Genomic DNA, 56,445 nt, shown 5'->3' with positions numbered 1-56,445 from the left:
CAACGCCTCGTCGATCGCACGATTCCACGTTCCGTGCTCGAACAGCCGATCGTAGAGCGTACGCCCGCCGGTTCCGAAGCTGCCGGTCTCGCGGCGACCGTTCGCCTCGACCACGATCGAGACGTTAAGGCGGACGAGCGGTCGGACATCGGTGGCGATGAAGCCGTCGGGACGAACGATCTCGACCACCCCCCACGATCCGGTGAGCCCGACCGAGACCTGCACCACCCGCGGATCGCGCGCGCGGGCGGCGGCATCGATCGTCTGGCAGAGATTCACCTTGTCGGCGAAAGGGACGAGATCGAGCGGATCGTTATCGGTGTAGAGATGGCGGTTGTTGCCCTGCGGCGCGGCTGCCTTGCCCGCCTTGCCCGGTTCGATCAGCGCCATCGTCTCGGCGGCGCGGCGAATCGCGGCGCGGCTGATCTCATTGGCATGCGCGAAGGCAGTGGTCTCGCCCGAAACCGCGCGGAGCCCGAAACCCGATTGGGTATCGAACGATGCGGTCTTGAGCCGGCCGTCGTCGAAGCCGAACGCCTCGGTCTTGCGATATTGGAGATAGAGTTCGCCATCCTCGGCGTTCGCCAGCGCATCGGCGGTCAGCCTGGTGGCGGTTTCGGGATCGAGCTCGCGATAGAGGAAAGCGCGGGGATCGGAGGGAATCGACATGCCTCCGATATAGGACGGTTAGACGCTCGCGCCAGCCGGGTGATCGGGCAGCCGGCTCTGATCGGCGCCGTCGGCGGGTCCCCCGATCAGCACGAAGCGGCGATCACAATAGCCGCAATCGACATAGCCGTGCTCGTCGATCTGCAGGAAGACGCGCGGATGGCCCAATGCGGCGGGTACGCCGGGGCCGCTGCCGTCACAGGCGACGCGGGCGTGGGAAGTGCGGATCGTCTCGGGCAAAGGCGCGGTCATGAGTCGCCGATAGCAAGGGCGAAGGAGGCCTTCAATTCTTTCGTCACCCCCGGCGAAGACCGGAATCTCGAGCCGTCGCGCCCGCCCGAGATTCCGGTCCTGGCCGAGGGACGGAATTGGCTAAGCGCTTGGCGAGCGCCGCGCGCCGCCCTAGAGCCATCTCATGACCCAGGCCGCGATCGAGATCGACAATCTCTGCAAGACCTATGCGGGCGGCAAGCGCGCGCTCGACGGGGTGAGCTTCGACGTTCCCCGCGGCCAGATCTTCGGGCTGCTCGGACCCAATGGGGCGGGCAAGTCGACGCTGATCAACATTCTCGCCGGCCTCGTCAACAAGACCGAGGGCCGCGCATCGATCTGGGGCTTCGACGTCGACGCGCATCCGCGCAACGCCAAGGCCAGCATCGGTATCGTCAACCAGGAGATCACCTTCGACCCCTTCTTCACCCCGCGCGAAACGTTGGAGATCCAGGCGGGGCTCTATGGCGTCGGCAAGGGCCAGTTCGACGCGATGGCGCTGCTCCGTGCCGTCCATCTCGAGGACAAGGCAGAGGCCTATTCGCGCACGCTTTCGGGTGGCATGAAGCGCCGGCTGATGGTCGCCAAGGCAATGGTCCATTCGCCGCCGATCATCGTGCTCGACGAGCCCACTGCGGGCGTCGACGTCGAGCTGCGCCAGCAGCTCTGGGCATATGTCAAGCAACTGAACGCGCGCGGCGTGACCGTAGTGCTGACCACGCACTATCTCGAGGAAGCCGAGCAGCTCTGCGACCGGATCGCGATCATCAATCACGGCAAGCTCATCGCCAACAAGCCGACCCGCGAGCTGGTCGGGATGGCGCAGGAGAAGGTAGTCGAAGTCACCGTCGACCGCGACGTGCCGGTGCTGCCCGAGAATGCCTGCTTCCAGAAGATCGAGTTGAGGGCCGAACGGACCTTGGTGATCACCTATCGCAAGGATCAGGCGAATGCCGGTGAGGTGCTCGGCGCGGTGCAGGGTGGCGGCTATGGCATCGTCGACGTCTCGACTCGCGAGGCCGATCTCGAGGACGTGTTCCTCAATCTGACCCGCGCCAGCGCCTAATCCGTTGCGGTAGCACGCGTATCGGCGGTGGCGCTCTCCAGCAGGAACTCGCCCTGATCCGCGCCGTTCCAATAATGCGCGCGAACGCCATGCACCTTGATCAGCGTGAGGCCCGGGGTGTCGACGCCCTGCGCGAACCACATGTCGAGGTCCTTGGTCCAATGCGCCTCGAACTGCGCCTTGTCCTCGATCAGCTCGGCCTCGCCCTCGATATGGACGAACAGCGGCTTCATGCCGAGCAGCCCGCTTTTGCCGTGAAAGCTCAGCGCGCATTTCGGATCGGCGCGCAGGTCTTGCACCGTGCGGGTGTCCTCGCAGGCGAAATACCAGCTGTCGCCGTCATATTCGACGTCGCGGTTGTTGCTCATCGGCCGGCCGGCGATCGTGCCGCCGTCCGAATGGGTGGAGAGCGTCGCGAAGTCGATTTGCTTGATGATCTCTGCCAGCTCGGCGAGTGTCTTGGTCACGCGTCATCTCCTCGTTGCAGGAGACAGAACGCAATTGATCTGGATTATCTCCAGTCGAGCTGGGGCCAGCCGCGCGCATCGGCGAGCTTCCGGAGCGGACCATGTGCGTTGACCGCGAACGGCTCGTCCGCCCATTCGAGCAACGGCGCGTCGGAGACATGATCGGAATAGGCGCGAACATGCACGTCCCGCCGCGAGACTCCCGCGCCCTGCATCCAGCTTTCGATCATGCGGAGCTTTACGGGCCCGTAACAGTTATCCCCCTCGATCAGGGAGAGAATACGGCCTTGCCCATCGCGTCTCGCCGTCGTGGCGACCACATCGTCGAATCCGAGCCGCTGCGCGATCGCCGCGGCATAGTAACCGTGCGAGGCGGTGGCCATCACCAGCCGATAGCCGGCTGCCCGATCGCTCTCGATCCGCGTGCGCGCGCCGTGGAGCACCCCCTTGTCGAGTTCCGCGTCGGCAAAGCGCTCGGCGACGGCTTCGAGTTCGGCGGCAGTGAGTGCGCGGCCGAGCAGCAGGCGCTGCGAGACCTGCTTGAGCCCGGACCGATCGACCAATTTGAGGAGATAGCCGAGCCCCGCCACCCCGACGGCCGGCATCAGCGAGAGGCGCCATGGCGCCCGCATGCGCGCGGCATGCACGAGGAACCGCGTCCAGGTCGGCGCCGCAGTGATCGTCTTGTCCATATCGTAGATTGCCAGGTGCTGCATTGGCGCATCTAGGCTTCCACAGCTTGCCAGAGCAAATCCTTGCCGTTCCAACGCGAATCGCCGAAAGGAGACGGCGATGAGGGGAAGCGCGGATTTCGAACGAATCGATGCGGGCGACGGCGCGACGCTGCGCTTCACCGGCAATTTGTCGCTGGCCTGCCTGCGCGATCTGCCCGAGCGGCTCAACGCGATCGAAGGGCCGGTCGCCAGGCTCGACCTGAGCGAAGTCGAGCGGATCGATACGGTGGGCGCGTGGCTGGTTCACCGCTTCGCCCGCGATCATGGCTCGACTATCGACGGCCTCGAGGAAGACGAGCAGCACCTGCTCGATCAGGTCGCCGCGGCCGAGCATCCGATCGAGCTGCCGCGCAAGCCCGCCGATCCGTTCACGCGGATGCTGGGCGAAGTCGGCGATGCGATCTTCGTCGCGGGTCACACGCTGTACGGCCTGCTGGGCTTCATGGGCGCGACGACGATCGCCTTCTGGAACGTCTTCACCCACCCCAGGCGCTTCCGCTTCAACGCCACCGTCCATCGCTTCGAAGTGGTCGGTGTCTCGGCGCTGGGCATCATCGGCCTGATGAGCTTTCTGATCGGGATCGTCATTGCGCAGCAGGGTGCGGTCCAGCTCCGCCAGTTCGGCGCCGAGGTCTATACGATCAACCTCGTCGGGCGGATCACCTTGCGCGAGCTCGGGGTGCTGATGACCGCGATCATGGTCGCCGGCCGCTCGGGCTCGGCCTTCGCCGCGCAACTGGGCACGATGAAGCTCACCGAAGAGATCGACGCGATGCGTACGATCGGCGTGTCGCCGATGGAGGCGCTCGTGGTGCCGCGCACGCTGGCAGTGGTGCTGATGATGCCGTTGCTCGGCTTCTATGCATCGCTCGTCGCGATCATGGGCGGCGGACTGCTGTGCTGGATCAGCCTCGACATTCCGCCGGTAACCTTCATCCAGCGCATCCGCGAAGTCGTGCCGCTCACCGATCTGTGGGTCGGACTGGTCAAGGCGCCGGTGTTCGGCGCGATCATCGCCATCTCGGGCTGCTTCCAGGGGATGCAGGTCGAAGGCGACGCCGAACAAGTGGGCAATCGCACGACGATCGCCGTGGTGCAGGCGATCTTCCTCGTCATCGTGCTCGACGCCTTCTTCGCCGTCTTCTTCAGTGAAGTGGGCTGGATATGATGGCGCGCCGCGAACAGGAGGACGTGATCATCCGCGTGGCCGGCCTCAAGAACGGCTTCGGCGAGCAGATCGTCCATGAGGGGCTCGACCTCGAAGTGCGCCGCGGCGAGATCCTCGGCGTGGTCGGCGGATCGGGCACGGGCAAATCGGTGCTGATGCGCTCGATCGTCGGGCTGCAGACTCCGCTCGAGGGCAGCATCGAAGTGTTCGGCGAGAACACGATCGGCCGCGAGGAAACCGAGGCGACCAACATCCGCAAGCGCTGGGGCGTGCTGTTCCAGGGCGGCGCCCTGTTCTCGACCCTGACCGTTTCCGAGAACGTCCAGGTTCCGATCAAGGAATTCTATCCCGGCCTCGATCAGGCGCTGCTCGAGGAGATCGCGGCATACAAGGTGGTGATGACCGGGCTACCCCCCGATGCCGGCCCCAAATATCCGGCCGAGCTTTCGGGCGGCATGAAGAAACGCGCCGGGCTTGCGCGCGCGCTGGCGCTCGACCCGGAATTGCTGTTCCTCGACGAGCCGACCGCGGGGCTCGATCCGATCGGGGCTGCGGCGTTCGACGAACTGACCGCGTCGCTCCAGAAGACCTTGGGGCTGACCGTGTTCCTGATCACCCACGATCTGGATACGCTGTACGCGATCTGCGACCGGGTCGCGGTGCTCGCCGACAAGCATGTGATCGCGGTCGGCACGATCGACGAACTGCTCGCACTGGATCACCCGTGGATCGAGGAATATTTCAAGGGACCGCGCGGCCGCGCCGCGGTCGCCAGCGCCGAACGGGCGCAAGCGAGGACATGAGGCTCTGATGGAAACGCGATCGAACCATGTACTCGTCGGCGCGGTGGTGCTGATCCTGCTCGCAGTGCTGGCCCTGTTCATCGTCTGGCTGGCGCGATTGGGTGGCGGCAACGAGCGCCAGTACGACATCTTCTTCAAGCAGGCAGTCGACGGGCTCAATCCCGGCTCGGCAGTGAGCTTTTCGGGCGTGCCTTCGGGACAGGTCAAGGAAATCTCGTTCTGGAAGCCCGATCCCAGCCTCGTTCGCGTGCGGATCAGCGTCAATGACGACGTGCCGATCCTCGAAGGCACCACCGCATCGATCCAGGGCAGCTTCACCGGGCCGAGCACGGTGCAGCTCGACGGCGCGGTCAAAGGCGCGCCGCCGATCGTCTGCCCCGAACAGAATCCGCGCGCGGCCTGCCCGCTCGGCGTACCGGTGATCCCGACCAAGCAAGGCGGGCTCGGGGCGCTGCTCAGCTCGGCCCCGCAATTGCTCGAGCGCATCTCGACGCTGACCGAGCGCCTTTCCGAACTGCTCGGCGACAAGAATCAGAATTCGATTGCGGGCATCCTCGCCAACACCAATCGGCTTACCGACGCGCTCGCCGATCGCGGGCCGGAGATTGCCGCGACCCTCGCCGAGACGCGGCTCGCGATCCAAAAGTTCGGAGGCGCGACCGAGGAACTCGGCAAGCTCGCCGCGACGACCAACGGCGTGATCGCCGAGGACGTCCGCCCGACGATCGCCAATCTCAACCGCACGATCGGATCGGCGCGCAAGAGCATGGAGACGCTCGACGCGACGATCGGCGACGCGCGGCCGGGGCTGCAGGCGCTGTCGAAGAAGACGATCCCCGAGATCGGCCAGCTCGTTCAGGATCTGCGGGTGATGTCGACCAGCCTCGCCTCGGTCGCGGAGAAGCTCGATCAGGGCGGCGCGTCGAGCCTCGTCGGCTCGCCCAAGCTGCCCGACTACAAAAAGAAGTGAGGACCATGATGACCAAGCGCGCTTTGCTTCTGGCCCTGCCGCTGCTGGCCTCCTTGAGCGGCTGCATCTCGTTCGGCGGCAAGCCGCCAAAATCGCTGTTGACGCTGACGCCGACGGCCACCCTGCCGATCGGCGAATCGCAGCGTTCGAATGTCGCGGCGACGATCACCGTCGCAGTGCCTTCGCTGCCGCAGGAACTAGCCTCGTCGCGGGTGCCGGTGCATTCGGGCGGGACCGCGATCGCCTTCGTCAAGGACGCGCAATGGGTCGAGCGCCCCTCGCAGCTGCTCCAGCGGCTGCTCGGCGACACGATCACCGCGAAGACCGGACGGCTGGTGCTAAGCTCACGCCAATCCCTCACCGATCCCGGCGCCTATCTGATGGGCGAACTGCGCCGCTTCGGGGTGGAGGAAGAGACCAAAGAGGTCGTGGTGACCTATGACGCCGCACTCGTCCGCGGGCCGGAGACGGTGGTCGAAAAGCGCCGCTTCGAGGCGCGCGTGCCGGTAACCGAAATCGAGGCGGCCCCTGTCGGCGCCGCGCTCAACCAGGCAGCGAACGAGGTGGCCGGGCAAGTCGCGGAGTGGGTCGGGAAATAGCTTAGGGCGCGCGGCGGATCGGGGCCTGTGCGTTGCAGATGTCGGCACCGCCCGCGGGAACGGTGAAGAAGGGCGGCTGCCGGTTCTCGCGTTCCTTGAGCCACGCGGCGAAGCGTTCATTGTCGGTGGCGCGATACTGGAAATGCGGGCGCTCGTCCTCGGGCAGCTGGCTTGCGAGCCGCGCCGACAGGATCGGCAAGCGCTCGGCGGGACTCTCGTAGACGCCGAGATTGCCCCCGCCACGCGGCAGGCTGGAGAGCCATTGCATCCCTTCCACCACTCGGCCGACCAATGCGATGTTGCGGTCGAGATGCCGCGGGGCGTGGCCGATCACCGTGTAGAGCTCAGCGCCGCTTCCGGTGCTCGGCGCCAGGTCGCGGGCCACGCCGACCATGCCATAGCAATGGGTAAGCCAGCTGATCTTGCCGTCGGTGGCGAGCGGCCAGCCATCGGCGCTGTGTCCGGTCTTCGCCGCATAGGGATCGGTGCGCGTGAAACCGGTAACGCCGTCGTAGCGGCTCCATTCATATTCGGCAGGCGGATTCTCGATCACCATGGGGGGCAGCGCAGTCTTGTCATCGCCACCGCCCCATTGCGCGACATAATTGTCTTGGACGCGATAGACGCTGGTGCCGTCCCACCAATGCGCCTCGGCGAGCTTGCGGATATTGGCGACATGCGCCGGCGCATAGCGCGGCGCGAGCCGGATGAAGACCTGATGTCCGCCGCGAAGCGTCATCACCAGCAACTCGTTGTCGGGGATCGGCTGCCAGTCGGCCGCGGCGGCGTCGCTGGCGGGCGGTGCGGCGGGCGCTGTCTGGGCGAGGGTTGGAACGGCGGCGGCGAGTGCGGAGAGCGCGAGCAGGGACTTGAGCATGGTGCGAGACTGGCACGCGCCGCGATGCTTGCCTAGCCCGCCTGCACGGGCTAGGGCGCCGCCTTCCGGGTAATGCGGAGCGGTGGCCGAGTGGTCGAAGGCGCTCGCCTGGAAAGTGAGTATACGCCAAAAGCGTATCGAGGGTTCGAATCCCTCCCGCTCCGCCACGGACCATTCCACAGGGGTCCGCAAAAGACCACTGGTCTCGACTTTTTCCTCTTGATTATCGATGCTTAGCAGACCGGTTCGGCCTCGGCCGTCCGTGCCCGTCCATGCCCATCCAACGAATCGGAAGGGCGAAAACGAGGTACGCGCGGTCGGAAAACGAGGTATTTCCGGAGACCGAACCATGCTTACCGATGTCAAGGTGCGCACGGCCAAGCCGCGCCCCAAAACTTACAAGATTGCGGACGCCAATCGCCTTTCTCTGATGGTCACCCCGAGCGGCGGCAAGCTTTGGCGGTGGAACTATGAATATGACGGCAAGAACAAGACGATGGCCTTCGGCGCCTATCCGCTCGTATCGCTGGCCGAAGCGCGCGAGAAGCGCGACGAGGCCTATTCGCTGCTGAGCGAAGGGCACGATCCCGCTGTCGCAAAGCGGCTGAAGATCGAGACAAACATCGAAGCCGGACGCCAGACCTTCGAGCGCGTGGCGCGCGAGTGGCATGGGAATGCCAAGGCCCAATGGGCGACGATCCATGCGAGCGACGTCGTCCGCAGCTTGGAGCGCGATGTTTTTCCAACGATCGGCTCCTTGCCGATCGCGCAGCTTACGCCGCCGCTGGTTCTCGGCGTCCTGCGAGAGATCGAGACCCGGGGTGCCATCGAAACCGCGAAGCGCGTGAGGCAGCGCATCTCAGCGGTGTTCGTCTACGCCATCGCCCAAGGGATCGCCACGAGCGATCCTGCCGAAAAACTTGGCGCGGTGCTCAAGCCGCTGCGCAAGGGCCGGCAGCCTGCGATCACCGACATCGTGCCACTGCGCAAGATGATCCTGGCGGCCGAGGAGGACAATGCGCGGCCGATCACCCGGCTGGGCCTGAGGATGCTGGCGCTAACGGCTGTCAGGCCAAGCGAATTGCGCGGTGCCGACTGGGCTGAATTCGACGATCTTGATGGAAAGCTGCCGCTCTGGCGCATCCCGTCAGCCCGAATGAAGGGAGATTTCGACCGGAAGGAGGAAATCAACGGGGATCATCTTGTCCCCCTCACGCCGCAGGCGGTCGCTGTGTTGCGGGCGATCTGGCCGCTGACCGGCGGCGGACCGCTGGTCTTCCCGAGCAACCGGCATGCGCATCGCCCGATGAGCGAGAATGCGATCGGCTATCTGCTGAACCGGGCCGGTTATCACGGGCATCACGTGCCGCATGGATTTCGCGCGGCCTTCTCCACCATCATGAACGAGTGGGCGGAGCGAAATGGCAATCCCCACGATCGCAGGGTGATCGACTTGATGCTCGCCCATGTGCCCAAGGACAAGGTCGAGGGAGCCTACAACCGGGCGGCCTATATGCCGCGGCGGCGAGAGCTCGCGAAAGTCTGGGCGGATATGCTCAGCAAGGGATTGCCTGATCCGGTGGCTCTGGTCGGTCGCCCCGTGAAAGATCTTGGCTTGCGCTCGCGGCGGAGGTTGCCATCACCGGTCGAGCCGGACTTCCGGTTCCCGGTTCAGCGCCGCGCCGCTCGATAGTCGTTCCTGGACAATTGGTAACGTTTATGTTACTGTAATGACGGTAAGGTGATCGTTCAGGAGTATATTCGTCTCGGCAGGGCGGCTTTGCGCCCCAATTGCGGTCGTTTGGCATTACCAGCATCGAACCTGAAAGCCGTCGTCGTTCGGGCGTGTGTCGCCACCCCTCGCGAGTTACGTCTCGGTACGCTCGCGGTCAGTTGCGGGAAGCCTGGGGCGGCGCCAATTTCACGAACCTTGCTCCGGCCTCTGCTTATGTAGGACTAAGTGGATCAGGCACATGCCCCGCGAGAAATTTGCGCGTCAGCGGTCGAGCGAGCTCCGTCGGTCGGATCCGGGGCCAGTCGCCAGCGCCGCTAGAATTCGATGAAACCAAGCCGCTTTGAAACGAGGTAGGCCGTTTGGCCGCGCTGCTCGGCTTCGAACGAGCACCTCCCTCAGCGCCAAGCCTGCATCGTTTTCTTCCACGAAAGGATGTGCGAGTTCATTTCCCGTAGTGAACCAATCTTCGTAATCGCCGGGCGCTCCCGCTTTAAGGCGGGCGCTGACGTCCACACCTTGGACGCCACAAAGGGCGCCCTTTTGCCCCGATTTCGATTATCCGCTGCTGATTGCACCCGTTTCTGGGAGCGCTCCTTGCCGACCAAAGCCCGGCTCGAGTTTGAAAGGGCGACGATGGTTTGCAGGTCCAACCTACGTCATGTCCGAATTCCGCTCCGGGTAGGTCACAAGCGAGCGTCGAAGTGTTGATATCACGGGCGAAATCCATGAGCGTCTTGTTTTCGTCAATTGAAGCGTTAATCCCTTGAATAAACACGCCAGGAGGATCGGTGGCGTTAGGGGCAGAACTTGGCAGTACGGAAGAACTGATACGCGTGCTCTACGATGAGTTGCGCCGGATCGCGGGACGTGAGCATCGCCGCGCCGGAAGCCCGATGACCCTTCAGCCGACCGCTTTGGTCGGCGAGGCCTATTTCCGGATGCAGGGACGTGCCGAGTGGGCGAACCGCGCGCATTTTCTCGGCTGCGCCGCGACGGCGATGCGGCACGTCCTGCTCGATGCGGCGCGGGCCCGGTTGCGGGCGAAGCGCCATGCGCCGATCGCCAGCCTCACCGGCGCGCTGAAGACGCTCGCCGCAGAGCCTGCCGAGGATGCCGAGATGGTGCGCCTCGGTGATGCCCTCGCCGCACTCGGACGACGCGATCCGCAGCTTGCGAAGCTGGTCGACTGCCGCTTCTTTGCCGGTCTCGACGAGCAGGAGACCGCCGAGGTGCTCGGCGTCACCGACCGGACGGTGCGGCGCTGGTGGATTCGGGCGCGCGCCTGGATCCACGAGGAAATGGCCGAAGCCTAGCGTAGCGTTCGCACGCGCGCCTCGACGCGCCTAATCGCCTGAAGGCCGTACTCCCCGGCTGGTCCCATCGCCGTGAACCCTGCGACTCCGCGCGCGACCGCCGCCTGCGCTGCGGGCTTGTCGCCGCCCTTCAGTGCAACGACCGCCTCGGTAAGCGCAAGCTGCGGCGCCAGGGGATTGGCGGGCGGCATTGCAGCGAGCGTCGCGCGCGCGCGACCGAGAGCGGCTCTGGCACCTGCCGCCTCATCAAGTTCGGCGAGCGTCTGTGCCTCGGCGAGATCGAGGACGATCACGGGAATCGAACGCTCTCCGAGGAACCGCACCGCCATCGGCCGCGCCTCGGCAAGCGATACGCGAGCCTCGGCAAAGCGATTGCCGGCGATCTGGGCCTTGGCGAGCTGCGCAAGATCGGTGGCGAGGCCAGGGGTCTGGCCGAACAACCGGCGGCGGCGCGCCGTGACGTCCGCGGCGATCTTCTCGGCGCGGGCAACGTCGCCGGTGCGCAGCGCCCAGGCGCCGCGGAGTTGCTCGATCCCGAGCGCCTGGATCAAGTCGCGGCGGCCGGGTTGCGCCAGCGCGCGATCGATCCGGGCGAAGACCCGTCCGAACTCCGCCAGCCGATTGGCTTCGATCAGATAGACGAGGAGATTGTTGTATCTCGCGAGCAGCGCACTGTCGTTCCCGGCATAGGCGCGATCGGCGGCATCGAAGTTCGCCGTCAGCAAACCGATCGCTGTGTCGTAATCGCGAGCGCGCCGCGCAATCGCGGCGCGGGCGCCAAGTGCGTCCTGGATGTCGGCGGCGTTGCGCTCGGGGTCGGCGGCAAACACCTTGTCGGCCTGATCGAGCAACGGCGGCGCTTCCTCGACCGCGCCGATGGCGACCGCGGTGTCGGCCAGCCGGATCTTGAGCCTCGCGGTGAGGACCGGGTCTTCGGCACCGATGCCGCGCGCCAGCGCGTCCTTGGCGAGCGCGTACCCCCCCTTGCCGTCGCCGAGATTGACATAGAGATCGACCAGCGCATTGACCGCACTGCCCGAACGCGGGCTGCGATCGAGCGTGGCGAGCATGCGCAGCGCCGATTCGTCGAGGGTCTGCTTGAGGGTCAGGTCGTTCGAATATCCGCCCTGGGCGAACATCAAGGTCAGCGTCTGGACGATCGAATCCGATCGCCGCGCCTCGGCCAACGCGCCGTCGCGCTGGACTGCGGCGCGGTGCGCCTGCACGGCGATTCCACCTGCGCCGAGCAGCAGCGCGACGATCACCGCGGCACCCGCGGTGAGCGCGATGCGGTGGCGCCGCAGATAACGGGACAGCCGATAGCGACGCGAGCCGACCCGCGCGCGCACCGGCTGCGCGGTCTCGTAGCGGCGCAGATCCTCCGCCATTGCGTCGACCGAGACGTAACGGTCCATCGGCAGCTTGCGTATCGCCTTGAGGACAATCGCGTCGAGATCGCCCCGCAGACGGCTCGCCGGCACCGGGGCACCGGAACCCGCCGACCGGCTCGGCGGCGCGGGATCCTCGCTGAGCATGCGTCGCACAAGCGTCGGCAGCGATCCGCCGGCACCAGCCCACGGCGTGGCACCGGTGAGCAACTGGTAGAGCACCAGCCCGAGCGCATGGACGTCAGTCGCCACGGTGACCGGCTCGTCGGCCAGTTGCTCGGGTGCGGCGTAATCGGGAGTCATCAGCGCACTGGTCTGCAGCGTGTCATTGCCCCCGCCTTCGCCGATCAGCTTTGCGATGCCGAAGTCGAGCAACTGCACCCGTCCGCTCGCGTCAACGAGGATGTTCGAAGGCTTGAGGTCGCGATGCACGACCAGATTGGCGTGGGCGAACGAAACCGCGGCGCAGATGTCGCGGAACAGGCGCAGCCGCTCGTTGAGCCCGACGCGATGGGCCTTGCACCATTGATCGATCGGCATTCCCTCGACATAGGTCATCGCCATCCACGGACGGCCGTCCTCAGTGAGACCGCCGTCGATCAGCCGGGCAATGCCGGGATGCTCGAGCCTTGCGAGCACGCGCCGCTCGCGATCGAACAGCGCCGCGTTGGGGATCGCGTCGAGGCGCAGCAGCTTGATTGCGACGCGCTGCTCGAACCCGGCGCCGGTGCGGTGCGCGAGATGGACTTCCCCCATTCCTCCGCGGCCGAGCAAGCGCTCCACCGCAAACGCTCCGATCCGCGTCCCTTCGGCAAGTCCGGCCGGCTCGAGCGTAGGTGGAAGCTGGGGAGGCGCATCGAGAATCCCGACCTGCTCGCTGCTGCGGAGCAGGGCGCGCACGCGCTGCGCGACATCAGGCGCGACCCGTGCCAGCGCCACCTCACGCGCTTTGGCGTCCAGCGGCTCGATGGCATCAAAGGCATCAGCCACGGCACCCCACGCCGCCGTTTCGCTCGGCTTCATTGTTCCCCCCAATTCGCCATGGACAGTGCCTGCGCAAATACGAAGCCATCGTGCCTTGTCCGGTTTGGCGAGCCAATGACGTTTGGTCTGTCGAGAGGCCGCGCATTCGCCGGTCGACAGGGAGGGAAAGACATGTCGGTTTTGCATCTGGCTGCAGCCGTCGCGGTTGCGACGATCGGTTTCAGCGCCGCCCCCGCGGCGTCACAGGTAATCCTGCTCGGGGGCAAGTCGACGATCGGCGCCGATTCGGCGTCGGGGCAAAGCATCCGCATCATCTCGGCTAATTCAGGCGGCGCGCGCGTATCGATCGATACCGACCCGGATGTCGCGCTGGTGTGCGACGACAAGGTCCAGAAGACCACCTGCTACGCTTGGGTGAAAACCGGGTCGGTCATCCGGGTGTCGTTGCGCCGCCCGGCGAGTCCGCGAACCCTGCCCGGGCAAGGTGCAGCGCCCATGCCTGGCCAATGGGCCTATGATTGCGTCGGGACCACCGGGCCGGACTGCACCGTGACGATGAACCAGTCGCGGACAGTCTTCGTCGACTGGGCCGCTGATACGGCGAAGCGGGCGCAATGAGCGCGATCCTGGTGCTGCGACGTGTCAGACCGGGCATGATCGCGATCGCAACGCTGCTCGCCGGATGTGGCGGTTCGGGTGGCGCGGGATCGGATCCCTCCGCAGTGGCGGTCGCCGGCAGCTGGGATGCGCGGGACGCTTGCGCATCTCTCGGCCGCGAAAAGGCGTCCGCACTCGGCGGTGCGCCTGTGAGCGACACAAAGCTCGAAGTGATGTCGGCGGGCGGTAACGGCCTAGCGGCGGCGTCGATGTGCACCTTTACCTATGCCAATGGCGCGACGCTGATGCTCGTCGCGCGCGAGGCGCCCGACGGCGACGCGACGCCCGCAGCGATCGAGAATGCCCGCACCGGAGGCGGGCTCGCGCCGCCCGCCGATCCTGTGCCCGGACTCGGCAAGGCGGCGTTCTGGAGCACTTCGGCCCGCCAGGCACAATTGTTCATCGACGACCGGCGCTATGTCGTCATCAACTTCTTCAAGCTGCCTGCGGGCGACGATGCGAAGGCGCGCTCGCTTGCCGTGGCGAAGGCGTTCCTGTGACGCGCCGGGCAGCGGCGGTGCTGGCTCTCGCGCTCGGAGCGGCGATTCCGGCACACGCGCGGTCGCAGGAGATCGTCGGCGAAATGGCGGGACCATACCAAATCATCCCGACCGACGGCTCTGCCGCCTGCGAAATCCAGCTGACGGCGGAGCGGGCCGGCGCAGCGTGGCGCGCTCGGCCCGATCGTGCCTGCGCCACGCGATTCCGCGCGAGTGCGGCCGTCGTCGCGTGGCGACCGATGGACGGAATCGTCCTGCTCGACGACAAGGGCAAACCGGTAATGACCTTCGTGGAGGACGAGACCACACTGCTTAGCAGCCCCGATCTTCAGGCGCCGGCCTTCTATCTGGTGCCACGGATGGCGGGCTATACGCGGCTGCCACAAGCTTCCGAGCTTCTCGGCAAATGGACGCTGCAGCGCCGCCGCCGTCCCCCATGCCATCTCGTCCTTACCGCTACGCCCGCCTGGTCGAGCGCACCGAGGCGGGGCATCCGTCTGGGCACCGGTTGTGCCGGCGCGCCCCTGCCGCGGCGCCTGACGCGCTGGTCGATGGAGGACATAAAGATCATGTTTTGGGGACCGGGAGACGAGATGCTCGCGCTCGAACCTGTGGCTGACAATCGCTACGTCGCGGAGCCGGGCGGATGGGTGCTTTCGCGATGATCTGCACGGCGCCGCATAATAATTGAATCCGCCTGTCCGGATCCCGCGGCAAATCTCGTTTCGCTTCATGACAACGGGGATGGGCAGGCCAGCCGGCCTTGGACGACCGCGCATGGGCGCAGCGGCGTCGTGCCACTCCCCGCCTCGTCGCACAGGACTGCATCGAAAAGGGGATTCATCATGACTGCCGAACGCAAGACCCATCGCGCGCTGCGCATCTTCGCCACTGCCTCGACCGGCGCGGTAGCGCTGATGCTCGCCACCGGCGAAGCGCAGGCGCAGAACGTCTTTTGCCGGGACGCCACCAACAACCCGCAAGGCACGCTTTCGCCCGGGTCGGACGACAATGCCGTGTGCGGCGACGCGACGGTGAATGGCGATTCCAACGTGGCGATCGGCGAAGCGGCAAGCGTGCAGGGCCCGGGCGGCACAAGCGCCTTCGCCTCGGTGGCGATCGGCTATTCGGCAGACGCGCTCGCCAGCACCGCGGTGGCGATCGGCGCGGTTACCGAGGCAAGCGGCGACAGCTCGACCGCACTCGGCTTCGGTGCCCGCGCGACGGGCGACGACTCGATCTCGGTCGGCGTCGTCGCGCAGGCTTTCGGCGAAGAGTCGATAGCGCTTGGCACCAACAGCGTCGCCGACGGGGATGATGGGATCGCCATCGGCTATCGTGCGGATTCGCAAGGCGGCGCGTCGATCGTGATCGGTTCGGAGGCCAGCTCCGTCGCAGCCGACAGCATCATCATGGGCCGTCAGGCCAGCGGCACCGCCTATGGCTCGATTGCTATGGGCTATCTGGCCACGGCCGGCGATCAGGCAATCGCGCTCGGTTTCGGGGCGGATGCAACCGGGCGCAACGGTTCGGCGTTCGGCCTGATTGCAGCCGCCACCGGAGACTACAGCACGGCCATCGGCCAGGGTACGCGGGCCAGCGGCGAGGCATCGGCCGCTCTCGGCTACGGCGCGACGAGCAGCGGTGCCGGCGCCGTGGCGCTCGGCGGGGCGCTCAGCGGGGTGCCGATCCTCACCACAGCGAGCGGCGAGGGCAGCGTTGCGGTCGGCTCGACGGCCACGTCGTCCGGACTGGGCTCGGTCGCGGTCGGCGCAGGCGCCAGCGCTGTCGATGTCGACTCGGTGGCCTTGGGCCGCAACGCCTCTGCTGTCGCGTTCAACGCGACTGCGCTTGGCGCCGGCGCCAACGCCAACCAGTCGGGCACCGCGGTGGGCCAGAACAGCGTCGCCAGCGCGTTCGGCAGCGTCGCCGTGGGCCTCGGGGCGAATAGCGGCGGCCAATATGATGTCTCGATGGGCTTCCTCGCGGCGGCCAGTGGCAGCCGCTCGGTCGCCCTGGGCCTCAGTGCCAGCGCGACGGGAGCCGAGTCGGTGGCGATCGGCGGCCAGCGGAGCGGCGGCGGCAACAATACGCTCGCGTCGGGCGCGCGCGCGTTTGCCGGCGGGTCGGCCGCGGCGGCGGAAGCCGATGATAGCGTTGCGCTGGGCGCCAACGCGCAGGTCGGCGCGGCGGCAACCAATGCGGTGGCGCTGGGCGCCAATTCGGTGGCAGACCGCACCAACAGCGTATCGGTCGGCGCGGCGGGCGCCGAGCGGCAGGTGACCAACGTAGCCGCGGGCACCGCGGGGACCGACGCAGTCAACCTGACCCAGCTCAACGCCGTGGCGGCGACCGCCAATACCGCGCTCGCCAACGCTGCAACCGCGCAGTCCACCGCGAACAACGCTCTCGCCGCAGCCACCGCCGGGGGTACCACCGCCGATCAGGCGCTCCTCGCCGCCAATGCTGCGCAAGGCACTGCGAATACCGCAGTCGCAAACGCAGCGACCGCGCAAGGCACCGCGAACACGGCAGTGGCGAACGCTGCCGCCGCGCAGGGCGCGGCCAACACGGCGCTCGCCAACGGCGCCTATTTCCGTAGCAACATGGCCGGACCGGGGCCGCAGGCGACCGGAGCCCAGTCGATCGCAGTCGGCGCCAATGCCGTCGCAGGAGGCGAATCCTCGGTGGCGATCGGCAACGGTGCGCGGGCGGTAACCGGCCAGTCGGTGTCGATCGGGGCGGGCAACAGCGCCAGCGGCAACGGCGCGGTGGCGATCGGAGACCCCAACGTTGCGACCGGCGCCGGCGCGGTGGCAATGGGCCGCAACAATACCGCAACCGGGCAGGGCGCCGTCGCATTAGGTAACCAGAGCGTAGCCAACGGGGCCTCGGCAATCGCGCTCGGCGACGGTGCCAATGCGGGCGCAGCGGGCAGCGTCGCGATCGGGCAAGGTGCAGTGGCGACGCGCGCCAACCAGGTGTCGGTGGGCTCCGCCGCCTCGACCTACACCATGTCCGGGATCAACTCCGCAGCGAGCCGGGCGGCACAGCAGGGCGCGCTCAGCCTCGTGACAAGCGATGCCGCGGGTAATCTCGCCACGACGGCCGTCGATCTGACCGAGCTCGCCACGCTGGGCACGCGGATGACCGCGGCGGAGGGCCGGATCGACACCGGGATGCGGCGCGCCAATGGCGGCATCGCAGCGGCTATGGCGCTGGGCGGCACGACCATCCCGGGCGACATGAACGTGGCGGTTTCGTTCAACCTCTCCACCTATCGCGGCGAACAGGGCTATTCGGGCGCCGCGGTGGCCCGCGTGAGCGACCATGTCTGGGTGAGCGGCGGGTTTGCAGGTTCGACCGTGAAGGGTTCGGCTGGCGGTCGCGTCGGCATGACCTTCGGCTGGTAAATTGTTGAACCATGGCTGCGCGCTCTCACGCGCGCGGTCATGGTTCATACGTCGTACGAAGATCTGAAGGCACCAGCTTCACAAACATGCGACCAAGACAGCTTGCGGCGTATGAGCGCCCGAAAGCTGCCCGTCTGTTGGCGGCCCGATTGCCGTCGTCGGCAACGAACGGCGCCTGCGCGCCCAAAGCCGGCTGTTCAATTTACCCGCAAACGATCCTGATAGCCGCCGTCGCTCATGCAGGCGCTAGTCGGGAGGCCGCCTATTTGGATTGCGGATTCTGGGTGCAGCCGCGGGTAAGCCGACGATCACGTCGCGCCAAAGGCGGCTTTCAAGCCGTGACCCGCTCAATCGGCAGGCAGCCGATGCGCGGCAAATAGCGCAATACTCTCGGCCGCGCCGGGATCGCGATTGGCCAGTACGATCACCGTGACGCCGCGCTTCAGGAAGTGGTGCAAGGAACCGCTCATTCCAGGCGCACCGCCGCCGTGTCCGATGTACCGGCCAGTTCCCGCCATCGATCCACCGAAATCGAAGCGGGCGAACTGCCCGTCCTTCATTCGTATTCCGCCGTCGATCAGCTTCTGAAGCGTGTCGCTCCGCAAAAGCCGATGGGACGTCAGGCCATTGACGAACCTGTTGAAGTCGCCAACCGTCGAATAGCCGCCGCCTGCGGCCGTGCCGTTGAGCGGCAGCGTCTCATCGGCGCGCTTGAGCCGAGTCCCCGACCCCATATAGCTGACGGCCCGGTGTGACAGGACGGCGCTCTCCGGTTGGTTTCCCGTCGAGCCCATACCCGCCGGCTCAAAGATATTCCGCCGGATGTACGCATCGTAATTGAGGCCAGAGACCGCCTCCACGATCCTTCCCAGCAGAATGAAGCCGTAATTGCTGTAGGAAACGCGGCTTCCCGGCGCGAAATCCAGAGCGCGCGCGCCATACAGATCCACATAATCCTTCGTACTGCGCAACGACGCCTTGTGCGCGTCGAACTGGGGTCCGAAAATATCGCCCGTTCCGCCGGTATGGGTGAGCAAATTGGCGACGCTCACCTTGGTCGCGACGTCCTGGTTCGGGTAATCGGCCAGATAGCGTCCGATCGGCGCCTCCAGGTCGATCTTGCCGCTCTGGACCAGCTGCATGACTGCGACGGCCGTGAACATCTTGCCCATCGATCCAAACCGAAACTGCGTGTCGAGCGTGTTCGGCTTGCGGTTCTCGCGATCCGCCAGCCCATAGGCCTCCTGGAGCAGCACGTGCCCCTTCTGCGCCAACAGGATCGCACCCGAAAACTGGTCCTTCGCCGTCCGGCTCGCCGCGCGCGCCTCGACGGCCTTGATCAGCACGGGCAGCGGGAGCTTCGCCGGCCTGGCGGCGCCGGGTGGAACTTCCTCGGTCCCTCCCAGGAAGACGAACTCGATCTTGTCGGCAGGCGTCGCGCCCGGCTTGAGATACATGATGCCATACGAGTCCCAGCTCGGATCGTAGCTCCACAGCTGCACGCCGCCGGCATCGGCGGATTTGACCCCGCACAACTGGAGGCCGCGCAGATTGTCCCGCAATTCCAGCCACCGCTCTGGACCATCCAGCAGCACGGGGCCACGATCCTTTACGAAGCGGACATAGGTGGCGTCATCCGCCATGTTGATCACACTGATCCAATCCCCGGCCAGACGCACCGCCGTCACAGTCGATGGCAATTGCGATCCCTCCGCCGGTGGAACCTGTCCGCAAACGGTAGATTCCGAGGATGACCCGGGACTTGCAGCAGCAAGCAACATTGTGAAGGCGAGCGAGAGCATTGGCGATCTCCTTCGGTCGGATCCGAGTAAACCATTCCTGCCGCGAGGTTGCTACGGCGGAGGCGCGACTGATGCGCGGCTCGCGAGGAGAAGCGCACCGAGCGGACCCGCATCCCCTCCAAGCGCTGCGGGCACGATGGTGTCCGCGGCCGTCCTCTCGTCGAAGCCCGGTAAATACCCGGCGAGCTTGTCGATGATCCGCGTCCGGATCATGTCGAGCAGGTGCGGCTGGCCCACGCCCACGCCGCCGCCGATCACGATCCGTTCGCAGGAAAGGGTAAGCAGCAGAACGCTCATTGCCTCGGCCAGCGCGTATGCGACCGACGCCCATGCCGGGTCGTCAGACGATAGCGTCGCTGCCGGTGCGCCCGACCGGGCGGCGATGGCGGGGCCGGAGGCAAGGCCCTCGAGGCAATCGCGGTGGAAGGGGCAGACGCCGGCGAATGCATCTCCCGCCAGCCGGCGGACGCGCATGTGCCCGGCTTCGGGGTGCATCCTGCCGGTAATGGGCTCGCCATTGGCGATGATGCCCATGCCGATACCGGTTCCGACGGTGATATAGACGAAATCGCGAAGACCCTTCGCGGCACCCCAGCGCCCCTCCGCCAATGCAGCCGCCGTGACGTCGGTATGGAGCGCCACGGGGACCGGCATCGCCTCCACCAGCGGCCCCAGCACGTCGGCGTCGGACCAGCCCGGCTTGGGATTGGGCAGCATCGCGCCACGCGAGCGATACCGGCCCGTGAGCGCGATCGGGCCGAAGCTGGCAACTCCCATCGCCACCGGCCGATAGGTCTCGCGCCAGCTGTGCAACCGGGATGCGACGGCGCGGAGTGTCTTCCGGGGCGTCGTCGTCGGCACCACGAGATGGTCGATCACCTCACGACCGCGGCCGACAACGACAATTGTCTTCGTGCCTCCCAGCTCCACGCCGACGAGCACGCGATCCTCTCTTGCAGGTTCACTCGTGTGCGCTTCCGGGACAGTCGGTGTGGTTGCCGCGGTTCCGATCATGAGCACGCCCGCGGCTCGGCGGCTGTTTCATTCAGGGTTGGGCTGGCGGTCATGACTAATATCGACATATGTAGATTTAATAGTCAAGCCACGCCGAAACGGATTGTCGCTGAATAGCAGGACCCTTGATGCGTCGCTTGGGTGCGACGCCGATGCTCGGCTTATCCGATAACGCTTCTGGAGGAGCCGCTGGGAAAAAGGCGGGAATGCCACTGCGCGATCGCGTAAGTGGCGGTGAGCTCGACCATAAGCGCCGCCGCCTGCAAGGCAACGCCGTCATCTTTGAGGAACAGCACCCCCGTGAAGATCGCCAGGGTGGCGGAGGCAGCTACGGCCAGGGCCGCGAACCGGACAACGCCTGACCAATCATGCTCCAGCAGCGCCCAGGCAATACGCAGATGGCTGAGCCCAAGCAACAGCCAGAGCGCAACGAGCGCCGGTGCGGCGCTGAAACAGGTGGTGGCCAAATAGGGGTTCTGCGCGCTGCTGGCCGCCAGCATCCCGTAAAGCCCGCCCGGACCTAGCAACAGGTGAGGAAGGCCAAGCGCGCATGCGAGGTGGAGCGTTGCCATCGGGAGGAGCATGCCAAGGACAAAGGCGTAGCTCGCAAGAGCTAATTGGCCCTCCTCCTGCGCCGGCATTTCCCGCCAAGCCGCTATCAGGCAGCCGGCTGCGAAAGCCAGCGGCCTTCCGTCGTCGAGCGCCGATTGGAACTCTCCTTCCATCGCCTGCGTCCACGCGCGGCGGCTTCCGCCGAAAGAGCGTGTGGCCAAAGCCATTACCATTCTCGCCGCAGCGGCCTTCACGCGAGTGAGGCCCGCGAAGGCAGCGGGGCGCCGTTCGGACTGGTCGGGGCCTGCGCGAACGCGACACCGGCAGTGGTGAGCCGATAAGCGTGCCGCGCGGGCCTGCCAAGCTGGGCAGGCTCGCGCCATTCAGCTTCCACAAGGCCCTGATCGGTCATGCGCATCAGCAGCGGATAGAGCGTGCCCGAGGACAGGCCGGTTTCCTTCATCAGGTCATAGCCGTGGCGCCATTGCCTGCCTCGCATCGACAGGGCGTCGAGGAGCATAAGCATTTGCTTCGATGGGCGTCGATTACGCGGCATATGCTTACACAACGTATGTAGAGTTACGAGTCAAGGGCCAGTGGCATCCCCCCGACCACAGCACCGGATCGGATATGCGGTTAGCTGTACGGCCGCTATGCACCCCAATCCCGGTCATTCAGCAGGGTCGAGTTGCTGTCTGAAAGCCGCCGAAGCTGTCACGCTGGCTTGGGCTACCCGATCCTGGAAGTTGAGCATCCGGGCGTTCCACGCGCGGCTCTGCTGCAAGGCATGCGCTTGGACACGCGGGCTGAGCCGACCAGCAAGGTCCGCGGACACATGATCGTTCCGCTGCATTCCGGCCTTTGTCCGTTGACGATACGGTATATCATTTCGTACCGCGCCGCTGCGAACGAGGGCGGAGTACAAGACTATGCGTTTTCCCAATAACCGCGGCGCAGCGGCGCTGCTGGCCACAGCCGCGTTGGTGTTTGCGCCGTCAGTGGCTTGGGGCCAGACAGAATCCGACGCGCAAGTGGAGGACGATCGGCAGCGGGGCGGGCGAGACGGTTCGAGCGACATCGTGGTCACCGGCCGCTCGCTCAAGACTGAAGAGAGCGCCCTGCCCGTTCAGGTGCTTGAAGGCGATGCGCTCGTCCACCGGCGCCAAGGTGGTCTGGGCGAGACGCTCGCCGGCCTTCCCGGCATTCACCTCGATAATTTCGGTGGCGGCGCCTCGCGTCCGGTGATCCGCGGCCAAACATTGCCACGCATCGAAGTGCTGAGCGACGGTGCCAATCTGTTCGACGTGTCTTCGGTCTCACCCGACCACGCGATCACCACCGATCCGCTGCTGCTCGACGCGATCGAAATCCAGCGCGGTCCCTCCGCCATCCGCTATGGCGGCAACGCCACCAACGGCGCGATCAACCTGATCGACAGCAAGGTGCCGAAGTCGGTTCCGGTCGGCGGCGTCACCGGGGCTACCGAGGTCCGCTATGGCACCGGCGACGAGGAAAAGACGGTAGTCGGCCGCGTAACCGCGGGTGTCGGCCAGCTCGCGCTTCATGCCGAAGCCGCGCGCCGCGCGGCAGAGGATTACGACGTGCCGCACGCCTATGGGTCGGACCGATTGCGTGACTCCTTTGCCGAGAGCACCAGTTATGCCGTCGGCGCGTCCTGGATCACAGCGAAGGGCTATATCGGCGCTGCCTATTCGCGAATGGAAAGCGAATATGGGCTTCCCGGCCACAGCCATCGAAACGCTGTTTGCCACACCCATGGCCTCGACCTCCATTGCGCAGCGCATGGCGGCTTTGAAGACCCGTTCGGTGGACCGGACGATCACGCCGCCGCGATCAGACTGCGCAGCGACCGGGTGGATGTCCGTGCAGACTATACGGACCTGCTGCCGGGGTTTTTCGACACGCGGCTGCGTCTTTCCTATACGGATTATGCGCATGACGAGGTCGATGGCGATCTCCTGTTCACGCGCTTTACGAATGAGGTGTGGGACGGGCGCCTGGAGCTGACCCACAAGCCGGTTCTTGGCTTCACCGGCACGCTTGGCGTGCAATATGCCGACGGCAGGTTCGGAGGGATCAACGTCAACGACCTCCACAAGCGCTTCCCGGACGGCGCCTATGGCTTCGACGGGAATCCCGATTTCCTGACCGAGAATGTGGGAATCTTCCTCGCCGAACGCCGCACGTTCGGCGCGCTCGATATCGAGGCAGCCGTGCGCAAGGACTGGCGCAGGATCGACGTGACGGTGCCGGCCTGGCGCTCCACGCTGAGCCCCGAGATCGAGGCCCTGTTCGTCGAATGGTATGGAACCGACTGGAAGAACATCCTCGAAAGCGAGGACGTCGAAGCGTTCCGGTCGCGGAATCCAACTGTGCGGCACAATCCGTTCTCTGTGTCGCTGGGCGCCACCTGGAATGTGGGGCAAGGTTATGCGCTGGCGCTTTCTCTCGGGCATACCGAACGTGCCCCGAGCGTGCGCGAACTCTACGCGCGCGGCAACAATCTGGCCACCAACAGCTATGAACTGGGGCTCGCCGTCGGCAATCCGATTCTCGGAGAGGCCAGCCTCTCCGCAGAAGATGTCCTGGAGAAGACCGACGCGATCAATTTAACGTTCCGAAAGACGGGCGGTCCGCTCGAATTCGAGGTCGGTCTCTTCTACCAGAGGGTGGATGACTATGTGTTCGCACGCTTGCAAGAGACGGAAACCGAGACTGGCGTACCGCACAATTTCCTCATCTACACCGCGGCGGATGCGCGCTTCGCCGGGATCGACGGCCAAGTGAGCTACGCCTTCACCCCATCTTCGCGCCTCACGCTGTTCGGCGACTATGTCGACGCCGACCTCAAGCGCCAGGACGACAATCTGCCGCGCATCCCGCCCGGGCGTCTCGGCGCGCGCTATGACCTTTCGGCAGGCGCTATGTCGGGCGATGTGGAATACTATCACACCTTCGCCCAAGATAAGGTGGCTGCCTACGAGACGCGCACGCCGGGTTATGACATGCTCAATGCCACGCTCAGCTACCGCCTCGACCTTGGGCAGACCAAGGGGGTGGAACTATATGTGCGCGGCACCAACCTGCTCAACGAGCTGGCTTTTGCGCACACCTCGTTCGTGAAGGACCAGTCACCAATACGCGGCCGCAGCTTCGCGATCGGCATGCGCCATTCGTTTTGAGTATCGGCGCCGGCGTGCATCTGCACGTCGGCGCTTCCAATCGCATCCTCCACCTGCATGCCGCCAACTCCGCTCCCTCCGCCAATGGCAAGCGGCACATGCCCTGCGCCCGAACGATCGGGCGGTACCCGCCACCCAATGTCGGCGGAGGACGACGCACGGGCTCAGGCCTTCAGATGCTGCTCCACGGCCCCGGCACTGTTGCCGACAGCGTCCACAGCGCTCTGCAGCTGCTCGCGAGTCACGCCGAACTTGTTCGTCCAGTATCGGACCTCATAGTCCTCGCCCATGGCGATACGGGACGCATCCTGCGGCGCACGCAAGCTCTTGTCGTCGCTCATCATTTCTCTCTCTCCGACGAGGTGGATCGATGAGAGTCCCGGCGGTTCCGGGAGCCGCGGCTCCGGCGGCATGAACTCTCCCGTTTTCCGAAGGCTCGGAGCCCCGCATCCCGCCGGCTTTGTTCTGGCGACCTGCCGGTAGGGTCGCCGAGCACATCCCTGAACAGGGCGCCTTCCTCAAGCCCATGCGACCCAGCCTCTGAAGGAGAAGGCGGCATAGAAGAGCGCGACCTCGCGAAAGCCGGCCTCGAGCAGGATTGCCTCCTCCTCACCTGCCGGCAGCACGGGGAGACGCTCCGCCATCGTCGCGGCCGATACGGATGCCCGGGCGATATCGGCCGTCGAACCTCCGGCAAACGCCACCGATCGTGCGAGCCAGCGGGCCATATCGCCGGTCTCTGGGATGCTGTGATGGGCGACGACGAGCGCAGCGCCGGGCTTGAGGCGTTCATGGATTTCCCGCAGGATGTGCAGCCGCTCGTCCCGCTTGAGGAAGTGGAGCGTGAGGAGAAGTGGCAGCGAGCGGGCCGGAACGGTTCGACGTGCGCGCGCTCCATGCCCGTTTCGCAGTGGGGGCGGAGCGGCTTGCCGCATGAGCGTCACTCGCCTCATCGCCCGCGACGAGCTGCGCCTGATGGTGCGCAACCGCGTCGCGGTGATCGCTTTCACGCTTCTTGTGCTGCTGACGCTGGTGGCGGTGCTCAGTTCCTGGGTGCACCAGCGCGGCAATGCGGAGCTCCGCGACCGGCACAAAGATGCCGCGGAGCACGCCTTCGGTGCGCAACCCGACCGCCATCCGCACCGGGTGGTGCACTATGGTCACTTCATCTTCCGGCCGCTGGGACCGCTCGCCGCCTTCGATCCCGGCGTCGACGCGTTCACGGGCAGCAGCATGTTCCTCGAGGGGCACCGGCAGAACACCGCCAATTTCGGCGACGTGCGGCAAAGCTCGCTGCTGGTCCGCTTCGGCCAGCTCACCCCCGCCTTCGTCCTTCAGGTCGTCGCGCCATTGTTGCTGATTTTCCTGGGCTATGGTGCGCTCGCGCGGGAGACCGAACGCGGCACGATGCGGCTGCTTATGCTGCAAGGCGCGTCGCGCGGCCAGGTGGTGCGCGGCAAGCTGCTGGCGCTGGGCACGGTTGCGCTGGTCGCAGGGCTGCTGGCGATGATCGGCTTTCTGGCGATCGCCGGCCAGCCCGGCGCGCTGGCGTTGCCCATGGCGACTATCGCGATCGGCTATGCCGCCTATCTCGCGCTCTGGGTTGTGCTGACCCTGCTGGTTTCCGCGTCTGTCCGCCGCAGCCGCGATGCGCTGCTGGCGCTGGTCGCATTGTGGGCCGTCGCCGTCGTGCTGCTGCCGCGCCTCGCGCCCGATATGGCGAGTGCCGCGGTGCCGCTGCAGAACCGGCTCCAGACCAATGTCGCCATCGCGCGTGACCTGCGACGGATGGGCGACAGCCACAATCCGGACGATCCGCACTTCGCCGCATTCAAACAATCGGTGCTGAAGCGTTACGGGGTCACGCGGGTCGAGGATCTGCCGGTCAACTACAAGGGCCTACTGGCGCTCGAGGGCGAACGGCTCACCTCCGAACTGTTCGATCGCTATGCCGGCAACAGCTACGCAGCGCAGGACCGGCAGAATGCGCTGGTGAAGGCAGCAGGCGTGCTGAGCCCGGCGATCGCGCTCCGCTCGCTGTCGATGGCCGCCGCCGGCACCGACTTTGCGGGACACCGCCGCTTCCTCGAGCAGGCGGAAGCGTATCGCTACACGCTCGTCCAGCGACTCAACCGGATGCAGGCCGAGGCAGTCAGCTACAGCGACGATACCGCCACCGACGCCGATGCCGACCGGCGCAAGCGCGTGGCGGCGGAGAACTGGGAACAGATACCGGACTTCACCTATCGGGCGCCGAGCGGCGCCGCACTTGCCGCCGGCGCGCTGCCGGGGCTGGCAATCGAGCTTGGCTGGCTTGTGGTCGCCGGGCTGCTGCTCGCCCGTGCCTCCCGCCGGCCGGGAGAGAGCCGATGACCCTTTGGAAGCACGAATTGCGGCTGCTGCTCCGCGCGCGCCTCAGCGTCGTCGCACTGGCGCTGCTTGCGATTCTTTCGGTAGCCGCCGTGGCCGCAGGCATGGCGGAGGTGTCGCGCCAACGCGCCGCAATCGCCGCGATCCCGGCGGCGCAGGCGGAGGACATCGCCGCCGTCGCCGACTATGTCGACCGCACCAAGGATGCCGGCAGTGCGGCTTATTACAGCTTCCACCCGACCTGGGACGCTCCCTCCCCGCCGTCCTTCGCGGCGCTCGGGATGCGCGACGTGTCGCCCTACATCCTGCGCGTCCGTGCGCTCGGGCTGGAAGCGCAGATCTACGATGGTGACACCTTCAATCCCGAACTCGCGCTGCCCGGGCGGTTCGACTTCGTTTTCGTGCTGGTGTTCCTGGCGCCCTTGTTCGTGATCGCGCTGTTCCACGATCAGGTCTCGGGCGAGCGCGAGGCAGGGCGGCTGCGTACGCTGACGGCGCTTCCGCGCGGCGGCTCAGGGCTGATGCGCCGTCGGACCTTCCTGCGGCTGGCGTTGCTCTGGGCGGTGCTGGCGGTGCCCTTCACTTTCGCCGCTATCGTGTCCGGAGTCGGCGGCGGCACGATCCTGCTGATCCTCGCGGTGATTGCGGCATATCTGTTGTTCTGGATCGGACTGGCGGCACTGATCGGCCGCTTGCGCTGGAGCTCGGTTGCGAATGCCGCGACGCTTGCCGCCTGCTGGCTGGTTCTGGTGCTGATCGCCCCGACGCTGGCGCATGTCGCGATCAACCGCGCGGTTCCGGTCGATCAGGGGGCCGAGATCGCCCTCGCGCAGCGCGAGCGCGTGAACCGCGCCTGGGATATCCCGCGCGAGGAGACGATGCAGCGCTTCTACGCCAATCACCCGCACTGGTCGGGCTCGGCCCCACTGGGTCCGGAGTTCCACTACAAATGGTATCTCGCTTTCCATCAGAATGGCGACGAGAGCGTGGCCGCCCAGGTGCACGCCTATCGCGAGGGGCTCGAGCGGCGCGACGCGGCGGGGCGCGCGCTCGGCTGGGTGCTGCCGTCGGTGGGCGTCCAGGCGCTGCTCACCCGGCTGGCCGAGACGGATCTCACCGCACAGCTCGCCTATCAGGATCGCATCCGCGACTTCCACCGCCGCTTGCGCGAATTCTATTACGCTTATCTCTTCAACGATCGCTCGTTCGGCAAAGAGGATTTTGCGCGAGCGCCTGTCTTTGGGCGGTGACTTTCATCGGGGGCAGTACGAGGCCGATTGCTGGCCCTGATGGACTAAAAGGCAACGTGATCCACGGCACCGGCGGTCCTTCATCTTCGTACCTTCCTGGCAGCGTTCCGGATGGCAGATATCAATATGTCATCGAAACATTAGTGCCGGAAAGCGTCGAGGCTTGGGAGCATTGGGCAACCATTCACCTTCCGGGATCTTCGAAGATAGGGCTGATGCAATAACAGCGATGGAAGTTGTCCTCCCGGCGATGAGCCTGGTCGCAGACGCTCAATCGGTAACCTTCGATAGTCCGGTAAGGCCATATCGAACCAACCTTCTAATGCCCGTTAGCGGGGCGTTAATTGCCAGTCCGATTTCGGCATCCGCCTCCGCGGCCGGAATGTCCGAAATCGGGTGGAAAGCAGAACGGCCGCTTCGGGCGCCGGGGTAGCGTAAGCGGACGCCTGTTCATGGAGCTCGCGCCTGCAGCTATACGTCCAAATGTCGGTCTTTGAGCCTCGTCGCAGCGTTCCCAAAAAGTGGCCGGTAAGTTCGGTTCGAGAACGGCAGCTAGCGCCCTCAAGTGCAGACAGTCCCCTCTGCACGTAAATGGCCACCGGAGGCGGGTAAGCTAAGCAAGATATGTAGGTTGAAGCGCGAGCACATCGCCCGTTGCCGTGGACTGTGGTGCCTGCCTTCCGGTGGCACAACTGGTCAGTTCGCATCTTTCTGCGGTAGCCGAGCCTTGTCGATCCTCGCCGCCACGCCGACGCTACGCCCCGCGAGGTTGGGCACACTGAACCGCACCGAAGTGCCAAGCACCTGCGCGACTTCCGACAGGCTCAGCCCGTAATCCTGCTGCAGCCACTGTATGAGACCGCTGCTGGCCGCCTTGAGCGCTTCGTCCAGCGAGCCTGCCTGCCCAAGCACCATGAGCTCGCTTGGAGATTCGATGCGTGGCATCGGCACCGCCTTGCCCTTGATCAGCTCGATCCGCACGGTGACGTCCATCGACGTCTCGAGGGCATATTGGCTTGTTTCTCCATCGCCCTGCAGCGCGTGGGCATCACCCAGGTACAGCAGTGCGCCGGGCTGCTGGACGGGCAGATAGACTGTGTTACCTTCCACCACCTCTGGGAAGTCCATGTTACCACCGGCGCGACCGGTATCCCCGGTTGAAAGCGGAGGCGAGCCGGAGCCGCTGGCGAGGCCCAGGCCGCCAAGCATGGGCCGCAGCGGCACGCGGTAGTTCGCGAGCTTCCCGGTCGTGCGTTCGGGCGTTGCATATCCCTTGATGGGGTCCAGTCGCCAGCGTACCGGCTTGCCGAGCGTGGCCGCTTTCGCCGAGAACCCGGGCCCGAGCGCTCGCACGACGATCGTATCAAGGCTGTCCGCCCAGTCTCGATTGAGTGTGAGTTTAACGATGTGTATCGCCAGGGTGTCGCCTTGCGCTGCTCCCGCTACGAAGAAGGGGCCGGTTTGCGGGTTGCCGAACAGCGCCCGGGTCTTCCCCGAGGCGTCGACACCGCCCGAATCGATTGTCATGGTACGCAGGGTGTCGCCGGGCCACAGGGTCAGGACCGGCGCGCGTTCGGCCGAGAAGCTATTGGCAAAGTCTTCCGGTGCAAACTCAACGAGGCGGGGACCGCCGGTCGGTCGGTCGGGCACGCGGCGCGCGGTGAAGTTGAACCTCAAGCGCTTGTCGGGGAAGTTGTTGTCCGGGTAGTCGGCGACGCCGCGCAATGTGTCGCCCACCTGACGCCCCTCAAAGCGATATACTGCGCCGTTCTTGTCCGAGACACTGAAAGTCAGGGCCCCGGCGCGATAGCTACCCTTTGCAACGTCTCCGTCCCAATCGCCTGTCACAACGGTCTGAGAGAGCAGAAGGTTGAGGGTGGAATATTCCGGAGTACCAAACCGGTCTACCGTCAGGATCCACTGCCCCTCGAGGGGCGTTGCCGCGTAGGCTGGAACGGCGGCCACCAGTGCGAGTGCGAGGCCGGAAGAGTAGCGCATTTGCGTCCCGATCGTCGAAGACCACAGGTGTAGTCGTATCGCGGACGCGAGCAAGTCCTGACTGCTCGTGTAGGCGCAGCCCAGAAAGCCCAGCCTGCGGCCACAGGCGGCAATGGCGCGGTGGCAGGGCAAAGCGAACTGGCCGCTGTCGGCCGGAGGCCAGGCGCTAAGTCAAACCTGAACCAGCTTCCGCTTTTGGGGAACTTCTGGAACGCCCTGGATGTCCGACTTCGGGGCGGGTCGCTCCCGGATCAGATTTCCGTCCGCTTCGCGAGGATCAGGGCATCTTCGACATCGACGCCCAGATACCGAACGGTGTTCTCGATCTTCGTGTGGCCCAACAGTATCTGAAGCGCGCGAATGTTTCCGGTGGCCCTGTAGGTCATCGATCCTTTTGTACGACGGAGCGAGTGCGTGCCGTACTCGGCGCGGCGAAGTCCGACAGCCTCGACCCATTCATCCAGAAGCCGAGCATATTGCCCCGTGCTGAGATGGCCGGTGTGATCGACGCGGCTCGGGAAAGCATAATCGTCGGCGCCGCCGCCGCGACATTGAAGCCACGCAACGAGACTTACTCTCACATCAGCCGTCAGTTCGAATCGGACCGGTCTCCCGGTCTTTTGCTGGATGACGATCGCCCGGGTCCTCATATCGGCTCCGGCCAGCAGATCGCCGATCTTGATCTTCACCAGATCACAGCCCCGCAACTTGCTGTCGATCGCGAGGTCGAACAGTGCCCTGTCACGGAGGCGCGCCTCCCGATCCGGGAAAAAGCGGACAGCCCAGATCTGCTTCTGTGTCAGCGGTCGTTTGGTGCCGACCATCTTGCTAGCGTTCCACGCAGGCCGGCCCTGCATCACAGGATCATGGTGTGAATGTCCCATTGTTCATCTCCGCGGCCGGAAGTAGCCGTGCAGCGAACGCAGTGAGGTGATGGACCAGCAGCACCCTGCGACTGCTTCCGCCCCGTTGCGGACATTAAGCGTAGCGCTCGTTCAACGGCTATGCGCAGGTCGTGTGGGACGGGACGCCGATAGCTGGCCTGCAACGCGTTATCGATAGACTGTACGTCGCGATACTTCTCGCCGCGCTCGCGAACGCCCGCGCTGAATAGCAGTTCGTCGGAACATCCGGGCTTGCGGTGACAGCGTACCCGAGGTGATGCACTATTATCGATTGGTTCAGCTTGCTGGGCACGACCTAAATGCCGGTCAGCGTCAGCGCATCCTTGAACGGCATCCGTTCCAGCTCCCGGCCGGCAGCATCCGAGATCACAATGGTACAGGAGAGACACAGCCGACCATGCTTCACTTCGTGGCTCATGACGTCACGTGCCGCCCGCACCGCCAGTTCGCGAGCAAAGGCGGCGTCTGCCAGCTCAACACCCTCCCTATCCTCGGTGAGGGTGCCGCACTCTTCAAGGTGCAGGTAGTAGCGTACCATCACCCGACAACGACTGTCGCACCGACTTTATCCGGCAGCCTCGAAAGCGGCACAGTGCAAAGCCTATCGGCTGCAACGGACTCAGGCTGCCAGATGCAGGTAGCCGTCATCAAATTCCGCCACGCGCTTCATCTGTGCCCAATCGCTAATCCGGACATTGCGGCCATTGCGCTCGAACACCCCTTCCTCCTCCAGCTGACGAAGCATGCGGTTTACATGCACGGCGGTGAGGCCTGTGGCGTCGCCGATCTGCTCCTGCGTCATAGGTAAATCAAATCGTTCCGGACTGCCGAGTCCGGCAGCCTCTCGCCTGGCGGCAAACTCGCATAGCATGTGGGCGACACGCGACTTTGCGTCGCGTCGGCCGACATTAAGCACCCATTCTCGGAAGATGGAGGCGTCGACTAGGCAGTCGCGCCAGAGAGCTTTGGCAATGCCTGAATTGTCGTCCACGATCTTGCGTAGATCGGCCATGGGGAAGAATACGACTGTCGCGGCCGAGATGGCCTCCACATTGTGGTCAGCCTTGTCGAATAGCAAATGCTGGATGTCGAGCATGTCCCCCGCCATGTGGAAGGAGACGATTTGACGTCCACCCTCCCTGTTAAGCTTTGATCGGCAAGCGAAGCCCTCAAGGAGGATGCAACACTCCGAAACAAGTTGACCTTCGCTGATGATGGTTGTCCCCGATGTAATTTCCACGCTGCGCGTGGGTAGCTTACGGATCGCTGCGATATCGCTCTCCTGCAGCGTGTTAAGGGCATGCATCTTGCTAATCCACGCCTCGAAGTAGTCGCGCGGCATTTCTAAGATCCTCCAGCTATCCCAACCAGCAACCTCCTCATCGAAGTCCGGTTCCGTAATGATCCTAGGCAACCGAGCAGCTCGGAAGCAAAGGGCGCCCGGCTGCCTCCGTCCTGTTCCGCTGACGGGCAGCTCTCACCCAATCCTAATTGAGAATTTACAGCACTCCCGTCTGGTCGAAACAACGAGGATAAAGCAGCCTCGAATGAGCGGCAAAAAAGCTGACGACGCACAAGCCGCGCCGGAGGAGCCTAGCTCTTCGAGATGACAGCGCTTTCGGTCACGAAAAACGTCAGCTGGAAGAGTGTCATGTTCTGGTCATTGACTACCTGCATCGACCACTCCCCGGCGTCCCAGAACTTCTCGTGATGCTCTGCCAAGAGCGCAGCCGCGACCCGAACGGCCTCGCGCCGCGCGGCTTCTAGGTCCTCAAGCACGGCGACTTGAGGGTCCGTATAGTCCTGCCCGTCTTGTACGTGAAAGAAGTAGCGAGGCATACGAAGCTCCAGCCGGAAGGCGGGAGCATGGTGGCTCTCAGCCGCAAGCGCCCAAACTCGTTCTGCCTGCGATGCGCTACGAACGGGTTGCGGTGCCTACCGGTTCCGAAGAATTGGCCGATTGCTGTTGGACCTCGAGTTCCTTTCGAACGGCAGCTACCCACCCGATCTGGGACATTCCCGGTTACCCCGCTGCCGCAACCCGCCGCTCCGCTTTCAGGCCCGAAACCTGCCTATCGGCTAACGCCCCGAAGTCGGGCATACACATTGGTGGCCGTCATGTTCGAAAGCCGCCGTTCGCTCACGTGGCGTGGTGCCGCCGAACTGCGACAAGCGATTGTCAGCTGTCGTTCCTTCACACGTGACGACCAGGCCGCTAGCTTGATCGCATGGAAGTGCTGGATTGGCTTGCTCACTGGTATGAGGCGCAATGCGATGGGGATTGGGAGCATGGCTTCGGTCCGGAAATCGGCACCATCGACAACCCTGGTTGGTTCGTAAAAATAGATCTGGCCGGAACGGATTGCGACGGGCGGGCCTTCGAACCGATCGCGCACAACTATGAGCATGAGACCGATTGGTGGACTTGCTGGACGGAAACTAATGTCTTTCACGGAGCTGGCGGCCCCCTTCACCTTCGATCCCTTCTGGAAACGTTCCGAGACTGGGCCATGACACCCGCCAGTGAGCGGAGAGCGGTCGTTGCGTCCGGCGGAGAATAGCGGCTTCGGCGATTATGGACGATTACGATAGACATGTAGAACGGGCTCGGGGATCCGCCGAGGGGGCGCGTAGATTGCTGGCGCAACCGGCTACACTTTACGCGTATGACCGGGGAATGGTGGTCAGCCTGATCGTTGAGGCTGACGATGCATTGACGCGCGCGCGTATGAATCATCGATCACCATGCCGCTTCTCGATACGGTTCTAGACGAGTTGCAGGATATGACCCCGAACTTCACAAACCCCGTTTTTCTGAAAGCCAGCAAATCTGCGCGGCGGCGAACAGCCAATCGCAGTGCGTCAGTAGCCGGCGCAAGGGCACCCATCGTTGAACCAGCGCGCCGCGAACCGCAGCTATCGGCGAAAGCCGTCATTTCCGCTTTCCACCCGATCTCGGACGTTCCGGGCGACGCGGTTGCCACAACCTGCCGGTCCGCTTTGGAGCGGGAACCTGCCGGTCGGCTAACGCCCCGATGTCGGTCGTTCACGGTCGCCGCGGCGCTGCCGATAAGCGGACATTGGTTCATCGTCCGAGGAAACGGCAGCTACCGCCCCAATCGCAAACATTGGATGCGGGTCAGGCGAAAATCAAAGCCGGTCGCCTTCCCGACCGGCAAGTGTCCGGCCGCAAAGGGACTTGTCTTATCCTGTGCCGGTCATCGAATGCGATGCGGGGTCGAGCAGTGATATTGTAACCGGTTTCATTGTACTGCATGTTTCGGCACCGAATCGGATCAGGGAGACGTGCATGCGTTTGCGGTTCTGGATCCTGGCGCTTGGGATCGCTTGCCTCGCTTCACCCGTTCAGGCGCAGCCCCGCGACGCCGACTTCACCGCCCGCCTGCATCGTATCGCAGTCCAGCTCGAGCTGCCGGGCTTCAGCGCTGCTGTCGTGCGCGACGGCAAGATCGTCTATCGCCATCAGGAAGGCGTTGCGGACCGGGGCTCGGGCGCGCCGATCATGTCCAACTCGCTATTCGGCATCGCCTCGGTCACCAAGTCCATGACCGGGATCATCCTGAGCCAGCTCGAAGCGGAGGGAAAGATCCGGCTGGATGATCCGCTGCTTGCCTATCCGCTCAACACCGGCTGGCATCCGCCGGAAGGTGTTGGCGACCCCAACATCACGCTCGGCGATGTGCTCAGCATGAGCGCGGGGGACCGGCCGGGCGAGACCTATGTCTATAATGGCGCCCGCTTCAATCTCCTGTCGGGCCTTTTCGACAAGATCAGCGCCACGGGCTCACCGCAGAGCTATGTGGTGCAGAATCGCCAGCGGATTCTGACTCCGCTCGGCATGACGGACACGATGACGGGTTATCAGAAGGCCAGCCCGCTCGCGCCCCGTGCCGTCAGGCGCTACCAGGCCGAAAGCTCCCCGACAGGCTGGAACTATGTCGAGCGGCCTTACGACTGGGACGCGGCTTATCCTGCCTCGGGACTGATCTCTACGATCGACGACCTCGCCAAATATGCCGCCGCGCTCGATCGTAACACGCTGATCGACCAAACTGCCTATGATCGCCTGACGTCGCCGCGGAACGGACATCCTTACGGCTATGGCTGGTTCACGCAGGTGAGCGCAGGGACGCGCCTCCATTGGGTCTTCGGCTATGGCCAAGCCGAGTCCGCCTTGTTCCTGCGTGTGCCGGACAAGAAACTGACCTTCATCTTCCTTGCCAATGCGGACACGCCCTCCGCTCTGGCCCAGCTCGATTACGCAGACGTGCTCCGTCAACCTTTCGGCCTCGCGTTCTTCGATAGCTGGGTGATGGGCGGCAAGGCGATCGACTTCGACCGGCCGATGGCAGACGTCGCGCGCACGATCGGCGCGAGGCCGGCACCGATGGCGGTGGAGCAGTTGCTCGATGAAGCGCTGCTCCAAGCGTTTCGCGGACGCATGACCGGCCAGGGCGGTGATCGCGCAGTCGCTTTGAGCGAGCTCCTGTTGCAGGTGGCGCCCGAACGGTTCGCGCAGGCCGATGTCTATATGCTGCGGCTGCTGTCGGACGTCACCTCGCCCCGGCTGAAGTCCGCGGCGGTCCGGTTGCTTGCGCGTTTCGATCTCGACGCCGATCGCCGTCCCGTGACGCCATTGTGGAGTGGCGAGGTGCTGGAGAAACTGGGAGACGGGGAAGGCGCGATGAAGCTGTACGCGCTGTCGTGCGATCGGGATGGTTTCGACGACGAACCGATGAAGGCACAGGCCTGCGAACGGCTCGCCATTTACGAGCTAGAGGCGGGACAGCTCGAAACCGGGCGGCGGCATTTGTGGCATTCGGCACGCATTTCGCGTCTCGCCAACGATGGCGGCGAGTTCGAGCGCAAACTCGCCATCCTCGCGAGGACGAGCTCGATACGCTGACTCGACGGCCATCCATCTCCGCAAAGACAGATGCAGCCCCAAAAGCCGATGGTCTGAAACCACCCGATTTCGCCGTTCGACGGCGGAGTCCCGCCCGTTGGGTGCGAGTGTCCGGATTCGGGTGGAAAGCAGTCATCCGATTGCCGAGCCATCGGCACCAATTTTAGGGATCTCTGCCACGGCGTCTGGCGCTTCCGCCCACCGGAGCAAAAAGGGCCATGCCTGCGGGAAGATCGGTCTTTGTAGCCCATTCAACGTATCAGAGTTTTCACGACAGGCTGAAACTAGATCGTCGAGCGATGACGGTAGTTTCTCCAATTTGGCGCGGATGAGCGCTGCCCATTGGTCGGTGGGAACTCGCTGTTCGAGGTCGGTCATAAACATTTCCCGATCAGCATCGTTCAATGTGTGATGTGTTACGAAGCTGTGATGAAAAATGCCCGGATCGCCAGAGGGGTGGCTTGCCAGCCAGGATCGCAGCCGCGGGATTTCAATTCCGACGTACCCCGTGAAAACGAATCCCCATACCCGGCGATATGGCTGAGGCTGGAAGAAGCGGATCAACTCGCCCTCGGGCAAGCACCACGCCTTCGTGCCTTTCGGAAACAGCTTCTGTTCTTTGAGACCGGCACGCGAGAAAGCGTCGTTCATCATGGTTCGAAGTTCGGCAATTTTCATCTCATAACTATGCGGTATTCCCCGAGGTCCGCTAGTGGGGCGTTAGCGGTCGTTCGCGCGCGCCTAGCCCGGAACAGCAGCTATCCCGCCTCACGGCCTTGAAAGCAAACGGGCAGGTTACCACCCCAATCCAGACACTCGCACCCAACGGGGCGGGACTCCGCCGTCGAACGGCGAAATCGGGTGGCTAGCTGCCGTTGCGGTGCATCTCTGCCGGCACGCGTCGCCGCTCGACAATTTCTGTCCTCATCCGCTTCTCCACCGTGCCATCCGGCCGCTTGATCTCGACTGCTATCGTCTTCGTTCGTTTCCTCGGGGCTCCGGCATCGTCGACGTCCCATGTCACGACGACAGACCCTGAGACCTGTTCCTTCATCCGCTCACGAAGCGCAGCCTCCCGGCTCAACGGCTCTTGCGTCATTTCTCCAACGGCGACGTCGGCTTCGGCGCGTTCAAGGCGGACCTTGCCGGGATCGATCTTGGCAACCACGATGAAGGTTACCCCCGCAGAGCTATCCTCTTTCCTCGCAAGGGGTTGGGGCTCGGTGGCCCGTACGTCGAGATACAAGGTGCCCGGGCGAAGATTCTGCGATGTCAGATCATACTCTGCCAGCAGTCCGATGACCGACTGCGGATCGCATTCTATGCGGAAGGCATTCCACGTGAATATCCATCGACCACAGGCAGTCCGATCCCATTTGGCCGCTTTGAGCCAATGCTCCAGACGGCGTTGGAGCGCATCCGCGTTGAGCAATTGCTTCGGGCCGGCCAGCGGCTCGAATACGCGAGCCGGGAACTGCCAGTTGCGAGCCCTGTCTTGAGGAGTTGCATCGTCCGGCAGATCATATTCAAGTTCAATGCCGCCGTCCCGTCGGGCAATCACGCGTTCCAGCAGCGTGTCCCTGCCGTTCGAGCTTCCGGACGAGCCATCGCTCGCCTCATCGGACGCCTTGTAGCTTTTTGTGATCTCGTACGCTTCGCTCTTCAATGCGGCGGACTGCGATGCGGCATCTGTCGAAAAGAGAAGAAATACGATAGAGGCCCCAATTACGCTCGTCTTCATAGCTGCAGACTGCACAGCTTCTACATGGGTGGCAACGTCTGCAACCGGGGGCGGAAACTGCCGCTGACGGCGGCCCGCTGCGGAACGGCAGCTATTGCGCGCATCGATTCTGGACGCTGCCAGCCTGCAGCGCCCTACTTCTGCCGCTCGTCACCCACCCTCTCCGCCACTTCCTTCTACCTGTTTGATAGCCCGGGACATTTCTAGACAAGCGACATTTCGGTCCCACTTACGATCCCATCTAAGTTCGGAGATCTGACAAAGCGCCTTGGGACTACTTTAATGATCGATTTTGGGGCGAGCACCGAGCGCCCAAGCGCTTCATTGGAGACGGCGCTGGAGTACGCGGTCTTCAGAATTCCGCAACTCCTTCCAGCCCGCATCGATTTTGTTCATTGAAATCGGCTTGAGCGAAGCGTCGTCCCGGCAACTGACAACAACTCTTGCCATAGTAGAAGTTTATGGCGAACGATGCGCCACCCCAGCGAATGGCCGGCCTGCCCCATAAGCTTTTCGCCACCGGTCGGAAGGCCGTTCGGTTAAACACCCGAAGTCGGTACCTTGTTTCGCTCAGGTCAGCCCGCGATGATGATCCTGCAGCGCCGCACCGGGCGGAGCCAGTCCAAGGCATTATCCGAGCGCAACGCCCTCACGATGGTTGGCGTTCCTCTATAATGAGTGCGAGAAAAACGGTTCGTTCGAGCGAAGAGGTAGAGGCTTTGGTCAAGTTGGTCATCTGGGACCTTGACGACACGCTGTGGCGCGGGACGCTGGCCGAAGGCGATGACGTGGAATTGTTCGAGCGGCGGGCGCAGGTGATTCGGGCGCTCAATCGCCACGGAGTCGTGTCTTCGATTTGCTCAAAGAACAGCTTCGAAGGCGCCCGAGCGAAACTCACCGATCTTGGACTTTGGGACGAGTTCGTCTTCCCCAAGATTGCTTTCGAGCCGAAGCCACAGGCGATCGCCGGATTGCTCGCCGACATGCAGCTTCGTGCTGCCGACACCCTGTTCATCGACGACAATCCGATCAATCTGCACGAGGCAAAGTTCGTCCTTCCCGAGCTCAACGTCCTCGATATCACGGCACCAGGAAGCGACGAGGCGCTCGAAGCGATCCTTGCCGACCAGCCTGCCAGCCGCAACCGCCTCGCGGAATATCGCCAACTCGAGCAGAGAAAGCAGGATCGACTTGCCGTCGGCCCCTTGTCCGACGAGGAGTTTCTGCACTCGTGCGAGATACGAGCCTGTCCGGTCGCGATGATGGCGAACCTCGACTTCATCGACAGGATCGTCGAGCTAGTGAACCGTTCGAACCAGCTGAATTACACGCAGTCGCGGATCGATGCAGATGTCCTGCGCAACGAGATCACGTCGGGATATCTGAACTATTATTGCTGGTCGATTTTTGTCGAAGACAAATATGGGGACCACGGCTTGGTCGGTTTCGTGATGATCGATCGCAATACCTGCCAGTTTCGCCACTTCGTGTTTTCCTGCCGTGTCATGCACATGGGGATCGAGAATTTCGCTCTCCGCGTGGTCGGAAAATTCTTCCCCGAGAAGGTAGTCCCGGCCGCGTGGCGGCAGCGGTTTGGCTGGTCCGAGGCCCAATGGGTTACCGAACGATCGTATGAGGATCCGGAAACCCGTCAGTCGCTGTTTGCAGGCCAGGGGCTTGGAATCACGGCCAAGCCGCAACTCCGGATCATGTGTGCATGTCAATCCGGCGGCCTGGCACATTACAGCAAGGCGCGGGCGGAGATCGACTTCGATATCTGGCCGCGGCTGTTCGATCTCAAGCGCTTCGCCGACGAGACCGTCGACGACGCAGATCTGCCGCCTTTTCTCGCATATGGGGCCGGGACCGATTACAAGGATGAGGCTTGGCCTGAACTCGCGCACCTGCTCGACGGCGAACTCTATCAAACCTGCCTGCAGCGGATGTGCGAACGCATCCAGAAGCGCGGCATCAACCTGCTCGTCCTGTTGCCCCCAGAAAATCTGCCGGGCCACCAATATGGACCGGAAGGACTGACCCGCGAGCGGACTATCCGCTATAACGCGCTGTGGCGAGATGCCGTCCAGCAATATCCGTGCGTTACGACGCTCGACATCCAGGAGATTTGCGGTCCGGAAGCGATGGTCGACGTAAACCATCATCGCCCCGCGGCGCTGGAGACCGTCGCCCGTTGGGTCGACATCTGGTATTCCCACGTCAAGTCGATGGACGCGGCTGCGGCTTAATCGGCCGGGTGCTGTGGGGTTTGCCGGGACGGTCGGCGCCACAAGCGACCACCGTCTTCGCCAGACACGCATCTGCCCTCGGCAAAAAAATGCCCGCGAGTAATTTTGTAGGAGAATTGTAGGAAAAGGACGTAGAGTTCTCCTTTTGTTCCACAAGGTGGAGCTGGCCTGCTTGTTCAGAGGCCATCGTGCAAAGGAGATCCTTGATGTCAGTTTCCCGCTTCATTTTGCCGTCGAACGCCGTTGATGGCGACCTCGCGGTCCTCGCGCGAATCGGCGCCGCTTTTGCGCCGCACGCTGGCGAGCCGGCGTCGATGGCGATCGTGCTCGACGCCGGTCATGTGCGCGCCGGCCCTAGTTTGATCGAAACGACGAAACAGCTCGTGGGGCCGTTCACCGCGCCCGCGAGCAATCCCCGGATCGACCGTGTCGTCGTCAACGCTGCAACCGGCGTGGTCTCCGTGCTCCCCGGCACCCCCGCAGCATCACCAGTGCCGCCGGCGATCCCCGCCAGCTTCATCCCCGTCGCGCAGGTCCTGCTCGTTCCCGGGACCCTCGCGATCACCGATGAGATGATCGTCGACGAGCGCGACTTCAGCGTCAGCGGGACCGGCGTCGGGTCGCTGCTCAACGTCCGCCGCTTCGCGGCTAGCGGGACCTATACGCCGACCCCAGGCACCACGAGTGTTATCGTGGACGCCCTTGGCGGCGGCGGCGGCGGCGGCGGATGTGCCGCCACCAGTTCGGGACAGATGTCAGCCGGAGGCGGCGGCGGTGCCGGCTCTTACGGGCGCGGCCGGTTCACGTCCGACTTCTCCGGCGTCACGGTGACCGTTGCCGCTGGCGTAGCGGCGTCCGCTTCGGGTGGAGCCGGCGCAGCGGGCAACACCTCGAGCTTCGGAAGCCTGCTGATAGCACCCGGGGGTGCGGCAGGGACGGTCGGCGACGCCGTCAGCACGCCAGCCATTACCTGGGGAAGCAACGCAAGCACGCCGCCGACCGGTAACAACATTGCTGGCGGCTCGGGGGAAGGCGGTGGCCTCGGCCTGGCGCTCCACCCGACTTCCGCAGCTGGGGGACGTGGGGGCGCGACATTATTCGGCGCAGGTTCGTCCGGGAGCTTGAACGGGAATACGGGCAGCGGGAATTCGTCGCTACCCTATGGATCCGGCGGCGGTGGCGCGTGCAACCTCGCAAATATGCCGGCCAGATCGGGCGGCGCCGGAGCCGCGGGGTTGGTGATCGTCTATGAGTTCGCATGAGGGAATTCGGCCAGCATAAGATTTGAGAACCCTGATCTGTCGCGCCTTGGCGCGGCAGATCTTCGCCCCTGCAATCGCGAGATGCTCTGTCGCCGTGTTCTTGGGGAGCGAAGATGTCTTGTGAACGGCGGGAACATAATTTTCGAAGGAACGATCTTGACTATATTTCAAGATGATCCTCGCTTTTGGGAGCCGCCGGGCCGCACGCGCGATTTATTGCTTGGCGCAATCGAGGAGCATCTCCGAAACACGAAGATGTCAGTTTCCCGATTCGGCCGAGAGGCTGTGGGAGACCCCAATTTCGTAGCCAGCGTTCGGGATGGACGCAGGCCACGCCGTGAGACCGCAGCTCGTGTCTTCGGTTGGCTCCGCAATCAGCATCGCCAATAGCGGGTCAGCCGAACTGAGCATGCAAGCTGGGGCGTCCTCGCTCAAGCCTGCATTCCCGCTGGCGACTGGGCACGCCCTGCCACAGATGAAACTCCACAGGATAGTTTAGTTCCGTACTGGGCGAACGACTGTTAGCAGCCTTGCGGGCCCAAGGGCTGCCGGTGCGCAATCCACGGTTCCCGACACCTTGGTCTCGCCAGACTCAACGCGGACCTCTCGATATTGATTGACATGCGATGATTGACCGCGACGCTGAAGTTCGGGAAGCGCGGGAGGAATCCCAAAACATTCCGTATCTGGTTGATTCACCCGCAGAATCGTATCTGTAACCGCCGGCTACCCCACACTTTTCCCCACACTTCGCATGAGATTTTACGGCACGATGCGGCACGGCTCGCAACCGTTATGCGTCCCATTCGCCGACGAGGCCGGCGATTCCGAAAAATCGTCGTCCCACTGATGGGGATATCACGGACATGCGAACATAAAAGTCACGGGGGCATGCGCCCTGTATCGCAGTTCGCTATCGCGTTTAACTTCCGGCATCTTGATTACCGCCCGGGCTGGGGTCGAACCAGCGTCCAGCCGGGTGCAGAGCCGGCCGCTCTGCCGCTGAGCTACCGGGCGGCGATCGTAATCTGACGATCAAAGCTCCCTAGCGCAAGCTACGGTGCCGTCCGAGCTGGGCTCGAACCAGCATCCCGTCGGACCTAGAGCCGAGTGCTCTGCCACTGAGCTATCGGACGGCAATGCCCGTTTGGTTCAAGCTCCCGCCGCTCGTCAATGGTCCTGCACGTCCCGCAGGACATCCGGCCGGAGCGGTCGCCCGCTGAAAGCGCCTAAGCGGCGCAGGAATGTGGCCATGTAAGGGCTGCCAACATCTACACCGTGTACCAGTTCCGGGGTGGGCCGGAACGCTGCCACGGTCGTTCGAGGTCGCGCGGCAGACCAGCCGCTCTTCAATGGATCGACGCCGGCGCGGGCACACGCCGCCTCTACGTTGAAGCGGCTGCACGGCGTCTCCAGCCGCAGCACCTCCCATGGCTTAGGCAGTTCACGCCAGACGACCGTGCAGGGTGGATGGCCCCGCCCGCCGAGCGGTGCCACGCGGCGACATCAGCCGCCATTAGCCGCATCACCTTGCCCGGGAGCATATCGTCAAAGATTGCATCGAGCCCTAGCGCTTCAACCGGCGCGATCCAGTGGTCGCTTGCCCGGTTCCAAGCGCCCGCAAACAGGTTCCAGGTCGAGGAGTCGTTGCCGCGGCGAACGATCATGGTTTCGAGGTCAATGTCCGTGGCTCGCCAGGCGGCCTCCAGCCGCTCGGCTAGCTCGCACAGGATCGCAAACCAGCGGCCGAGCAACTCGCCTTTCTGCTCTTCATTCAGGCGCGCCAGCACGTCGGCGCGGGGGAACACGTGCGCGATCGCGTACCAGCTGGTGCCTGCGTCCTCCCCACAAATGCCCAGCAGTGTGGCGGCCATGTCATCGAAAGCACTTTGCTGGCGTTGGATCGTGAACTCACTGCGCAGCTTCATGCGTGCGGCGTAATAGGCGACGAACGCTGCCGTCGGCACGCTGCCGGCGAAGTGCTCGACGGTCAGCTCAGGCGCGAGCCCGGCCTTCGAGACGAGCAGCAGCCGATACTTTGCCTCTCGGTTCGAAGTCTGGCGAGTTTCGCCTCCAGTCGGCCGGCCAGTCGGAACATCTTGTCGTAACGACGACGAGAAAGCTTCAGCCCACGGCCAGCTCGCTGTCGGCGATCAAGCCGGTCCTCCCTGAAGCTTGCTGCTCCGGGGCGTTTGCTGATCAGTCGGTTGAATTCCTCCAGCATGCGTTCCAGTTCGTCCGGGTCATTCCCTTCGGGCAATCCAGCCTGCAAGAAAAGCAGTGCGAGCTCGCGAGCTTTCGCAAACCGGTCCTCATGTTTCACGGGTGGCCGAAACACCGTGCGCATGGACGACCAGCCAAAGATGCGCCGCACGGAAGCGGCCACGCGATTGTGGATGGCACGCTCCAGCCGGCGAGCGAGTTCAGCCGGTAGCGCCCGGCCAATCAGCTCCGCAACCGTCTCCGGTGTGTCCCGTTGTACGAGCGTCGCGTGGAGCGAAGAGATGGCGAGGTCGGGCGACATGCTCTCAACCTAGCTCCGGACCAGGTCTAGGCAAGCCCGTGCCCTGAAAGACAGAAAGTTGTACGAATTTCCGCGGAGTCGGAACCGGCATGCGGCCGCGTCTTCTGATCGTTCGCGGATTGGCAACTCGCTGAGCCAAAAGGTCAGCTCCCCAGAAAGCGCTGTTCGACTTCCGTAGGGGTCACCATCGTCAAGCGGAAAATGGCAGAAATCTGCCATTTCGGACGATTTGAATAGAGTCATCCCCACTTTCGTCCCACATATTTTCGCGGCTTCAATGGCATGTAACGACATGCCCTTGGACGGCGTTTGCGATTCCATTCCCGAAAGCTCGATACCTTATCGACGCTTTTGGGCCGACAACCGTCCGTCTGCTTTTGGCGGACATCACGAGAAATCTGCCGGTCGTTAGAACCGCTGTCACTCGGAATCCGCCTTGAAAATTGCGTTGGATAAGTCTGACTAACTCAGTTATGGTAGCGCTAACTTGGTCGTGCTGAAGCAGCAGTAGGGGCACATCGAACCGAGCGAGGAGAGCACGATGCGCATCACAAAAGGCTTGGCAGGCCGGGCTCGCAAGGCTCGGGTGACCGGCTGTCTGGCCATTGCGGCTGCGGCGTGCATCGTCCCGACCGGCGCCCATGCGCAAACCGACAGGATGACGCAGATCGCGATGCCGGCTCAGCCCAATGCGATCGAGCTGGGTACCGGCCCCTTGCCGGGCGCGACGGCGCCCGAGGCGTGGCACAGCCAGTATGGCAGTGTTTTCGCCCGCAATGTCACTGTCGCTACCCTCACCCCGTTCCTCCCGGATCCCGCCAAGGCGACGGGCGCAGCGGTGGTGGTCGCGCCGGGTGGCGGCTTTCGCACGCTGTCGATGCAGAACGAAGGTTGGGATGTCGCCCGTGCGCTGGCAGCCAAGGGCGTAGCGGCGTTCGTACTCAAATACCGGCTCAATCCGACACCTGCGGACATGCCGGGGTTCGAGCGTTCGATGCGCGAGATGTTCTCCGGCACGGCGGCGCGTCCGCCGCGGATGGAGCCGCAGGAGGTGATGAAGGGACTCGCCCCGCAGATCGCCGATGCGCGTGCCGCGTTCGCACTCATCCGCCGACGCGCCGCGGAATGGCATGTGGATCCCGATCGCATCGGCATGGTCGGCTTTTCCGCCGGCGGCATGCTGACGTTGGCCACGGCGCTTGCGGTAGAGGATGCCAAGCCCGCCTTTATCGGCGACATTTATGGTCCGCTCGGCGCCGTGACCGTTCCGGCCGACGCGCCCCCCTTGTTCGCCGCGCTCGCCGCCGACGATCCTTTCTTCGCAAGCGGCGGGATCGGGCTCATCGACAATTGGCGCGCGGCCAAGCGACCCGCCGAATTCCACTTGTACGAGCAAGGCGGGCACGGCTTCGGCATGTACCCGAAGGAAACCACCAGCACCGGTTGGTTCGACGCCTTTGTCCGCTGGATCGGCATGCACGGCATGCTGAAGCCCGCGAAATGATGAGGATCGCGATCTTCGTCTGGAGTCTGGGCTGAAGGGATGGGTGGAATGGGCGTTGGCCAAGCGATGCTGGCAGCGGCGGCACTGACCGCGCTGGCTTTAACGAACTCCGCGATGGGGCAGACTGCGCCCGCTGCCGCGCCCGGAGCCAACCCGATCGTTCGGGACAAATTCACCGCCGATCCGGCGCCGCTGGTGGTAGGCAACAAGCTCTACTTGTATGTCGGGCATGACGAAGCGCAGCGCGACGAGATGTTCAACATGCGCGAGTGGCTTGTCTATTCGACCACAGACATGCGGCACTGGACCGATCATGGCGCGATCATGAAGGTCGCCGACTTCAAATGGGCAGAGAAGGACGCCTGGGCCTCACAGGTCATCCAGAAGAACGGCAAGTTCTGGTTCTATGCCGCGGTCGAGCACGACAAGACACACCCCGGCAAGGCGATCGCGGTCGCGGTGTCGGATACGCCCACTGGCCCCTTCGTCGATGCGAAGGGTTCGGCGCTCATCACCAACCAGATGACGCCCAAGGGTACCCACAGCTGGGAGGATATCGATCCCACGGTGCTCACCGACGATGACGGGGCGACGTGGATCGCGTGGGGCAATCGGCAGTGCTACATCGCAAAGCTCAAGCCCAACATGATCGAGATCGACGGTCCGATCACCGAGATCACGCCGCCGCATTTCGAGGAAGGGCCTTGGCTGCACAAGCGCGGATCCCTTTATTACCTCACTTATGCGTCGCTCGACCGGTCGACACACCGGGACGAGCGGATCTCCTATGCCACCGCGCCGTCGATCAATGGGCCGTGGACCTATCGCGGCGAGTTGACGGGATCGGGCAAGTACAGCTTCACGATCCATCCCGGGATCGCGCAGTTCAAAGGGAATTGGTATCTGTTCCTACACAATGCGGCGCTGGTGATCGGTGATCTGAGCGGCGCGATCGGTCGTCGTGCCGTCACCGTCGAGCATCTCCAGTATAATGCAGACGGGACGATGAAGCCCGTCTTCCAGACGGACGCAGGCGTGACAGTCGCGTTGCCCGGAGCGGCCAGGAGAAACTAAGACCGCGACCGGAACACGCGTTATGACCGGCCGTGGCAAGATCGGACGGCACGGTGATTAGTGCCAGCGGACCCTGACCCGGCTTCGGCTCTCCTTGGGAATTGGGCAGGTGGTGAACGTTGCTGAATCGCGAGGTACGGCTGCTTTCGGGCGCGGCGATGACGCCGTTGAACGAGGGAGATTAGGGCGCATAGCCGTCCGACCGTTCTCGCAGAAGCTGCCGGTCCGATCTTGGACCGTAAGCGGACTGGCAACATCAGGCGGGATGCCCTGATAAACTGCCGTAGGTAGATCCCGCACTGAATTTGACTTGCGACCCCACCTCGAGCGGCCCCGCTCCGCTGCAATGGTAAGCTCACTCCGTTGCGTGCGAGCTGCTGGAGACCTGTAATGCATCCCGCACCCTCACTCGCTCAAAAGCGGTTGCCGTTCGGCTCGTCCGACGCCGGACGCTCCGCAGTTCGCCGCAGCGCGCGCGGCAGCAGGACCAGCATCGCCGCCGCGACCAACCCGCCCGCCCCCATCACCAAAGATACCGCCATCAGCCCGCTGCCGCCTGCGAACAGCGCCCCGGCCACCACCGGTCCGACCGCGGACCCGCCGCGCCCGATCCCGATGACTAAACCGGTGCCGCTCGCCCGCAGCGCCGCGGGATAGGCCTGGGCAAGGATCGGGTACATGCCGACTACTCCGGCGTTGATGAAGAACGCCGCCACCGCTGCCGCTGCCGAAAGTTTGGCGAGATCATGAAAGCCGAGGCCGAAAACCGCGATCGCCACTACTCCAGCCAGCATCGCCGCGATCACCAGCGGCCGAAGCGCGAAACGCTGTGCCGCCAGCCCGATCGCCACCGCGCCGGCAAGGTTGCCGATATTGGCCGTGACCAGCACGCGCCCTGCCGAGGCCTGATCGAAGCCCATGTCGACGACGATCTTCGGGATCCACTTCTGGACGTAATAGAAGAACATGATCTGCGCGAAATAGGCGATGGCGAGCAGCAGTGTGACGCCGGCATAGCGCGACGAGAAGAGGGTCATTACCGAAGGCTTCTCTACCTGCGCCGGCGGCGGCGGCAGCCGCGCAATCGGCGCGCGGCCGAGCCGGGCGAGTGTCGCGTTCACTCCCATCATGGCGTCGGGGCGCCGCCGCGCGATCAGCGAGTCGACCGATTCGGGCAGCAGGAAGAAAGCGAGCGGGATCGCGGCGCTGGTCGCGACCGCACCCAACAGGAACACAGAGCGCCAGTCCCCGATCCCGGCGAGCAGCGCCGAGGCGAGCAGCCCACCAAGAATCGCCCCCGTCGAATATCCGGCGATGTTGAGCGACACGTTCAGCCCGCGGCGGCGATCGTTCGAGAATTCGGCGACCGTTGCGCTGGTCGCGGAAAGCATCCCGCCGATGCCCAGCCCGGTGAACAATCGTGCCGCCGAGAGCATCTGGAGGTTGCCCGCTGCCCACGCCGCGAGCATCCCCATCGCCATCGCGACAAGACAGCCGAGGATCGTCGGCCGCCGACCTATGCGATCGGCGACATTGCCGATCAGCACCGATCCCGCCGCCATGCCGAACAGCTCCATCGACAGCAACAGGCCGAGTCTGGCCTTGTCGATCCCCCATTCCGCCGCGATCCCCGGTGCGGCGAAGCTGATCGCCAGCACGTCGAAGCCGTCGAGCGCGTTCAGGGCGATGCACAGGGCCACCACCACGATCTGCGCGGCGCGCATGGGTTCGGCGGCGATCGCCGCACGGGGATCCTGCGTCATGGCATTCCTCTCGGGTTCGGCCCGCGGCTCTTCGGACGGCGCTCGTTCGGGTTCAGCGCGCCGCGGACAGCGCCTTCAGATGCCGCTGGAGCAATGCCGCCGTCTTCGGCTGCCGGACGAGACAGCGCGATACCGGCCCCACCACGACGATCGACAGCCGCCGCCCGGCAAAGGGCAAGGCCAGCGCCACGCCGGCGAGATCGGGTGTGTATTCGGCATTGCTCTGATGCCAGCCGCGCGCTTCGCCCGCGGCCAGCTCGGCCTCGATGCGTTCCGGTGTCGTCGGAGTGGTCGCCGAATAACTCGTGAAATCGATCCGGCGATACAGCGCCTGACGTTCCTCCGCGCTCATCTGCGCCAGCAAGGCACGCCCGGCCGAGCTGGCATGGATCGGCACACGGTCCCCAACCCGCGCGAAATAGCGCACCGGCTGGCGCGATTCCGCGACGTCGACGAACATCGCATGCAGGCCTGCCGGCGCCGAGATCGCCACCGTCTCGCCGCTTTCCTCCATCACGGCGCGGACCAGCCGCGCCAGGCCGGCGGGCAGTGGATCGGCCTGCGAGACCTTCTCTGCCAGCTCGAGCCAACGCGGGCTGGGATAATGCCCGCCGCGCGGCAGGGGCTCGTAGAGATAGCCCATCGCTGCCAACGTGCCGACCAGCTTGAACGTGCTCGAGCGCGGCCAGCCCATCGCATCGGCGATCTCCGCGGCATTCGCCGGCCGCTGCCGTTCGGCGAAGAATTCGAGAATCTGCAGCGCGTTGGCCGCCTGACGGACGATCATGCGCAAAGCCGTATGGCGAAAGCGCGGCTCCGGCAACAGCGTGTCGCGCGCCGGCCGGGCTGCCGCGCATCCTCAGCGGGCCGTGAAGCCGCCGTCGACCGGCAGCGCCACGCCGGTGATGAAGCTGGCCTCGTCAGAGGCGAGCCAGAGCGCCGCATCGGCGACCTCGCCCGGCTTGACCAATCGGCCGAGCGGCACCGCGGCAACGATCTTCGCTTCGTTGGCAGCAGCCTCGGCGGGATCGCCGCTGCGCCCGGTGAACCCCAACTTCATCGGCGTATCGGCAAGCCCGGGGCAGACCACATTCACCCGGATCCCGTCAGGCGCCAGCGCGAGCGCCAGCGACTTGGCAAGGCCGACCACGCCCCATTTTGCCGCCGAATAGATCGGGCTCATCATCGATCCGACCAGCCCCGAGATCGACGACGTGAAGATGATCGATCCGCCGCCGCGCGCGCGCATGTGCGGCGCTACCTGCCCCGCGCCGAGCGCCGCCGAGGTGATGTTGAGGTCGATTGCTTTTCGATAGGCGTCGAGATCGAGATTCTCGACCGATGCCGGGCCCGGCACTCCGGCATGCGCCCAGAGGATGTCGGCGCCGCCCAGCGCCGCCGCCGCCTGATCGATGCTGCCGCGCGCGCCCTCAGGCGTCGACAGGTCTGCCGCAATGGCTGTCACCCGGTCGGAACCGAAGTCGGCGACCAGCGCGTCGAGTGCCGCCGGGTCGATGTCGATCGCCGCGACCTGCGCACCTTCGCGCACGAAACGCTCGACCCCCGCCCGGCCCATCCCCGAAGCCGCCGCAGTGACGATCGCGAGCCTGCCCTGAAGGCGCATCCTTCTCTCCTCAATTCGCAAAGGGATCGGCAAACTTGCCGGTGGTGGAGATCACGGTGGTGCGCGTCTCAAGATAGGAATCGAGCGCCTCGACGCCGTTCTCGCGGCCCCAGCCGCTGCTCTTGACCCCGCCATAGGGCGTCGACCAGCGGATGTAGCGATAGGTGTTGACCCACACGATCCCCGCCTCGATCCGGTTGGCGACGCGGTGCGCGCGGCCGACATCGCCCGTCCACAGGCCCGCGGCGAGGCCGTAGGGCGTGCCATTGGCGATCGCGACTGCTTCTTCTTCGCCGTCGAACGGCAGGATCGCGGCGACCGGACCGAAGATCTCCTCCTGCGCGATCCGCATCTGCGATCCGACCCCGGCGAACACGGTAGGCTCGACGAAATAGCCGCCGGCAAAGCCCTCGTGGTCGATGCGCGCCCCGCCGGCGACCAGTTCGGCACCCTCCTCGCGGCCGATGTCGACATAAGATAGCGTCTTGGCGAGCTGCTCGGCATGCGCTTGCGGGCCCATATGGGTGGCCGGGTCCATCTGGCTGCCGACGCGGACGCGGCCGGCATTGCGGCGGAACGCCTCGACTACCCGGTCGTAGATCGGCCGCTCGACCAGCACGCGGCTGCCCAGCGCGCAGCTCTGGCCGCAGAGCGCCCAGGCCGAGCCGGTGGCGGCATTTACCGCATTCTCGACGTCGCAATCGGCGAACAGGATGTGCGGCGCCTTGCCACCGAGCTCGAAGCTGAAGCGCTTGAGCGTGTTGGCGCCGGTCTTGAGGATCGTCTTCGCGGTAGCGCCCTCGCCGGTAAAGGCAATCTTGTCGACGCCGGGATGCGCGACGAGATGCGCCCCGGCGACGGGACCATCGCCCGGCACGACATTTACCACGCCGGGCGGGAAGCCGGCCTGCTCGAACAGATGCGCGAGCGCCAGCGACGAGGCGGGAGTCTGCTCGGCCGGCTTGAGCACCACGGTGCATCCTGCCGCCAGCGCCGGGCCGAGCTTCCACGTCGCTGCCATCAGCGGCACGTTCCATGGCGTGATCGTGCCGACCACCCCCACCGGCAGCCGCGAGGTGAAGGCGTGGACGGTGTCATCCATCGGGATCGTCCGCCCGTCGAGCTTGTCAGCGAGGCTGGCGAACCAGTGCCAATATTGCGGGTGGAGACCGATATCGCCACGTGACTCGCGAATCGCGCGGCCATTGTCGCGCGATTCGACCTGCGCCAGCGCCTCGGCCTGCGTGGCATAAAGATCGGCGAATTTGCGCAACAGCGCTGCCCGCTGCCACGGCGCCATCTTGCGCCACGGCCCTTCGAATGCCTCGCGCGCCGCCGCCACCGCGCGGTCCACGTCCTGCGCGCCGCCGTACGCGACCAGCGCCCAAGGCAGGCCCGTCGCCGGATCCACGCTGTCACGCACCCCGCCGTCGATCGGCGCAACCCATGTGCCGCCGATGAACAGGCGATCGAAGCGGAACTCGGTCATTCAGATCACTCTCGAACATATCTCTATATGTGGACATATTAGTCCCCACATGGAAACTTTAGTCAAGAGGTGAAGGGGAGATTCGAGATGATTCGGCTGCTCACGGGAATTCGCGTGATCGAGGTCGGTGCGGTGGTGCTTGGCCCCTATGCGGCGCAGATCCTCGGTGATCTGGGCGCCGAAGTGATCAAGGTCGAGCCGCTCGAGGGCGACATCGCTCGCAACGCGCATCCGCAGGGTCCCGACGGCGGCGCGCTGTTCGTCAACAACAACCGCAACAAGCGCATGCTCGCGATCGACCTGAAGCAGGCCGAGGGGCGCGACGCACTGGCACGGCTGATCGGCACGGCGGATGTGCTGCTTCACAATATGCGTGCCGAAGCGGCCGAGCGGCTGGGGCTCGGCTTCGCTGCGGTGGCGGCGGTCAATCCGCGCATCGTCCACTGTGCTTCGATCGGCTTCGGCCAGGCGGGCCCATATCGCGATCGTCCGGCGTTCGACGACATCATCCAGGCGGCGAGCGGGATGGCGGGGCTGGCTATGCACCATGGCGGCGAGCCGCAATTCGTGCCGACGATCGTCGCCGACAAGGTCGCGGGGCTACACGCCGTCTATGGCATCCTCGCGGCTCTGGTCGCGCGCGAACGGGGGCAGCCGGGACCGTTCAGCGTCGAAGTGCCGATGTTCGAGGCGATGGTCGCGTTTCTGATGAACGAGCATCTCGCCGAGGCGAGCTTCACCGTCGAGGGCGCGACCGGCTATCCGCGAGTGCTTTCCCCCAATCGCCGACCCTTCCGGACCGCCGATGGCTGGATCGCAGTCCTCCCTTACACCGCCGAACAATGGCGCCGTTTCCTCGCCGAGATCGGGCGCGAAGCGCTGTGCGATGCGCCATGGTTTCGAGACGCGCGGGCGCGGCAAGCGCAGATCGACGAGCTCTATGAGATCCTCGCGGAGAGCCTGCCTGCACGGACAACCGACGCCTGGATCACAGCGCTGTCCGCGCGCGACGTGCCTTGTTCGCGCATCGCTACGCCCGACGATCTGCTCAGCGACCCGCACCTCGCGGAGGTCGGGTTCTTCGAGGTGCCTGAAACGTATCCGGCCAGCATCGCGCGAATGGTGCCGCAGCCCGTGCGTTTCGATACGGTCGCGTCGGCGCCGGATGCGCCGCCAGCCGGGCTTGGCGCCGACAGTCGCGCAGTGCTGCGCGACTGCGGGCATGACGAAGCACGGATCGACGCGTTGATCGCGGCGGGCGTGGTCAGGACCGGCCCGGGTTAAACCGCTCCATCCAGCGGCGCAGCTCCGGGTCCGGATGCGTGGCGAGGATCGACTGTAGCGTCTCGGGGCGTTCGTCCTGGCCGAGCTTGAAAAGACCCTGTGCACCAGTGACGTGTGCGCGGAAGCCAATGATCTGGGCGAGCAAGCCGGTGTAGCGCGGGCCCAGTTCCTCCTTCCGCCACGGCGCGGGCCGCCCGGCCTCGATCGCGTCGGTCAGCATGTCGAGCGCCTCCTCGGTGAGGTGGGGGTCGAAGCGGATCTCCGCCTCGACGATCAACTGGGCATAGTTCCACGTCGGTCCCCAGTCGCGCCGGCCGGCATGCTCTGGCGAGACATAGCCCTGCGGCCCCCGAAACAGCAGCACCGCACGCGGATCGGAAACCAAAGCGGCATGGAGCGAATTGGACCGCGCGCAATGGCCGAGCAGTGTAACCAGCCGGCCGTGGCCGTCATATTCGCCGATCAGCGGCAACAGACTCGCCACGGCAGGGCGCCCTGCGGCAGTGACCCAGGCGAGCGGAAATTCGGCGATCAGCGCCTGGACGTCGGCATCGGCATAGCGTCCGAAGGGCGAAGGACTCACCCGCGCGCTCCTGCCCCAAATCGCCGGCGTACCAGCGCATAGACCAGGGCGGCGAAGATCGTGGCATCGAGCGCCGGCACCGTGGTGGCCGTCCAACCCTGATAGGCGGCGAGCACCGCGACAATGATCGATCCCAGCCACGTCGCCAGCGCCGGCCAGCGCACCGCCGGCACCGCGGCGATCGAGGCGGCGGAGTCCGCGCCGCGCCAAATGGTGAGCGCGTCGATCACATAGATCGCGGCGATCGGGGGGATGATCAGCCCGAGGAACAGCAGGAAGGGAATGAACGCGTCGAGAATCCCCATCAGCGCGAAAGCGGCGCCGATCGTGCCGCCGAGCACGGTGAACAGCCACGGCCGCACGCGTGGGAAGGTAGTCCCGAGCGACAGGCTCGACGAATAAAGGTTGAGCGCGTTGACCGTCCAGGTGGGCAGCACGAGGAGGAACAATACCGGCGTGCCGAAGCCGAACTGCGTCACCAGCTTCATGATGCTCGTCTCGCCGGTGGCGAGCGCGGGGATCGCGGCGGCGGTCATCATCAGCGGCGTGGCGATGGGAAAGGACAGCACCATGCTGGCGATCGCACCGCGCGTGGTGCGGGTGTAGCGCGACAGATCGGGCATCGTCGCCACTGCGAGCATATAGGCGCCGATCAGTGCCGAGATTGCGATGCCGAACCCCATCGGTTCGGCCGGAGCGGATGCCGGGGTGGTGACCATACCGTAGCGGTCGAGCGAGGCCCAGACCACCAATGCAAGGATTACGGCAAGCACCGGCACCGCCACCACTGCGAGCCGGTCGAGTGCCTTGAAACCGATGATCGTCGACGCGGTCATCAGCGCGCTGCCGAGGATGACGGACAGCGTAAAGTTGCCGGCCAGCCCGTTGGCCTCGGCCGCCTGCATGATCGCTTCGCCGAAGAAGGAGGCATTCACGCCGAACCAGCAGAAATGGATCAGCGCGATCACGGTGTTGATTAGCGCGGCGCCGCCGATGCCGAACGAGCGGCGGACGAGCAGATAGGTCGACAGCCGCGTTCGCACGCTGACCACCGCGGTGAAGCATCCGCCGACGCACAGGATCAGCGCCGCGAGGAACGCCGCGCCGACGGCACCCCGCAACCCCAGCGCGAGCGCGTTGTGCGCCCCGTTGAGAAAGTCCGGCAGCCCGATCGAGAAACTCGCGACGATCAATCCGACGCGCCAACCGGGAACGGTCACCCCTTCGGGAACCGGGCTATGCGCGTGCAGTTCGCCGGCTTGCTCGGTCATGTGCTCCACCCGTTCAGCTGCTCGATCGGGGCATAGGCCTCGGGGTAACCGAAGGCGCTGGGCCCGACGAATTCCAGGGCGCGCGCCGTGCGCAGCATCGCCGGCGCGGCGGCGCCGACCAATTTGACCCGCTGGCCGTATTTGAGCCGTTCGGTGGTGATGCTGTCGGCGGTTTCGCGGTCCATCACCGTCAATATGTCGGGCACCATCGCGACGATCCGGCCGTCGCGTCGCGCGAGCAGATTCTCGTTCTGGAAATCGACCTCGACGTGCGACCGGCCGTCGAACGCCTCGATCACGATTCGACCGACCGAAAAGCCGCCCCGCGTCTCTCGCTCGAGATCGGTGATCTTGCCGTCGAACAGCACGCCGGCATGTGAATAGAGCCCGCTCTCCCACAACGCCGCGAACAAGGCCTCGAACGGATCCTCACTCGCCGCGCGCGCCTGCCGGATCGCCGCGCCGATCGCGATCGCAGCCGAAATGCTGCCGGGCACTGCATAGGCCTTGGCCTGGGCGCCGTTCAGCGGATATTCGACCATGTGCGCGATGCCGCCCAGCGCGATCGCCAACGCGCGCGCCAGCCTCTCATGCTCGACATTGTCCGAGGTCTCGATCACCGTCAGCGATCCCGACGCCGCGGTCACCACCGAGGGGCAGGCCGAAATCCCGTGGATGTTGAAGATCGCCATCTGCGATTCTGGAAAGGCGCGGCCCATGCCGTCGGCATCGACCACCGGCACCCCCAATTCGGCGGCGGCGACCAGCGGCGCCAGCCCGTTGCTGCCGCCGATCTCGATCGGCATCACCGCGTCGATCTGGCGGCCGAGCATCGCCTCCAGCCGCAGCAGGCCCGCCATCGCCTCCTTGCCGCTCGGCAACTTCTCGACCGAGACCGTCGGTGCGCCGACCCAGCCGCACGGCACGACCAGCGCGTCGTCTGGCAGCGCATTTAGCGTCACCAGTTCGAAGCTGCCGCGGCGGACGAGTTCCGCCTCGCCGAGGAGCATCGCATAATAGGGATCTCCGCCCCCGCCCGATCCCAGAAACGCCGCGCCGGTGGCGAGATCGGCGAGCGCCGCGCGATCAATGCGCATGGGCGGCAAAAATCGCATCGGGGGTGACGCCCGCAGGGCGGCTCTTGACGAGATCGCTCACCGCGCGGACCCGCACTTGCGCGGCCCGGCCGGGCATATAGCTCAGAAACACTTCATCGACGTCCACGATCTGTACCTTCCCAATATCGCCTCCCGCCGCCGCGACACGCGCGCGCGCCTCGTCGGACAGCTGCGCGATCACCGTGGCGCGCGGCACCCTGTCATAGCTGACGAGCTGCTCGACCTGGGCGCCGATCTGCGCGATCGCCGCTCCCACTGCATTCGCCACCCCCGCATGCGGCGGACGGATCACTTTGGCGGCGCCCTTCAGCATATCCGGAATCAGGAAACTGCCGCCGCCCACTGCGAGGATCGTCACGTCGCCGCGAGCGGTCTTCATGCGGTCGACAGCGTCGGCCAGCATCGTCTGGATTCGCTGCCACACCGTCTGCAGCACTGCATCGTTCAGCGCGGGCAGGCGCGACGGATCGCCGAACGCGGCACGGCCGGTGGCGACCGCCACGTCGCTCGTCGTCAGCGTGTCTCCGCCGAACAGCATCGCATCCTCGGCGATGCGGAAGCCCACCGAGTCCGGACCGACCCGCAGCGCCGCCGCGTCCAGCGCCGCCGCTTCGTACAGCGCAGGATCGAGATGGACCCGCGTGCCGCCGCCCAACCCGATCGCAAGGATGTCGGGCATGCGGAAATTGGTGCGCACCCCGCCGATATCGACTGCGATCGAGGATTCGCGCGGAAAGCCGCCCACCAGCACGCCGACGTCAGTGGTGGTGCCGCCGACATCCATCACGATCGCGTCGGTGACGCCGGTCAGGAAGGCGGCGCCGCGCATCGAGTTGGTCGGCCCCGATCCGATCGTCAGCACCGGATAGGTCGCCGCCTGCGCCGCCGAGATCAAGGTACCGTCGTTCTGCGAGATGTAGAGCGGCGCGGACACCCCGATTTCCGCCAGCGCACGCTCGAAGGACGCGATCACCCGGCCCGCGAGGCTGGTCAGCGCGGCGTTGAGGATCGCCGCATTCTCACGCTCGATGAAGCCGATCCGGCCGATCGCACTGGAGACAGTGACCACGGCATCCGGATGCACCTGCCGCACGATCGTAGCCGCGCGGTCTTCCATCGCCGCGTTGATCGGCGCGAAAGCACAGCTGATCGCTATCGCGTCGACGCCGGCCGACCGCAAGGTGAGCGCGGCGTCGCGCACCTTCGCCTCGTCGAGCGGGGCGATCTCGCGCCCGTCCATTTCATAGCCTCCGGGAAGCAGGAACACGTGGTCGCCGATCCGCGCGGTCAGATCGGTCGGCCAGCCGGTCATCGGCGGCAGCGCCTCG

At 64.9% G+C, this 56,445-nt stretch carries 50 protein-coding genes and 2 tRNA genes (2 of these 52 cut by a window edge); 22 read left to right on the top strand and 30 right to left on the bottom strand.

All coding sequences use genetic code 11. From position 1 onward, the window contains the following. Together tldD and Q9Q95_RS14565 are read right to left on the bottom strand one after the other, a co-directional pair. Positions 1-669, bottom strand: the beginning of a protein-coding gene (tldD, locus tag Q9Q95_RS14570) for a metalloprotease TldD (protein ID WP_306097859.1). It extends 756 nt beyond the left edge of the window; the window shows 669 of its 1,425 coding nt (coding positions 1-669); the start codon lies at positions 667-669; its stop codon lies beyond the left edge, outside the window. A gap of 18 nt (positions 670-687) precedes the next feature. Then, entirely contained in the window at positions 688-921 is a 234-nt protein-coding gene (locus Q9Q95_RS14565; protein ID WP_306097858.1) for a zinc-finger domain-containing protein, read from the bottom strand. A gap of 163 nt (positions 922-1,084) precedes the next feature. Between Q9Q95_RS14565 and Q9Q95_RS14560 the strand changes: the two genes are divergently transcribed. Beyond that, a complete protein-coding gene (locus Q9Q95_RS14560; RefSeq protein ID WP_306097857.1) occupies positions 1,085-2,005 on the top strand; it encodes an ABC transporter ATP-binding protein in 921 nt (306 codons plus the stop codon). Here Q9Q95_RS14560 and Q9Q95_RS14555 read toward each other — a convergent pair. Together Q9Q95_RS14555 and Q9Q95_RS14550 are read right to left on the bottom strand one after the other, a co-directional pair. After that, entirely contained in the window at positions 2,002-2,472 is a 471-nt protein-coding gene (locus tag Q9Q95_RS14555; protein ID WP_306097856.1) for a pyridoxamine 5'-phosphate oxidase family protein, read from the bottom strand. The two genes, Q9Q95_RS14560 and Q9Q95_RS14555, sit on opposite strands and share 4 nt — an antisense overlap. A 44-nt stretch (positions 2,473-2,516) precedes the next feature. After that, positions 2,517-3,188: an HAD family phosphatase gene (locus Q9Q95_RS14550; RefSeq protein ID WP_306097855.1), complete on the bottom strand. Its 672-nt coding sequence runs from the start codon at positions 3,186-3,188 to the stop codon at positions 2,517-2,519. A 76-nt stretch (positions 3,189-3,264) separates the two neighbouring features. Between Q9Q95_RS14550 and Q9Q95_RS14545 the strand changes: the two genes are divergently transcribed. The 4 genes from Q9Q95_RS14545 to Q9Q95_RS14530 are packed head-to-tail and all read left to right on the top strand — an operon-like array spanning position 3,265 to position 6,746. After that, positions 3,265-4,374, top strand: coding sequence for an ABC transporter permease (locus Q9Q95_RS14545; RefSeq protein ID WP_306097854.1), 1,110 nt, complete (start codon positions 3,265-3,267; stop codon positions 4,372-4,374). Next, complete coding sequence (locus Q9Q95_RS14540; RefSeq protein ID WP_371876775.1) at positions 4,371-5,177, top strand: ABC transporter ATP-binding protein; 807 nt, start codon at positions 4,371-4,373, stop codon at positions 5,175-5,177. Before Q9Q95_RS14545 ends, Q9Q95_RS14540 begins: the two co-directional genes overlap by 4 nt. Positions 5,178-5,184: 7 nt before the next feature. Beyond that, complete coding sequence (locus Q9Q95_RS14535; RefSeq protein WP_306097853.1) at positions 5,185-6,147, top strand: MlaD family protein; 963 nt, start codon at positions 5,185-5,187, stop codon at positions 6,145-6,147. 5 nt (positions 6,148-6,152) lie between these two features. Continuing rightward, positions 6,153-6,746 (top strand): ABC-type transport auxiliary lipoprotein family protein, encoded by a 594-nt coding sequence (locus tag Q9Q95_RS14530; protein WP_371876773.1) that lies wholly within the window; start codon positions 6,153-6,155, stop codon positions 6,744-6,746. A gap of 1 nt (position 6,747) precedes the next feature. On the opposite strand, the gene Q9Q95_RS14525 is transcribed toward Q9Q95_RS14530, so the two are convergent. Beyond that, positions 6,748-7,623 carry a peptidylprolyl isomerase gene (locus Q9Q95_RS14525; protein WP_306097852.1) on the bottom strand — a complete coding sequence of 292 codons (876 nt, stop codon included), beginning with the start codon at positions 7,621-7,623 and terminating at the stop codon, positions 6,748-6,750. Positions 7,624-7,699: 76 nt separating this feature from the next. On the opposite strand from Q9Q95_RS14525, the gene Q9Q95_RS14520 reads away from it, so the two are divergent. The 3 genes from Q9Q95_RS14520 (at position 7,700) to Q9Q95_RS14510 (ending at position 10,671) form a co-directional block, all read left to right on the top strand. Then, positions 7,700-7,790, top strand: a tRNA-Ser gene (locus Q9Q95_RS14520). A gap of 182 nt (positions 7,791-7,972) precedes the next feature. After that, positions 7,973-9,316, top strand: a complete 1,344-nt coding sequence (locus Q9Q95_RS14515; protein ID WP_306097851.1) for an integrase arm-type DNA-binding domain-containing protein — start codon at positions 7,973-7,975, stop codon at positions 9,314-9,316. Between the two features lie 830 nt (positions 9,317-10,146). Then, on the top strand, positions 10,147-10,671 hold the full coding sequence (locus tag Q9Q95_RS14510) for an ECF-type sigma factor (RefSeq protein ID WP_306097850.1): 525 nt from the start codon (positions 10,147-10,149) through the stop codon (positions 10,669-10,671). On the opposite strand, the gene Q9Q95_RS14505 is transcribed toward Q9Q95_RS14510, so the two are convergent. Beyond that, a complete protein-coding gene (locus tag Q9Q95_RS14505) occupies positions 10,668-13,082 on the bottom strand; it encodes a serine/threonine-protein kinase (RefSeq protein WP_306097849.1) in 2,415 nt (804 codons plus the stop codon). The two genes, Q9Q95_RS14510 and Q9Q95_RS14505, sit on opposite strands and share 4 nt — an antisense overlap. A gap of 75 nt (positions 13,083-13,157) precedes the next feature. On the opposite strand from Q9Q95_RS14505, the gene Q9Q95_RS14500 reads away from it, so the two are divergent. The 4 genes from Q9Q95_RS14500 to Q9Q95_RS14485 all read left to right on the top strand — a co-directional run bounded on the left by Q9Q95_RS14500 (position 13,158) and on the right by Q9Q95_RS14485 (position 17,613). Beyond that, positions 13,158-13,661 (top strand): hypothetical protein, encoded by a 504-nt coding sequence (locus Q9Q95_RS14500; protein ID WP_306097848.1) that lies wholly within the window; start codon positions 13,158-13,160, stop codon positions 13,659-13,661. Beyond that, on the top strand, positions 13,658-14,200 hold the full coding sequence (locus tag Q9Q95_RS14495) for a hypothetical protein (RefSeq protein ID WP_306097847.1): 543 nt from the start codon (positions 13,658-13,660) through the stop codon (positions 14,198-14,200). Before Q9Q95_RS14500 ends, Q9Q95_RS14495 begins: the two co-directional genes overlap by 4 nt. Further along, positions 14,197-14,865 carry an AprI/Inh family metalloprotease inhibitor gene (locus tag Q9Q95_RS14490; protein ID WP_306097846.1) on the top strand — a complete coding sequence of 223 codons (669 nt, stop codon included), beginning with the start codon at positions 14,197-14,199 and terminating at the stop codon, positions 14,863-14,865. Before Q9Q95_RS14495 ends, Q9Q95_RS14490 begins: the two co-directional genes overlap by 4 nt. Before the next feature lie 180 nt (positions 14,866-15,045). After that, positions 15,046-17,613, top strand: a complete 2,568-nt coding sequence (locus Q9Q95_RS14485) for a hypothetical protein (RefSeq protein WP_306097845.1) — start codon at positions 15,046-15,048, stop codon at positions 17,611-17,613. 347 nt (positions 17,614-17,960) lie between these two features. Here the strand turns inward: Q9Q95_RS14485 and Q9Q95_RS14480 are convergent, their stop codons facing one another. From Q9Q95_RS14480 to Q9Q95_RS14465, 4 genes are all read right to left on the bottom strand, one after another. Beyond that, the gene (locus tag Q9Q95_RS14480; RefSeq protein ID WP_306097844.1) at positions 17,961-19,415 is read right to left on the bottom strand and encodes a serine hydrolase; all 1,455 of its coding nucleotides are present in this window, start codon (positions 19,413-19,415) and stop codon (positions 17,961-17,963) included. Between the two features lie 51 nt (positions 19,416-19,466). Beyond that, the gene (locus tag Q9Q95_RS14475; RefSeq protein ID WP_306097843.1) at positions 19,467-20,357 is read right to left on the bottom strand and encodes an ROK family protein; all 891 of its coding nucleotides are present in this window, start codon (positions 20,355-20,357) and stop codon (positions 19,467-19,469) included. A 233-nt stretch (positions 20,358-20,590) separates the two neighbouring features. Beyond that, positions 20,591-21,154, bottom strand: a complete 564-nt coding sequence (locus Q9Q95_RS14470) for a hypothetical protein (protein WP_306097842.1) — start codon at positions 21,152-21,154, stop codon at positions 20,591-20,593. A gap of 77 nt (positions 21,155-21,231) precedes the next feature. Next, a complete protein-coding gene (locus Q9Q95_RS14465) occupies positions 21,232-21,501 on the bottom strand; it encodes a PadR family transcriptional regulator (protein WP_306097841.1) in 270 nt (89 codons plus the stop codon). A 409-nt stretch (positions 21,502-21,910) separates the two neighbouring features. On the opposite strand from Q9Q95_RS14465, the gene Q9Q95_RS14460 reads away from it, so the two are divergent. Continuing rightward, the gene (locus Q9Q95_RS14460) at positions 21,911-24,184 is read left to right on the top strand and encodes a TonB-dependent receptor domain-containing protein (protein ID WP_306097840.1); all 2,274 of its coding nucleotides are present in this window, start codon (positions 21,911-21,913) and stop codon (positions 24,182-24,184) included. A 164-nt stretch (positions 24,185-24,348) separates the two neighbouring features. Here Q9Q95_RS14460 and Q9Q95_RS14455 read toward each other — a convergent pair whose 3' ends face one another. Further along, a complete protein-coding gene (locus Q9Q95_RS14455; RefSeq protein ID WP_306097839.1) occupies positions 24,349-24,528 on the bottom strand; it encodes a DUF3606 domain-containing protein in 180 nt (59 codons plus the stop codon). Positions 24,529-24,702: 174 nt separating this feature from the next. Continuing rightward, entirely contained in the window at positions 24,703-25,119 is a 417-nt protein-coding gene (locus tag Q9Q95_RS14450; RefSeq protein WP_306097838.1) for a hypothetical protein, read from the bottom strand. Here Q9Q95_RS14450 and Q9Q95_RS14445 point away from each other — a divergent pair. Both Q9Q95_RS14445 and Q9Q95_RS14440 read left to right on the top strand, forming a co-directional pair. Continuing rightward, positions 25,118-26,557: a DUF3526 domain-containing protein gene (locus Q9Q95_RS14445; RefSeq protein WP_306097837.1), complete on the top strand. Its 1,440-nt coding sequence runs from the start codon at positions 25,118-25,120 to the stop codon at positions 26,555-26,557. The genes Q9Q95_RS14450 and Q9Q95_RS14445 overlap by 2 nt on opposite strands. Beyond that, the gene (locus tag Q9Q95_RS14440; RefSeq protein WP_306097836.1) at positions 26,554-27,804 is read left to right on the top strand and encodes a DUF3526 domain-containing protein; all 1,251 of its coding nucleotides are present in this window, start codon (positions 26,554-26,556) and stop codon (positions 27,802-27,804) included. Before Q9Q95_RS14445 ends, Q9Q95_RS14440 begins: the two co-directional genes overlap by 4 nt. A 696-nt stretch (positions 27,805-28,500) precedes the next feature. On the opposite strand, the gene Q9Q95_RS14435 is transcribed toward Q9Q95_RS14440, so the two are convergent. From Q9Q95_RS14435 to Q9Q95_RS14415, 5 genes are all read right to left on the bottom strand, one after another. Next, positions 28,501-29,802, bottom strand: coding sequence for an acetamidase/formamidase family protein (locus Q9Q95_RS14435; RefSeq protein ID WP_306097835.1), 1,302 nt, complete (start codon positions 29,800-29,802; stop codon positions 28,501-28,503). Between the two features lie 251 nt (positions 29,803-30,053). Next, positions 30,054-30,686, bottom strand: coding sequence for a tyrosine-type recombinase/integrase (locus Q9Q95_RS14430; RefSeq protein WP_306097834.1), 633 nt, complete (start codon positions 30,684-30,686; stop codon positions 30,054-30,056). Positions 30,687-31,002: 316 nt separating this feature from the next. Further along, positions 31,003-31,245, bottom strand: coding sequence for a hypothetical protein (locus tag Q9Q95_RS14425; RefSeq protein WP_306097833.1), 243 nt, complete (start codon positions 31,243-31,245; stop codon positions 31,003-31,005). An 81-nt stretch (positions 31,246-31,326) separates the two neighbouring features. Next, the gene (locus Q9Q95_RS14420; protein WP_306097832.1) at positions 31,327-32,049 is read right to left on the bottom strand and encodes a Crp/Fnr family transcriptional regulator; all 723 of its coding nucleotides are present in this window, start codon (positions 32,047-32,049) and stop codon (positions 31,327-31,329) included. 251 nt (positions 32,050-32,300) lie between these two features. Continuing rightward, positions 32,301-32,546 carry a hypothetical protein gene (locus tag Q9Q95_RS14415; RefSeq protein WP_306097831.1) on the bottom strand — a complete coding sequence of 82 codons (246 nt, stop codon included), beginning with the start codon at positions 32,544-32,546 and terminating at the stop codon, positions 32,301-32,303. Between the two features lie 389 nt (positions 32,547-32,935). Between Q9Q95_RS14415 and Q9Q95_RS14410 the strand changes: the two genes are divergently transcribed. Beyond that, the gene (locus Q9Q95_RS14410; RefSeq protein WP_306097830.1) at positions 32,936-33,268 is read left to right on the top strand and encodes an immunity 53 family protein; all 333 of its coding nucleotides are present in this window, start codon (positions 32,936-32,938) and stop codon (positions 33,266-33,268) included. 650 nt (positions 33,269-33,918) lie between these two features. Further along, the gene (locus tag Q9Q95_RS14405; protein WP_306097829.1) at positions 33,919-35,634 is read left to right on the top strand and encodes a serine hydrolase; all 1,716 of its coding nucleotides are present in this window, start codon (positions 33,919-33,921) and stop codon (positions 35,632-35,634) included. Between the two features lie 132 nt (positions 35,635-35,766). Here the strand turns inward: Q9Q95_RS14405 and Q9Q95_RS14400 are convergent, their stop codons facing one another. Both Q9Q95_RS14400 and Q9Q95_RS14395 read right to left on the bottom strand, forming a co-directional pair. Next, positions 35,767-36,312 (bottom strand): hypothetical protein, encoded by a 546-nt coding sequence (locus Q9Q95_RS14400; RefSeq protein ID WP_306097828.1) that lies wholly within the window; start codon positions 36,310-36,312, stop codon positions 35,767-35,769. Positions 36,313-36,499: 187 nt separating this feature from the next. Further along, positions 36,500-37,375 (bottom strand): hypothetical protein, encoded by an 876-nt coding sequence (locus Q9Q95_RS14395; protein ID WP_306097827.1) that lies wholly within the window; start codon positions 37,373-37,375, stop codon positions 36,500-36,502. Between the two features lie 719 nt (positions 37,376-38,094). Between Q9Q95_RS14395 and Q9Q95_RS14390 the strand changes: the two genes are divergently transcribed. Beyond that, positions 38,095-39,621 (top strand): hypothetical protein, encoded by a 1,527-nt coding sequence (locus tag Q9Q95_RS14390; protein ID WP_306097826.1) that lies wholly within the window; start codon positions 38,095-38,097, stop codon positions 39,619-39,621. Between the two features lie 206 nt (positions 39,622-39,827). Next, positions 39,828-40,883: a hypothetical protein gene (locus Q9Q95_RS14385; protein ID WP_306097825.1), complete on the top strand. Its 1,056-nt coding sequence runs from the start codon at positions 39,828-39,830 to the stop codon at positions 40,881-40,883. Between the two features lie 944 nt (positions 40,884-41,827). Here Q9Q95_RS14385 and Q9Q95_RS14380 read toward each other — a convergent pair. The 3 genes from Q9Q95_RS14380 to Q9Q95_RS14370 form a co-directional block, all read right to left on the bottom strand. Next, positions 41,828-41,900: transfer RNA gene (locus Q9Q95_RS14380), tRNA-Gln, on the bottom strand. Between the two features lie 368 nt (positions 41,901-42,268). Then, positions 42,269-42,811 (bottom strand): hypothetical protein, encoded by a 543-nt coding sequence (locus Q9Q95_RS14375; protein ID WP_306097824.1) that lies wholly within the window; start codon positions 42,809-42,811, stop codon positions 42,269-42,271. A gap of 62 nt (positions 42,812-42,873) precedes the next feature. Next, positions 42,874-43,407: a hypothetical protein gene (locus Q9Q95_RS14370; protein WP_306097823.1), complete on the bottom strand. Its 534-nt coding sequence runs from the start codon at positions 43,405-43,407 to the stop codon at positions 42,874-42,876. Between the two features lie 541 nt (positions 43,408-43,948). Between Q9Q95_RS14370 and Q9Q95_RS14365 the strand changes: the two genes are divergently transcribed. Both Q9Q95_RS14365 and Q9Q95_RS14360 read left to right on the top strand, forming a co-directional pair. Further along, complete coding sequence (locus Q9Q95_RS14365) at positions 43,949-44,911, top strand: alpha/beta hydrolase (protein WP_371876771.1); 963 nt, start codon at positions 43,949-43,951, stop codon at positions 44,909-44,911. Positions 44,912-44,959: 48 nt separating this feature from the next. Then, positions 44,960-45,985 carry a glycoside hydrolase family 43 protein gene (locus Q9Q95_RS14360; RefSeq protein ID WP_306097821.1) on the top strand — a complete coding sequence of 342 codons (1,026 nt, stop codon included), beginning with the start codon at positions 44,960-44,962 and terminating at the stop codon, positions 45,983-45,985. 413 nt (positions 45,986-46,398) lie between these two features. Here Q9Q95_RS14360 and Q9Q95_RS14355 read toward each other — a convergent pair whose 3' ends face one another. From Q9Q95_RS14355 to Q9Q95_RS14340, 4 genes are all read right to left on the bottom strand, one after another. Then, positions 46,399-47,748 (bottom strand): MFS transporter, encoded by a 1,350-nt coding sequence (locus Q9Q95_RS14355; protein WP_306097820.1) that lies wholly within the window; start codon positions 47,746-47,748, stop codon positions 46,399-46,401. 52 nt (positions 47,749-47,800) lie between these two features. After that, positions 47,801-48,535, bottom strand: coding sequence for an IclR family transcriptional regulator (locus Q9Q95_RS14350; RefSeq protein ID WP_306097819.1), 735 nt, complete (start codon positions 48,533-48,535; stop codon positions 47,801-47,803). A gap of 72 nt (positions 48,536-48,607) precedes the next feature. Next, positions 48,608-49,372, bottom strand: a complete 765-nt coding sequence (locus Q9Q95_RS14345; RefSeq protein ID WP_306097818.1) for an SDR family NAD(P)-dependent oxidoreductase — start codon at positions 49,370-49,372, stop codon at positions 48,608-48,610. Between the two features lie 10 nt (positions 49,373-49,382). Continuing rightward, positions 49,383-50,861, bottom strand: a complete 1,479-nt coding sequence (locus Q9Q95_RS14340; RefSeq protein WP_306097817.1) for an aldehyde dehydrogenase — start codon at positions 50,859-50,861, stop codon at positions 49,383-49,385. Between the two features lie 87 nt (positions 50,862-50,948). Between Q9Q95_RS14340 and Q9Q95_RS14335 the strand changes: the two genes are divergently transcribed. Further along, complete coding sequence (locus Q9Q95_RS14335) at positions 50,949-52,145, top strand: CaiB/BaiF CoA-transferase family protein (protein ID WP_306097816.1); 1,197 nt, start codon at positions 50,949-50,951, stop codon at positions 52,143-52,145. Here Q9Q95_RS14335 and Q9Q95_RS14330 read toward each other — a convergent pair. The 4 genes in view from Q9Q95_RS14330 to Q9Q95_RS14315 are tightly spaced (each overlapping or abutting the next) and all read right to left on the bottom strand, a layout consistent with a single transcriptional unit that may run on beyond the window. Next, a complete protein-coding gene (locus tag Q9Q95_RS14330) occupies positions 52,126-52,728 on the bottom strand; it encodes an FMN-binding negative transcriptional regulator (protein WP_306097815.1) in 603 nt (200 codons plus the stop codon). The two genes, Q9Q95_RS14335 and Q9Q95_RS14330, sit on opposite strands and share 20 nt — an antisense overlap. Next, positions 52,725-53,999, bottom strand: coding sequence for a cytosine permease (locus Q9Q95_RS14325; RefSeq protein ID WP_306097814.1), 1,275 nt, complete (start codon positions 53,997-53,999; stop codon positions 52,725-52,727). The genes Q9Q95_RS14330 and Q9Q95_RS14325 overlap by 4 nt, the downstream gene beginning before the upstream one ends. After that, positions 53,996-55,096 (bottom strand): DUF917 domain-containing protein, encoded by a 1,101-nt coding sequence (locus tag Q9Q95_RS14320; RefSeq protein WP_306097813.1) that lies wholly within the window; start codon positions 55,094-55,096, stop codon positions 53,996-53,998. The genes Q9Q95_RS14325 and Q9Q95_RS14320 overlap by 4 nt, the downstream gene beginning before the upstream one ends. Further along, positions 55,086-56,445 carry the 3' portion of a hydantoinase/oxoprolinase family protein gene (locus Q9Q95_RS14315; protein ID WP_306097812.1) on the bottom strand. 266 nt of this gene lie beyond the right edge of the window, so 1,360 of the gene's 1,626 nt are visible here — the last part of the coding sequence; its start codon lies off the right edge, out of view; its stop codon occupies positions 55,086-55,088. The genes Q9Q95_RS14320 and Q9Q95_RS14315 overlap by 11 nt, the downstream gene beginning before the upstream one ends.

This window comes from Sphingomonas sp. DG1-23 (assembly GCF_030730875.1).
In the GTDB taxonomy this organism is placed as follows: Bacteria; Pseudomonadota; Alphaproteobacteria; order Sphingomonadales; family Sphingomonadaceae; genus Sphingomonas.
The sequence above is the reverse complement of the archived record's forward strand: the minus strand, read 5'-3'. Positions and strand labels throughout refer to the sequence as shown.

Coding starts and splice junctions, on each gene's coding strand:
- Q9Q95_RS14565 (WP_306097858.1), bottom strand. CDS start 921: ATGACCGCGCCTTTGCCCGAGACGATCCGCACTTCCCACGCCCGCGTC.
- Q9Q95_RS14560 (WP_306097857.1), top strand. CDS start 1,085: ATGACCCAGGCCGCGATCGAGATCGACAATCTCTGCAAGACCTATGCG.
- Q9Q95_RS14550 (WP_306097855.1), bottom strand. CDS start 3,188: ATGCAGCACCTGGCAATCTACGATATGGACAAGACGATCACTGCGGCG.
- Q9Q95_RS14545 (WP_306097854.1), top strand. CDS start 3,265: ATGAGGGGAAGCGCGGATTTCGAACGAATCGATGCGGGCGACGGCGCG.
- Q9Q95_RS14540 (WP_371876775.1), top strand. CDS start 4,371: ATGATGGCGCGCCGCGAACAGGAGGACGTGATCATCCGCGTGGCCGGC.
- Q9Q95_RS14535 (WP_306097853.1), top strand. CDS start 5,185: ATGGAAACGCGATCGAACCATGTACTCGTCGGCGCGGTGGTGCTGATC.
- Q9Q95_RS14530 (WP_371876773.1), top strand. CDS start 6,153: ATGATGACCAAGCGCGCTTTGCTTCTGGCCCTGCCGCTGCTGGCCTCC.
- Q9Q95_RS14525 (WP_306097852.1), bottom strand. CDS start 7,623: ATGCTCAAGTCCCTGCTCGCGCTCTCCGCACTCGCCGCCGCCGTTCCA.
- Q9Q95_RS14515 (WP_306097851.1), top strand. CDS start 7,973: ATGCTTACCGATGTCAAGGTGCGCACGGCCAAGCCGCGCCCCAAAACT.
- Q9Q95_RS14505 (WP_306097849.1), bottom strand. CDS start 13,082: ATGAAGCCGAGCGAAACGGCGGCGTGGGGTGCCGTGGCTGATGCCTTT.
- Q9Q95_RS14500 (WP_306097848.1), top strand. CDS start 13,158: ATGACGTTTGGTCTGTCGAGAGGCCGCGCATTCGCCGGTCGACAGGGA.
- Q9Q95_RS14495 (WP_306097847.1), top strand. CDS start 13,658: ATGAGCGCGATCCTGGTGCTGCGACGTGTCAGACCGGGCATGATCGCG.
- Q9Q95_RS14485 (WP_306097845.1), top strand. CDS start 15,046: ATGACTGCCGAACGCAAGACCCATCGCGCGCTGCGCATCTTCGCCACT.
- Q9Q95_RS14480 (WP_306097844.1), bottom strand. CDS start 19,415: ATGCTCTCGCTCGCCTTCACAATGTTGCTTGCTGCTGCAAGTCCCGGG.
- Q9Q95_RS14470 (WP_306097842.1), bottom strand. CDS start 21,154: ATGGAAGGAGAGTTCCAATCGGCGCTCGACGACGGAAGGCCGCTGGCT.
- Q9Q95_RS14465 (WP_306097841.1), bottom strand. CDS start 21,501: ATGCTCCTCGACGCCCTGTCGATGCGAGGCAGGCAATGGCGCCACGGC.
- Q9Q95_RS14460 (WP_306097840.1), top strand. CDS start 21,911: ATGCGTTTTCCCAATAACCGCGGCGCAGCGGCGCTGCTGGCCACAGCC.
- Q9Q95_RS14455 (WP_306097839.1), bottom strand. CDS start 24,528: ATGATGAGCGACGACAAGAGCTTGCGTGCGCCGCAGGATGCGTCCCGT.
- Q9Q95_RS14445 (WP_306097837.1), top strand. CDS start 25,118: ATGAGCGTCACTCGCCTCATCGCCCGCGACGAGCTGCGCCTGATGGTG.
- Q9Q95_RS14450 (WP_306097838.1), bottom strand. CDS start 25,119: ATGCGGCAAGCCGCTCCGCCCCCACTGCGAAACGGGCATGGAGCGCGC.
- Q9Q95_RS14440 (WP_306097836.1), top strand. CDS start 26,554: ATGACCCTTTGGAAGCACGAATTGCGGCTGCTGCTCCGCGCGCGCCTC.
- Q9Q95_RS14435 (WP_306097835.1), bottom strand. CDS start 29,802: ATGCGCTACTCTTCCGGCCTCGCACTCGCACTGGTGGCCGCCGTTCCA.
- Q9Q95_RS14430 (WP_306097834.1), bottom strand. CDS start 30,686: ATGGGACATTCACACCATGATCCTGTGATGCAGGGCCGGCCTGCGTGG.
- Q9Q95_RS14425 (WP_306097833.1), bottom strand. CDS start 31,245: ATGGTACGCTACTACCTGCACCTTGAAGAGTGCGGCACCCTCACCGAG.
- Q9Q95_RS14420 (WP_306097832.1), bottom strand. CDS start 32,049: ATGCCGCGCGACTACTTCGAGGCGTGGATTAGCAAGATGCATGCCCTT.
- Q9Q95_RS14415 (WP_306097831.1), bottom strand. CDS start 32,546: ATGCCTCGCTACTTCTTTCACGTACAAGACGGGCAGGACTATACGGAC.
- Q9Q95_RS14410 (WP_306097830.1), top strand. CDS start 32,936: ATGGAAGTGCTGGATTGGCTTGCTCACTGGTATGAGGCGCAATGCGAT.
- Q9Q95_RS14400 (WP_306097828.1), bottom strand. CDS start 36,312: ATGAAAATTGCCGAACTTCGAACCATGATGAACGACGCTTTCTCGCGT.
- Q9Q95_RS14395 (WP_306097827.1), bottom strand. CDS start 37,375: ATGAAGACGAGCGTAATTGGGGCCTCTATCGTATTTCTTCTCTTTTCG.
- Q9Q95_RS14385 (WP_306097825.1), top strand. CDS start 39,828: ATGTCAGTTTCCCGCTTCATTTTGCCGTCGAACGCCGTTGATGGCGAC.
- Q9Q95_RS14375 (WP_306097824.1), bottom strand. CDS start 42,811: ATGAAGCTGCGCAGTGAGTTCACGATCCAACGCCAGCAAAGTGCTTTC.
- Q9Q95_RS14370 (WP_306097823.1), bottom strand. CDS start 43,407: ATGTCGCCCGACCTCGCCATCTCTTCGCTCCACGCGACGCTCGTACAA.
- Q9Q95_RS14365 (WP_371876771.1), top strand. CDS start 43,949: ATGCGCATCACAAAAGGCTTGGCAGGCCGGGCTCGCAAGGCTCGGGTG.
- Q9Q95_RS14360 (WP_306097821.1), top strand. CDS start 44,960: ATGGGCGTTGGCCAAGCGATGCTGGCAGCGGCGGCACTGACCGCGCTG.
- Q9Q95_RS14355 (WP_306097820.1), bottom strand. CDS start 47,748: ATGACGCAGGATCCCCGTGCGGCGATCGCCGCCGAACCCATGCGCGCC.
- Q9Q95_RS14350 (WP_306097819.1), bottom strand. CDS start 48,535: ATGATCGTCCGTCAGGCGGCCAACGCGCTGCAGATTCTCGAATTCTTC.
- Q9Q95_RS14345 (WP_306097818.1), bottom strand. CDS start 49,372: ATGCGCCTTCAGGGCAGGCTCGCGATCGTCACTGCGGCGGCTTCGGGG.
- Q9Q95_RS14340 (WP_306097817.1), bottom strand. CDS start 50,861: ATGACCGAGTTCCGCTTCGATCGCCTGTTCATCGGCGGCACATGGGTT.
- Q9Q95_RS14335 (WP_306097816.1), top strand. CDS start 50,949: ATGATTCGGCTGCTCACGGGAATTCGCGTGATCGAGGTCGGTGCGGTG.
- Q9Q95_RS14325 (WP_306097814.1), bottom strand. CDS start 53,999: ATGACCGAGCAAGCCGGCGAACTGCACGCGCATAGCCCGGTTCCCGAA.
- Q9Q95_RS14320 (WP_306097813.1), bottom strand. CDS start 55,096: ATGCGCATTGATCGCGCGGCGCTCGCCGATCTCGCCACCGGCGCGGCG.